Origin of the sequence: Pseudomonas sp. CFBP 13602 (assembly GCF_014842725.1) — a bacterium.
Lineage (GTDB): Bacteria > Pseudomonadota > Gammaproteobacteria > Pseudomonadales > Pseudomonadaceae > Aquipseudomonas > Aquipseudomonas baltica.
On the sequence record NZ_JACYVT010000006.1, the window covers coordinates 1 to 56,489 of the forward strand.

Below are 56,489 nucleotides of genomic sequence, written 5' to 3' on the forward strand. Positions count from 1 at the left end.
GGGTTTCCCCATGTGAGAGTAGGTCATCGTCAAGATTCAATTCCGAAACCCCTATCTGCGCAAGCAGGTAGGGGTTTTGTCTATGCGCTCGAAAGAACTTGCAAGCCAAAAAAAACCACCCGGTCGGGTGGTTTTTTTTATCGTGCATATCAGTCGCCGGTGTACTCGCAGCCACTGGTGCAGGTTTCGTGGATGCGGATCTTGGAAAGCTCGGGTAACAGCGGCTTGAGCTGGTGCCAGATCCATTTCGCCAGGACCTCGCTGGTTGGATTTTCGAGGCCAGGGATGTCGTTGAGATAGTTATGATCAAGGCGCTCGTAAAGCGGCTTGAATATCGACTTGATCTCGGAGAAGTCACGGATCCAGCCGGTATGAGGATCAACGTCGCCTTTCAAATAGACGGCGACCTTGAAGGAATGGCCATGCAAGCGACCGCATTTATGCCCCTCGGGTACATGAGGAAGCCGATGGGCAGACTCGAAAGTGAATTCCTTGAAAATTTCCACGTTTGTTCCAATGTGTTGATGGGGCAGTGCTGCAGTTTATCAGGTGTCCAAGCCGCACGGTAAGTGGGCTTGGGCAGGTGGGGCCGGCATCCATCCAGCAGGATTACGCACGGGCAATACAGCGCTGACATCATCGACAAGCTAGCGTTGTGCCATTAAGTTTGAGTTAAGTCACCTTCGGTATTGTGTCTTTCGTAAACCCCATATACCTCACACATACCGAAGGTGAACCAAATGAAAACTCTGACTGCTCTGCTGCTCGCTTCTTCCCTGAGTTTCGTGGCCATCAGTGCCCAGGCCAAAGATCTCGGACCTGACGAGGCGCTTCGCCTGCGTGATGCTGGTACCATCCAGTCCTTTGAAAAGCTCAATGCTGCAGCATTGGCCAAGCATCCAGGCGGTACCATTCACGAGACCGAGCTGGAAGAGGAATACGGCAAATACATCTATCAAGTCGAGCTGCGCGACAATAAAGGTGTCGAGTGGGATGTGGAACTTGATGCAACCACCGGCCAAGTGCTCAAAGACCATCAGGATACCTAATGAACATATCGCCAGCGGGTCGCGCAATGATGGTCGGGCTGCTGGCGTGCTGCTCATTGGCGGTGGCTCGCGATCTGGACCAGGATGAAGCGCTGCGACTCAGACAGGAAGGTGTAATCCTTCCTCTTGAACAATTGCTCGGTCAAGCCATGGCGCGTTACCCAGGGGCACGTCTGCTGGAAGCCGAGCTTGAAGAGAAGCAACAGAAGCTGGTGTATGAGGTCGAGTTGCTGACCACGGCAGGTGTCGTTCGCGAGATAAAGCTGGATGCGGCCACAGGCGATTTGCTCAAAGACGAGGAAGATGACTGATGCGCTTGCTGTTGGTGGAAGACAACGTCCCCCTGGCCGATGAGCTGAGCGCCAGCCTCAGTCGCCAGGGATACGCTGTGGATTGGCTGGCGGACGGTCGAGATGCGGTGTATCAGGGTCAGACCGAGCCGTATGATCTGATCATCCTCGATCTTGGACTGCCTGGCCTGCCTGGGCTGGAGGTGCTGGCCCAATGGCGAGCGGCAAACCTCTCTACCCCCGTGCTGATTTTGACCGCGAGGGGATCATGGGCGGAGCGGATCGAAGGCTTGAAAGCGGGGGCCGACGATTACCTGACCAAGCCCTTCCACCCCGAGGAGCTGCAGTTGCGTGCCCAGGCACTGGTGCGCCGCGCCCGTGGCTTGTCCAACATGCCGCGCCTGGAAGCGTCCGGTCTGCACCTGGATGAGGGTCGCCAGTGCGTGCAGCAGGCCGGGGTCGATATTCAGCTGACGGCTGCCGAGTTTCGCCTGCTGCGCTACTTCATGCTCCATCCGGAGCAGATTCTTTCCAAAGGCCATCTGGCCGAGCACTTGTATGACGGCGAGACTGAGCGCGATTCCAATGTGCTGGAAGTTCATGTCAACCATCTGCGGCGCAAATTGGGTCGCAGTGTGATCGAAACCCGCCGAGGGCAGGGCTACCGCTTCGCTGGAGTCGTGCAGTGAGATCGATCCAGGCGCGATTGAGCGTCGGGTTGATCAGTGTTCTGGTGATCGTGGGCCTGGTCCTCGCTCAATTGAGCCTGTGGTTGTTCGAGATGGGCCTGCAGCGCTATCTCGAAGCCGGTTTACGCAACGAAAGCGAGAACCTTCTGGTAGCGATGCAGCGTGGGCCGCAAGGTCTGCAGTTGGATCAGCACCGTATTTCTCCCGCCTACGAACGGCCGTTCTCGGGGCACTACTTCCGCATAGACTTTCCCGATGGGCATTGGCGCTCGCGTTCGCTATGGGATCTCGAGCTGCCCGTACCGGATCAGTCAGGGCTGTATTCGGGTTTGAAGCTGGGCCCGGAGGGTCAGTTGCTGCTGGTGTTGCGTGCCGATTACCGTCGGCTCGGGCAGCCACTGTCGATCATCGTCGCCCAGGACTACACGCCGGTACGCACCAGTTTTCAGCGGGTACGCCAGATTGGCCTGGGCATGGGCCTCGCTGCGTTGATTGCGGTACTTGTGCTGCAGCGCATCACGGTCACGCGTTCGCTCAAGCCACTGGAGCGCACGCGCGAACAGATCGCGCAATTGCAGCTCGGTCAGCGCTCGCAGCTGGACAGTGCAGTACCGGTGGAACTCGAGCCGCTGGTCGCGCAGATCAACCACCTGTTGTTGCACACCGAGGACAGCCTCAAGCGCTCGCGCAACGCGCTGGGCAATCTGGGGCACGCGCTGAAGACGCCGATGGCCGTGCTGCTGAGCCTGGCCAGCAGTGAACGGCTGCGGGACCAGCCGGAAGTCAGCCGCCTGCTGCGTGAGCAGTTGGAGCACATCCAGCTGCGGCTCAGCCGTGAACTCAACCGCGCGCGTCTGGCCGGCGACGCGCTGCCGGGTGTTCAGTTCGATTGCGCTGGCGAGATTCCAGGTCTTTTTGCCACGCTGGAAATGATCCATGGCGGCCATTTGAGCCTGAGTTACGAGGTGGCTGCGGATGTTCGCTTGCCGTGGGATCGGGAGGACGTGCTGGAACTGCTCGGCAACCTGCTCGACAACGCTTGCAAGTGGGCTGACGCGCAGGTCTGCCTGACGATCGTCGAGCACGAGCATGGGTATAGCGTCTGGGTGGACGATGACGGTCCGGGTATCCCTGAGGATGCGCGCCAGGCGGTGTTGGATCGCGGTTCTCGGCTTGATGAGCAGGTCGACGGTCACGGCCTGGGTCTGGGGATCGTACGAGACATCGTCGAAAGCTGGTCTGCTCGCCTGAGCCTGTCGGAAAGCCCCTTGGGTGGGTTGCGCGTCACTATCGAAATGGATAAACGCGTCTGACGCGGATTTATCTTGGCGATGACTAAACTCGCGCGCAGCTGGGAGGACTAAGTCACAGAGCCGAATGACGGCTCTGTAGCTTATCGACATGGATCGAACATGAACGAAACCAACCTGCAAAACAAAACGCTGTTGTTACTGTTGATCCTGGTCACCATCGCTTTCATCTGGATTCTTCTGCCTTACTACGGCGCGGTCTTCTGGGCAGTGATTCTGGGTATCGTATTTGCACCGTTGCAGCGACTGGTCATGAGGAAGTTGAATCGGCGTCGCAACGTCAGTTCGTTGATAACCCTCACCATCACATTGATCATCGCCATCCTGCCGGTGATCATCATCAGTGCCTTGCTGGTTCAGGAAGGTGCAGTGCTGTACAAGAACATCGAGAACGGCCAGCTCGACGTGGCGGGTTATATCGATCAGTTCAAGCAACTGCTTCCGGCTTCCGGGCAACAGCTGCTCGATCGCATGGGCATGGGCAACCTGGAGGGTCTGCGCGACAAGGTCGCCAAAGGTGCGATGCAGGGCAGCCAGTATTTCGCGACGCAGGCCTTCAGCTTCGGCCAGGGTACGCTGGATTTCGTGATCAGCTTCGGCATCATGTTGTACCTGCTGTTCTTCTTCCTGCGTGACGGCCCGGAACTATCACGCAAGATCCGCACGGCTATCCCGTTGGCCGAGCAGCAGAAGCGCCGTTTGCAGCTCAAGTTCAACCGTGTGGTTCGCGCCACGGTGAAAGGCAATCTGCTGGTAGCGGTCACCCAGGGTGCCCTCGGCGGGATGATCTTCTGGTTCCTGGACATTCCCAGCGCATTGCTGTGGGCGGTGCTCATGGCGTTTCTGTCGCTGTTGCCTGCCGTCGGAGCCGGTATCGTCTGGGCGCCGGTGGCCGCCTACTTCCTGTTGAGCGGCTACATCTGGCAGGGGGTCACGCTGACGCTGTTCGGCATTCTGGTCATCGGCATGGTCGACAACGTGCTGCGCCCATTGCTGGTGGGCAAGGACACCAAGATGCCGGACTATCTGATCCTGGTCTCGACGCTGGGCGGCCTGGCAGTCTTCGGGCTCAACGGTTTCGTGATTGGTCCGTTGATTGCAGCGCTGTTCATGTCCAGCTGGGGCATCTTCGTCAGTACCAAGCGCCAGGTGCGTCTGCCCCAGGACCGCACCTGACATCTGCACTGTCCAACTCCCTTGGTCAGCCCGAGGGAGTCGGCGCTTGAGAGCAGGGGCCTGCTTGGTTACCATCGGCGCTTTTTCAGAGCGGTCCGCATGCCCCAGCCCATTCCTCTCAAAGATCATGGCAAGGAACAAGGTCTGGTCAACCGTCGGTTGATCGCTTGCGCCTTGCTGGTGCTGGCCTTGAGCATTGCCCTGGTCGGGCGTCTGTACTTCCTGCAGGTCATCGAGTTCACCTACAACTCCACAGTTTCCGAGAACAACCGGGTGCATGTGCTGCCCATCCCGCCCGAACGCGGTGTGATCTACGATCGCAATGGCGTGGTCTTGGCCGACAATCGACCCAGCTTCAACTTGACTCTCACACGCGAGCGCGCGGGCAATACTGCGCAGGTGCTCGATGAAGTGGCCAAGGTGCTGGAACTGGGCGATGAGGCGCGCAAACAGTTCGACAAGGATTTGAAGCGTGTGCGCCATCCGTTCGAACCGGTCACCCTGATGTACGAGTTGAGCGAGAACCAGATTGCGCGGGTCGCAGTGAATCAATTCCTGCTGCCGGGCGTCGATGTGGAACCTCAGTTCGTGCGTGAATACCCGCGCAAGGAGCACTTTGCCCATTCGGTAGGGTACGTGGGGCGGATCAACGAGAAGGAGTCCAAGACGCTGGACCAGACGCAGTACCGCGGCACCCAGTCGGTCGGCAAGACCGGTGTGGAACGCTTCTACGAGACCCAGCTGCATGGCCAGGTGGGTTACGAGGAAGTCGAGACCAATGCCCAGGGGCGGGTCATGCGGGTGCTCAACCACCATGACCCGGTGCCGGGCAAGAACATCGTGCTGAGCCTCGACGTGCATCTGCAGGAAGCCGCCGAGAAGGCATTGGGCGACCGCCGCGGGGCGGTGGTGTGCATCGACCCGGAAACCGGCGATGTGCTGGCCATGGTCAGCAAGCCGAGCTTCGACCCCAATCTGTTCGTGACCGGTATCAGCTTCAAGGAGTACGCGGCGTTGCGCGATTCCATCGACCGGCCGTTGTTCAATCGAGTGCTCAGGGGTTTGTACGCGCCCGGCTCGACGATCAAGCCGGAAGTGGCGATCGCCGGCCTGGACAGCGGTGCGGTCACGCCGCAGACACGTGTGTTCGATCCTGGCTACTACGAGCTGCCCAACTACGACCACAAGTACCGCAACTGGAACCGCAGTGGTGATGGCTGGGTGGACATGGACGCGGCCATCATGCGCTCCAATGACACCTACTTCTACGATCTGGCACACAAGCTGGGCGTGGACCGCATGCACGATTACATGACCCGCTTCGGCCTGGGCCAGAAGGTCTCGCTGGACATGTTCGAGGAAGCGCCGGGGCTGATGCCGTCCCAGCAATGGAAGCGTGCCACGCGGCGTCAGGCGTGGTTCCCCGGCGAGACCTTGATCCTCGGCATCGGTCAGGGTTACATGCAGGTCACTCCGTTGCAGTTGGCCCAGGCCACCACGCTGATCGCCAGCAAGGGCGTGTGGCGTCGACCGCACCTGGCCGAGACGGTGGGCGGCCAGGTACCGGTGGACGACAACCCGATCCCCAATATCGTGCTGCGCGACAACCGCGAGTGGGATCAGGTCAACCACGGCATGCAGCTGGTCATGCACGATCCGCGCGGGATTGCCCGTCAGGCGGCGGCCGGGGCGCAGTATCGCATCGCCGGCAAGTCGGGTACGGCGCAAGTGGTTGCGATCAAGCAGGGCGAACGCTACAACCGGCTGAAAACGCTCGAGCGCAATCGCGACAACGCCTTGTTCGTCGGATTCGCGCCGGCCGACCGGCCAAAGATCGTGGTGGCAGTGATGATCGAGAACGGTGAAGCAGGCGGGCGTGTGGCCGGTCCCGTAGTGCGCGAGATCATGGATGCCTGGCTACTGGACAGCGAAGGTCACCTGAAGCCCAAGTACGCGGCGCCGGCCAAGGCGCCCGCGGACCCCAAGGTCTGACCGTTTCAGCAGAGGAAACCACCGTCCACGTTCAGCGCTGTACCCGTGGTGTAGCTGGCGGCCGAGCTGGCCAGGTACAGCACGGCCCCGGCCATTTCCTCCGGCTGGGCGACACGCTTGAGCGGGATCTGCGCCAGCGCCGTCTTGAGGATGGCCTGGTTCTCGACCAGGGCTGATGCGAAGCGGGTGTCGGTCAGCCCCGGCAGCAGGGCATTGCAGCGGATGTCGAAGCCGGCGCACTCCTTGGCGAAGGCCTTGGTCATGTTGACCACCGCAGCCTTGGTCATGGAGTAGACGCCCTGGAAGATACCGGGCGACACGCCATTGATGGACGCCACGTTGATGATGCTGCCACCGCCGTGTTCGCGCATCAATTTGCCGGCCTCCACCGACATGAAGAAATAGCCGCGGATATTGACGTCCACGGTTTTCTGGAAGGCGCCCAGATCGACGTCCAGCACGCTGCCGAACTGAGGGTTGGTGGCGGCGTTGTTGACCAGAATGTCCAGGCGTCCGAACGTTGCCCGGACAGCGGCGAACAGCGCCAGAATCTGCTCCGGTTCGCCGATGTGACAGGCCATCGCAGTGGCTCGGTCGCCACCTGCGTTGATGCTGTCGGCGACGCGCCGACAGCCTTCCAGTTTGCGACTGACGACGATGACATGGGCGCCCTGCTGTGCAAGCAAGCGGGCAATGGCTTCGCCGATCCCGCGGCTGGCGCCGGAGACCAGCGCTATCTTGCCGTCGAGGTCGAACATCGTGGTCTTGGGCATATCCGCTCCTGCCGTGGCTTGAGGATCACATGTTCGGGTAGGTAGGCCCGCCCGCGCCCTCGGGTGCCACCCAGACGATGTTCTGGGATGGATCCTTGATGTCGCACGTCTTGCAGTGCACGCAGTTCTGCGCGTTGATCTGGAAGCGCTTGGCGCCGTCCTCCTGGGTGATCACTTCGTACACGCCGGCCGGGCAATAGCGTTGCGCGGGCTCATCGTACAGCGGCAGGTTCTTGCCGATGGGAATGCTCGGGTCCTTGAGCTTGAGGTGGCACGGCTGTTCTTCTTCGTGATTGGTGCCGGAGATGAACACTGAACTGAGCTTGTCGAAGCTCAGTTTGCCATCAGGCCGGGGGTAGTCGATGCGCTTGCTGTCCGCTGCCAGCTTCATGCAGGCGTAGTCAGGCTTGTCGTCGTGCAGGGTGAACGGGATCTTGCCCTTGAACAGGTTCTGATCGACGAAGTTGAAGGCACCACCGACGATGGCTCCCCACTTGTGGATGGCGGCACCGAAGTTGCGGCTGGCGAACAGCTCCTCGTACAGCCAGCTGGCCTTGAAACCGGACACGTAGCCGTCGAGCACATCACCGCCTTCCGAGCCCTTGAACAGCGCATCGGCCACCGCCTCGGCGGCGAGCATGCCGGACTTCATGGCAGTGTGGCTGCCCTTGATCTTGGAGAAGTTCATGGTGCCCAGGTCGCAGCCGATCAGGGCGCCGCCGGCGAAGACCATCTTGGGCAGCGAGTTGAAGCCGCCCTTGCAGATGGCGCGGGCGCCGTAGCTGACGCGTTTGCCGCCTTCCAGGTACTGCTTGAGAACCGGATGGTGCTTGAGGCGCTGGAACTCGTCGAAAGGCGAGAGGAACGGGTTGGCGTAGGACAGGTCGACGATGAGGCCCACCACCACCTGGTTGTTTTCCAGGTGATAGAGGAACGAGCCGCCGGTGTTCTCGGTGCCCATGATGTCCAGCGGCCAACCGGCGGTGTGGACGACCAGGCCAGGCTGATGCTTGGCGGGGTCGATGTCCCAGATTTCCTTCAGGCCAATCCCGTAATGCTGCGCGTCGGCATCGCTGTCGAGTTTGAAACGCTCGATCAGTTGCTTGCCGATATGGCCGCGGCAGCCTTCGGCGAACAGGGTGTATTTGCCACGCAGTTCCATGCCGGGGGTGTACAGGCCGTCCTTGGGCTTGCCTTCGCGATCCACGCCCAGGTCACCAGTGATGATGCCGCGGACCACGCCGCTCTCGTCGATCAATGCTTCCTGCGCAGCGAACCCCGGATAGATCTCGACGCCCAGGTTTTCCGCCTGCTGAGCCAGCCAGCGGCACAGATTGCCCAGGGAGATAATGTAATTGCCTTCGTTGTGCATGGTTTGGGGCACGAAGGCATTGGGGATCTTGGAACCGCTCTCGGCGTTCTTCAGGATGAAGATATCGTCGCGCGTCACCGGCGTGTTCAGCGGTGCACCCAGGGCTTTCCAGTCCGGGAACAATTCGCTGAGAGCCCGTGGTTCGAAGACTGCGCCGGAAAGGATGTGAGCACCGACCTCGGAGCCTTTCTCAACCACGCAGACGCTGATTTCCTGCCCGGCGTCGGCGGCTTTCTGCTTCAGTCGGCACGCAGCGGACAGGCCGGCAGGGCCTGCGCCGACGACGACGACGTCGAATTCCATGTATTCGCGTTCCACGGGGTCTCTCCTACTGAGGGCTCATCAGGCCTTTCTAATGGGTGAAGCTGCCGGAACGGTCATCCGGCGTGTAGCGGTAGTGCGCAACGTTGTGGGGGTGTAACTCCGGCGGGCGGTACCGCTTCTGGACGGCCGCAGGCAAGGATGTGCGTGTGGGCAGTATATCTACACCACTCGGCAGGTCCAATACAAACGTTTGTTTGAATCCGCTGCAGCCCAGTAAAATCAAGGTGGCCAGGGGGCGTGACCGGTGAGTTCCGCGTATTGACCGGTCAGGGCACAGCGGTCAAGATACGGCCAGCTTCATGTTCGGTGCCGGTCCTGCGCGCAGTACCGGTTGCATCGAATCTCGACTCCGATCCAGGTCGCTCGCATGCGCCGGACGCACACACTGTCGAGTTTACACGTCATACTTGTTGAAGGCTGCCCCGTTTTGCTGGTCAAGGTCTTGAAAAATCAGGTTTTTGCCAGCACTACGCAATGCTGCAAACGTTTCAATGGTGCCCTTGCGCCCACGTCATCGTCCGGTCTGCCTGGGCGACATTCTTTTCACCGGAGAGTAACGAGGAATCCATGAAGGTTCTTGTAGCTGTCAAACGAGTGGTCGACTATAACGTCAAGGTTCGCGTCAAGGCGGACAACTCTGGCGTCGACCTTGCCAACGTCAAGATGTCGATGAACCCTTTCTGCGAAATCGCTGTTGAAGAAGCCGTGCGCCTGAAAGAGAAGGGCATCGCCAGCGAGATCGTCGTGGTCACCGTCGGTCCGGCCACCGCGCAGGAGCAATTGCGCACCGCGCTGGCCCTGGGCGCCGACCGGGCAATACTGATCGAGCATGCCGAGGAACTGAACGCACTGGCAGTAGCCAAGCTGCTCAAGGCCGTTGTCGACAAGGAACAGCCACAGTTGGTTATCCTGGGCAAACAGGCGATCGACAGCGACAACAACCAGACTGGCCAGATGCTGGCAGCGCTGAGCGGCTACGCGCAGGGCACCTTCGCCTCCAAGGTCGAAGTGGTTGGCGACAAGCTCAATGTCACGCGTGAAGTCGATGACGGGCTGCAGACCGTTGGCCTGACCCTGCCGGCTATCGTCACCACCGACCTGCGTCTGAACGAGCCGCGCTACGCCTCCCTGCCCAACATCATGAAGGCGAAGAAGAAGCCCCTCGAGTCTTTCACGCCCGAGGCACTCGGCGTATCCGTGACCTCCACCAACAAGACCCTCAAGGTCGAGGCTCCGGCGACTCGCAGTGCCGGGATCAAGGTCAAGTCGGTTGCCGAACTGGTCGAAAAACTGAAAAACGAAGCGAAGGTAATCTAATGACTATCCTGGTTATCGCCGATTATGTAACCGAAGGTCAGGTGAACACGGGTGTGGCACCTTCGACCCTGAACACCGTGGCCGCTGCGCAGAAGATCGGCGGCGAGATTCACGTACTGGTCGCCGGCGTGCAGGTCGCCAGTGTCGCCGAAGCCGCCGCCAAGATCGCCGGCGTGAGCAAGGTGCTGGTGGCGGACAACGCCGCTTATGCCCATCAGTTGCCTGAAAACGTCGCGCCGCTGATCGTCGAGCTGGCCTCGGGTTACAGCCATGTGCTGTCTGCCGCAACCGCCAACGGCAAGAACATTCTTCCACGGGTAGCCGCCCAGCTGGACGTCGACCAGATCTCCGAGATCATTTCGGTCGAGTCGCCGGACACCTTCAAGCGTCCGATCTACGCGGGCAACGCCATTGCCACCGTGCAATCGAGTGCGGCGATCAAGGTCATCACCGTGCGTGCCACCGGTTTTGACGCCGTGGCCGCCGAAGGTGGTTCGGCTGGCGTGGAAGCGGTAGGCGCGGCCCACGATACTGGCAAGTCGAGCTTCGTTGGCGAAGAGCTGGCCAAGTCCGATCGCCCCGAGCTCACCGCTGCCAAGATCGTCGTATCCGGCGGTCGTGGCATGCAGAACGGTGACAACTTCAAACACCTGTACACCCTGGCCGACAAGCTGGGGGCTGCGGTAGGTGCGTCGCGTGCAGCCGTCGACGCCGGTTTCGTGCCCAACGACATGCAGGTCGGGCAGACCGGCAAGATCGTCGCGCCGCAGCTGTACATCGCCGTGGGCATTTCCGGAGCCATCCAGCATCTGGCGGGCATGAAGGATTCCAAGGTGATCGTGGCAATCAACAAGGACGAGGAAGCACCGATCTTCCAGGTCGCTGATTACGGCCTGGTCGCGGACTTGTTCGAAGCGGTCCCCGAGCTCGAGAAGCTGGTCTGACTTAGCGGTTTCGACCGCGGTTGATTCAAGCCTGGTCGCGGTCTGTTGCCCATGGGCAGCAGACCGCGACCAGGCTTTTTTGCATGTGACAAGGTCGCACGAGGTTGAGCATGACTGGAAAAGGCGGTCTACGCCGTTTGGCGCTGTGCGTGGCTGCCGCGCTGCTGCCACTGGCGGCGCAGGGTGCAGGCAAATGTGAGCGGCTGATAGCCAGCGGCAGTCCCGACGCGCCGCCGTATCTGTGGCGGGACCCACAGGATCCCGAGCGTCTGATCGGGGTCAACGCCGAGCTGCTGCAGCAGGTGGCGGCGCAGATCGGCGTCAAGCTCGACATCCTCTACGCAGGCAAGCGTTCGCAGGCGCTGGAAGAAGTGCGCACGGGGCGAATGGACCTGCTGGTGGATGCGCCATTGGCCGTGAACGAGCTTGAGTCCCTGGATTACGTGCACCCTGCACTGGTTCCGAACGATTACCTGGTGTGGACACTGCGTTCGGCACCGCTGCAGTATCGCAGCCTCGCCGACCTGCACGGTCACGCCGGGGCGATATCGGCCAAGGCGCGACCCACGCAGGCATTCGTGACCCTGGCCGCCGAACACCTGAAACTCGCCACCGTCGAGAATCTGCAGCAGGCTTTCGACCGGCTGGTGCATGGCCAGGTTGAGTATGTGATCGCCGGACGCTATTCCGGGGCAGCAATGGCTCAGGCACAGGGTGTGGGCGACAAGTTGCAGAGCAGCGAGCTGCCGGTCGACCGACCGGGGTTGTACCTGGCGCTGTCTCACGACTCCGCCTGCAACGATCCCTGGCTGCGCGGACAGCTGGCGAAAAAAATGACAGAATTGACCGCTTCAGGTATCCCGGCCGAGGTGTTCTCGCGCAATGTCGAGCGCTGGAGAGCCCAGCAATCGCCCCCGCCTGCAGCCCCTCAACAGTAGGAATTTTTCGTGAACGTTCAAGCTATGACCGCAGGCTCGCTGCTCTTGCTGCTCGCTGGCTGTGCCAGTGATCCGGCGCCCACGCAGCAATTGCGTCTGGCCGACCAAACCGTCGAACAGGCGCGCGCAGTCGGTGCGACAGAAGAAAACCCGGCCATGCAGCTGGCGGTTGGCAAGCTCGCCCAGGCTCGCGCGCAAATGGCTGATAGCAACTACAAGGGCGCCCGGCTCAACGCCGAACAGGCCGAATTGGATGCGCGCCTGGCCGAGGATCAGTTGTTGACCGCCAAGGGGCAGGAGCAGCTCAAGGCCCTGGACGCCCGTATTCAACGCCTGCGTAAACAATTGGGGGACATGCAGTGAAGCAGTTGACGGCAATGCGCACGGGGCTGCTGCTGGCCGCCGGCTTGATGACAGTGGGTTGCTCCGGCCAGCGCGCCAACAGCGAGGCGGTGCAGCGTGCCGAGACTGCTTTCCAGGCCGTGCGCGATGATTCCAGCGTGCTGCGCAGCGCGCCCAAGGATGTCATCCGTGCAGGCGAGTCGCTGGCCCGCGCCGAGCGGCTTGCCAGCTATTGGGGCACCGGCAGCGACGCCCAGCATTATGCCTACTTGAGCCTGCGCTACAGCGAGATCGCTCGGGAGCGAAGCGAGCAACTGCTTAACCAGCAGCGCCTGACCAAGGCGCAGATGGACCTGCAGCGCCTGCAATTGGCCTTGCGCGACTCCAAGCTGGAAAGCGTGCAGCAGCAGGGCAAATGGCTCGAAGAGCAGATTCTGGCGCTGGCCAACGTCGAGGCGGACCGCGGCCTGGTCATGACCCTGGGCGACGTATTGTTCGATACCGGCGAGGCCCAGCTCAAGCCCCAGGCCAATCGCACGATCCTCAAGCTCGTGCAGTTCCTGCAGCTCAACCCCAAGCGTGTGGTGCGTATCGAAGGCTATACCGATAACACCGGAGAGAAAGCGTTCAACCTGCAGCTCTCTGCCGACCGTGCGCAGTCGGTGGCCGACACCCTGGTCGACCTGGGTATCGACGAGTCGCGCATTCAAGTGCAGGGCTATGGCGATGCCTACCCGGTGGACGCGAATGCTTCGGAGCGGGGCAGGGCGCAGAATCGGCGGGTCGAGATCGTCTTTTCCAATTCCAAGGGCGAGTTGGCTTTGCCCCGCGGTTGAACGCAAGGTTGCAAGTGGCCCGTGCAGTTGCAGGATCAGCTCTGCTATCCTGCCAGCTGTCCCCGTACAGTTCGTATCTGTAGGGGTCTTCTGGCACATCGAAGGTCCGGCCATGACCAACCTCTTGCTCTACCAGCGTATTGCCCAGCAGCTGGCTGATGACATCCGTCGCGGCGTGTACCAGCCAGGCGAACGCGTGCCTTCGGTGCGCAAGATGAGCGCCCAGCTCAATGTCAGCCATGCCACGGTATTGCAGGCGTACGCCAACCTCGAGGATCAGGGGTTGATTCGCGCGCGGCCCCAGTCCGGCTACTACGTGCACCAGACCCCGGCGCTGACCGCGCCTACGCCTGACATTGCCCGGGTAGAGCGTCCGGGATTGGTTACCCGCAGCAGTATCATCCAGCAGGTGCTCGACGAATCCCGTCGAGAGGGCGTATTTCCATTGGGGGCCGCAGTGCCCCATGTCGAATTTCTACCGGTACGCGCGCTGCATCAGCAGTTGGCCAAAGTCACCCGCTTCCAGAGCCCGCGCGCCTTCAGCTACATGTTCAGCCCAGGCTTCGAGCCTTTGCGCCGGCAGGTGGCGATCCGCATGCGTGATGCAGGTGTGGTGGTCGATCCCTCGGAGATCGTGATCACTCACGGCTGCGTCGATGCATTGCAGATGAGCCTGCGCGTGCTCACCCGGCCCGGCGACCTGATCGCGGCCGAGTCACCTACCTATTATGGCCTGTTGCAGTTGGCGGACCTGCTCGGCCTGAAGGTCATCGAGATTCCCAGTGATCCGTCCACCGGTATCAGCCTGGAAGCGTTGCAGCTGGCTGCCAACCAGTGGTCGATCAAGGCGCTGGTACTGACGCCGCGCTTGAGCAATCCGCTGGGCGGAACCATGCCCGAAGAACGCATGAAGCAGCTGCTGCGGCTGTCTTCGGATTTCGATATCCAGATCATCGAAGACGATATCTACGGCGAGTTGATGTTCGAGCAGGGCAAGAGCAAGGCGCTCAAGGCATTCGACCGGCTGGGCCATGTCATCTACTGCTCCAGCTTCTCCAAGACGTTGTCGCCCGGCGTGCGCATCGGTTGGATGATTGCCGGCAAATACCAGGCCGAGGTCCAGCGGCTGCAGACGTTCAGTACCCATTCGGCGTGCAGCGTCACGCAGATGGGTGTTGCCAGTTATCTGGAAAACGGCGGCTACGACCGGCACCTGCGTTTCATTCGCCAGGAGTACCGCAAGAACCTGAGTGCTTTCCAGCTGGCGGTACAGCAGCATTTTCCGGAAGGTACGCAGATCACGCGGCCTACCGGAGGGTTCATCCTCTGGGTGAGCCTGCCCGGGCGGGTCAACACCCAGGAGCTGCATGTGCGTGCACTGGAGCAGGGAATCAGCATCGCGCCTGGCCTGATCTTCAGCAACACAGAGCAGTTCAACCACTGTATTCGGCTCAACTGTGGCGTGCCGTGGAACCGCGAGGCGGAGCGCGCACTGGCAACGCTTGGTGTACTGGCGCGGCAACTGTGCCAGGAGTCCGGAGTTTCCTATTGAAACTGTACGAGGGGCTTGTCAGCACGACGCTTAACAGGGAGCATAGAGGCTTCGTCGTAGTTGTCGTGCCCCTATGAACACCAAGCGCCGTCTCGCATTGCTGGTTTTCTGCTTGAATCTGGGCTTCATTGCCGTGCCCGCTGTTCACGCGCAAACGCCGGATAGCCCGTCGGCTGCGACACGCTCGGCAGATGCCGCAAAGTCGACCGCCAAGGCTGATTCTGCGGCGAAGAAGCCTGCCGCGAAAAAGCCTGTGGTTCGCAAGAAGGCTGCCAAAAGCCGGTCGCGCAAGGAAGCGGACGTCATTGCCACGCCGGTGCCCAAGCCCAACCTGGATTTGAGCCTGCCCAAGGACATCGTCAAGGACCTCAAGCCGCCGACCCAGCCCGTCAACGCTGCCGTACACCCTGCGCCGCTGGCCGAGCCTGCACCCAAGCCAATTCTCCCTGCCTTCTTCAGCGACAAGGGCAGCGAAGACTTCCAGCTCAATGGTCGCCTGCTGAACAACGAGATGCAGCTGCAGCGGCGCAGCGATGGTCGTGAAGTCGAGGGCGCCGCGCTGGACTTCAATTTCAAGCAATGAGCCATGTTGGCCAGTTCAGTCGGCCGTTACACATGGCTCGACCGAATTATCGACGCAGGCATTTTCAAACGCTCGTTGGGTCACTACCATGGGTGCTCTACAACACTCTGTGCCTGTGAGGTCATGACGTCATGAAATGCCGCGAAGGCTGTGGCGCCTGCTGCATCGCTCCCTCCATCAGTTCGCCTATCCCCGGCATGCCTTTGGGCAAGCCGGCCGGGCAGCGCTGCGTGCAGCTGTCTCTGGACAACCTGTGTGCCCTGTTTGGCCTGCCCGAGCGGCCAGCAGTGTGCTCCGCGTTTCATGCCGATCCCGAAGTGTGTGGCGACAGCGACCAGGACGCCGTGCGCATTCTGGGCTGGTGGGAGCAGATGACCGCGTAGACAAAGTCTCGATCCTCGACAACAAGGAACAACAACAATGAGAGCGATGCATCGTATAGCGCTGGTTGCCCTGCTGGGCAGCGTTCACCTGTCTGCCCACGCCGAGCAGTGGTCGGTGGCCAAGGACGAGGAGGGGATCAAGGTTTCCCTGAGTGAAGTCGCGGGCTCCAAGTACAAGGCCTATAGGGGCGAAACCACGATCAAGGCCAGCGTGGCCAAGCTGCGTGCCATGCAGGAGGACGTCGCCGGGGCCTGTACCTGGATTCATGAGTGCAAGGCGCAGAAGCTGCTCAAGCATCAAGGCGATCAGACCTGGACCTACACCCAATTCAATACGCCGTGGCCGGTCACCCCGCGCGACTCGGTGCTGCATATCACCACGGTCGATGGCAGTGATGGCAGCGTCACCCGCAATCTGGTCGGGGCCGCCGACTATGTGCCGCAGGAGAAAGGCTTCGTGCGTGTGGCGCAAGTGGAAGGTTTCTGGAAGATGGTGCCCCAGGGTGCCAATCAGACCCAGGTGATCTACCAGGTGCACACCGAGCCGGGCGGCAGCGTGCCCTCCTGGCTGGCCAACAAGTTCGTCGTGGATGCCCCATTCAATACGCTCAAGGCATTGCGCACGAAAGCGGAGCAGTAGCAACGCAAAAGGCCGCCCGGAGGCGGCCTTTCGTTGTGACGCGAAGGCTTAGGTGCGATCGTCCAGAGCGGTCACGTCGCGGCTTTTCTCGCCGGTGTACAGCTGGCGTGGGCGGCCGATCTTGTACGGGCTCGACAGCATTTCCTTCCAGTGCGAGATCCAGCCCACGGTACGCGCCAAGGCGAAGATGACCGTGAACATGCTGGTTGGAATGCCGATGGCCTTGAGGATGATGCCCGAATAGAAATCGACGTTCGGGTACAGCGAGCGCTCGATGAAGTAGGGGTCGGTCAAGGCGATCTCTTCCAGGCGCATGGCCAGTTCGAGCTGCGGATCGTTCTTGATGCCCAGTTCCTTCAACACTTCGTCGCAGGTCTGCTTCATCACAGTGGCCCGCGGGTCGCGATTCTTGTAGACGCGGTGACCGAAGCCCATCAGCTTGAACGGATCGTTCTTGTCTTTGGCCTTGGCGATGAAGGTGTCGATGTTGGAGACATCGCCAATCTCGTCGAGCATGGTCAGCACGGCTTCGTTGGCACCGCCGTGGGCAGGCCCCCACAGTGCTGCAATGCCGGCCGCGATGCAGGCGAACGGGTTGGCACCCGACGAGCCTGCCAGGCGCACGGTGGAAGTGGACGCATTCTGTTCGTGGTCGGCGTGCAGAATGAAGATGCGATCCATGGCCTTGGCCAGTACCGGGCTGATCGGTTTGATCTCGCACGGCGTGTTGAACATCATGTGCAGGAAGTTTTCCGCATACGACAGATCGTTGCGCGGGTACATCATGGGCTGGCCCATGGAGTACTTGTAGACCATGGCCGCCAGTGTCGGCATCTTGGCCACCAGGCGTACTGCCGAGATCTCGCGGTGCTGCGGGTTATTGATGTCGAGCGAGTCGTGGTAGAACGCGGACAGCGCACCGACCACGCCGCACATGATGGCCATCGGGTGGGCATCGCGGCGGAAGCCGTTGAAGAAGGTCTTCAACTGCTCGTGAACCATGGTGTGGTTCTTGATGTTGCCAACGAACTTGGCTTTCTGCTCGGCCGTAGGCAATTCGCCGTTGAGCAGCAGGTAGCAGGTTTCAAGATAGTCGGATTGTTCGGCAAGTTGCTCGATCGGATAGCCGCGGTGCAGCAGGATTCCGGCGTCGCCGTCGATGTAGGTGATTTTCGACTCGCACGAGGCGGTCGACATGAAGCCTGGGTCGAAAGTGAAGCGGCCCGTGGCAGTCAAGCTCCTGACGTCGATTACATCGGGACCAACGGTGCCGGTTAAAATCGGCAGCTCGACGGGGGCTGCGCCCTCGATGATCAACTGCGCTTTTTTGTCAGCCATGTGGCCTCCTATTAATGCTTGGAATCATCAGACAGACCCCCCACGCAGGGCCCGCACCACTATAGTGAGATAAATTCGAATGTCAATTTGCTTAAAGTAAGGCTCCAGAGCGCTGCGAGCGGGCTTTTTTCGCGAAATTACGCCCCGTTCAAACCTTTTGCCATGCATGCGCAATCCGCCGTCCGGGGCCTGCGGTGCGTTGTCATTAGTATCCTAACTGTCTATACTCGGCAGCCGACCGCCGGGGGCTTTTCCGAGCCATTTCGACGGGGTCGTCACCTCCTGGGTGGTGAGTACCTGACCAGTACACTTCCCTACAACTTGCCCTGCTTGCTAGGGGCTCTTCAGTGTGAAAAAAGCCGTGAATAGCCAACGACCTGTAAACCTAGACCTAAGGACCATCAAACTCCCTGTCACTGCTTACACGTCCATTCTCCATCGTATATCCGGTGTCATCCTGTTCCTGGGCATCGCTCTCATGCTGTACGCATTGGGCAAATCCCTGGGTTCCGAGGAAGGCTTCGGCGAGGTGAAGGCGTATATGACCAGCCCGCTGGCCAAGTTCGTGATCTGGGCCCTGCTGTCCGCCTTGCTGTATCACCTGGTGGCCGGTGTGCGCCACCTGATCATGGACATGGGCATCGGCGAGACGCTGGAAGGCGGCAAGCTGGGCTCTAAAATCGTTCTCATCATCTCGGTGGTGCTGATCGTTCTGGCAGGAGTTTGGGTATGGTAACCAACGTTACGAACCTTTCGCGTTCGGGCCTCTATGACTGGATGGCACAGCGTGTGTCTGCGGTCGTTCTCGCGGCTTATTTTCTTTTTCTGATCGGCTACATCGTTGCCAATCCAGGCATCGAATACACCCAATGGCACTCGCTGTTCAGCAGCAACTGGATGCGCATCTTCAGCCTTCTGGCGCTGGTCGCCCTCGGCGCCCACGCCTGGGTAGGCATGTGGACCATTGCCACCGACTACCTGACGCCGATGGCGTTCGGCAAGTCGGCCACGGCTATACGCTTCCTGTTCCAGGCGGTATGCGGCGTTGCGATGTTCGCGTACTTCGTCTGGGGTGTGCAGATTCTTTGGGGTATCTGATTCATGGCTAACATTAGTACGCTTTCCTTCGACGCCATCATCATTGGTGGTGGTGGTGCCGGCATGCGCGCAGCGCTGCAGCTGGCCCAGGGTGGTCACAAGACCGCCGTCGTCACCAAGGTATTTCCCACTCGCTCGCACACCGTGTCGGCGCAGGGCGGCATCACCTGCGCCATCGCCTCGGCCGACCCGAACGATGACTGGCGCTGGCACATGTACGATACCGTCAAGGGTTCCGACTACATCGGCGACCAGGACGCTATCGAGTACATGTGTTCGGTAGGCCCGGAAGCGGTCTTCGAGCTCGAGCACATGGGGCTGCCGTTCTCCCGTACCGAGCAGGGCCGTATCTACCAGCGTCCGTTCGGTGGCCAGTCCAAGGACTTCGGCAAGGGCGGCCAGGCCGCACGTACCTGCGCCGCTGCCGACCGTACCGGCCACGCGCTGCTGCACACCCTGTACCAGGCCAACCTGAAGGCCGGTACCGTGTTCCTGAACGAGTACTACGCGGTCGATCTGGTGAAGAACCAGGACGGTGCGATCGTTGGCGTCATCGCCATCTGCATCGAAACCGGCGAGACCTCGTACATCCGCGCCAATGCCACCGTACTGGCTACCGGCGGGGCCGGGCGTATCTACTCGTCCACCACCAATGCCCTGATCAACACCGGTGACGGCGTGGGCATGGCCCTGCGTGCCGGTGTGCCGGTGCAGGACATCGAGATGTGGCAGTTCCACCCGACCGGCATCGCCGGCGCAGGTGTACTGGTCACCGAAGGCTGCCGCGGTGAAGGCGGTTACCTGATCAACAAGCATGGCGAGCGTTTCATGGAGCGCTACGCGCCGAACGCCAAGGACCTTGCCGGTCGTGACGTGGTCGCACGCTCGATGGTCAAGGAAATCATCGCCGGCAACGGCTGTGGTCCCGATGGCGATCACGTGATGCTCAAGCTCGATCACCTGGGCGAGGAAGTGCTGCACAGCCGTCTGCCAGGCATCATGGAGTTGTCCAAGACCTTTGCCCACGTCGATCCGGCCGTTGCGCCGATTCCTGTCGTGCCAACTTGTCATTACATGATGGGGGGTGTCGCTACCAACATCCACGGTCAGGCAATCACCCAGGATGCCAATGGCAACGACGCCATCATCCCGGGCCTGTTCGCCGTGGGCGAAGTGGCTTGCGTGTCGGTCCATGGCGCCAACCGCCTGGGCGGCAACTCGCTGCTCGACCTGGTGGTGTTCGGTCGTGCCGCAGGCCTGCACCTGGAGCAGGCGCTGAGCGAGGGTATCGAATACCGCCGCGCCAGCGACACCGATCTGGAAGTCGCCCTGGCGCGTCTGGACGGCCTCAACGCGCGCACCACGGGTGAAGATGTCGCCAGCCTGCGCAAAGAACTGCAGAGCTGCATGCAGAACTACTTCGGTGTGTTCCGCACCGGCGAGTACATGCAGAAAGGTATCGATCAGCTGGCCGGCCTGCGCGAGCGCATTGCCAACGTCAAGATCAACGACAAGAGCCAGGGCTTCAACACCGCCCGGATCGAAGCGCTGGAATTGCAGAACCTGCTGGAAGTGGCGGAAGCCACCGCGATTGCCGCCGAGCATCGCAAAGAGTCCCGCGGCGCTCACGCCCGTGAAGACTTCGAAGATCGCGACGACGAAAATTGGCTGTGCCACACCCTGTACTTCCCGGGTGAAAAACGTGTTGCCAAACGCGCCGTGAACTTCTCGCCGAAAACCGTTCCGACCATGGAACCGAAGATCCGGACTTACTGAGGGTGGCCGCCATGTTGCAAGTCAGTGTTTATCGCTACAACCCGGACCAGGACGCTGCGCCGTCCATGCAGGAATTCCAGGTCGACACCGGTGGCAAGGATGTGATGGTGCTGGACGTGCTGGCCTTGATCAAGGAACAGGACGAAGGCTTCTCCTATCGTCGCTCGTGCCGTGAAGGCGTATGCGGTTCCGATGGCATGAACATCAACGGCAAGAACGGCCTGGCGTGCATCACGCCGCTGTCCGCTGTCGTAAAAGGTAACAAGTTGATCGTGCGCCCGCTGCCAGGGTTGCCGGTCATCCGTGACCTGGTCGTGGATATGAGCATCTTCTACAAGCAGTACGAGAAGGTTAAGCCGTTCCTGCAGAACGACACGCCGGCCCCGGCCATCGAGCGTCTGCAGACTCCGGAAGAGCGCGAGAAGCTTGACGGTCTGTACGAGTGCATCCTGTGCGCCTGCTGCTCGACGTCCTGCCCTTCGTTCTGGTGGAACCCCGACAAGTTCCTCGGCCCGGCGGCGCTGCTGCAGGCTTACCGTTTCCTGGCCGACAGCCGTGACACCCGGACCAGCGAGCGCCTGGCGTCGATGGATGATCCGTTCAGCGTATTCCGCTGCCGCGGCATCATGAACTGCGTCAGCGTTTGCCCCAAAGGCCTGAACCCCACCAAAGCCATTGGCCACGTGCGGAACATGCTGTTGTCCAACGGCGTCTGATTCATCTGCTACACCGCAAGCCATCACAGCGCAGGATTGATCCTGTGCTGTGATGAAAACCCGAGCGTGGCTGCGTAAGGCTTCGCTTTTACTTTCGAAGAAACAAGACCAGCAGGGGCTCCGGGCTGGTACCCGGACTACCAGCGTACAACTGAGGTGGCTTGCACGGTCGCTGTACATGGACCGCGTCAGTACGCCCAAGGTGTGAGCGCCGGTGGTGTCCCCTAACCGAGGGTGACCAAGCATGCAAGAAAGCGTGATGCAGCGCATGTGGAACAGCGCCCACCTATCCGGTGGTAACGCTGCCTATGTGGAAGAGCTCTATGAGCTTTACCTGCACGACCCTAACGCTGTGCCAGAAGAATGGCGCACCTACTTTCAGAAGTTGCCTGCCGAAGGCAGCACTGCCACCGACGTTGCACACTCCACCATCCGCGATCATTTCGTCCTGCTGGCCAAAAACCAGCGCCGTGCCCAACCGGTTTCCGCCGGTAGCGTGAGCAGCGAGCACGAGAAGAAGCAGGTGGAAGTGCTGCGATTGATTCAGGCTTACCGGATGCGCGGCCACCAGGCAGCCCAACTGGACCCGTTGGGGCTGTGGCAACGGCCTGCTCCGGCAGACCTGTCAATCAACCATTACGGCATGACCAATGCCGATCTGGATACGACCTTCCGTGCCGGCGACCTGTTCATCGGCAAAGAGGAGGCGAGCCTACGTGAAATTCTCGAGGCTTTGCAGCAGACATATTGCCGCACCATCGGCTCCGAGTTCACCCACATCACCGATTCCGAGCAGCGCAGCTGGTTCCAGCAGCGCCTGGAAAGCGTGCGCGGTCGTCCATCGTTCTCGGCCGAGAGCCGCAGCCATGTGCTCGAACGCGTCACCGCAGCCGAGGGCCTGGAGAAGTACCTGGGCACCAAATACCCGGGCACCAAGCGCTTCGGTCTGGAAGGCGGCGAGAGCCTGATTCCGATGCTGGACGAGATGATCCAGCGCTCGGGCTCCTATGGCACCAAGGAAGTCGTGATCGGCATGGCCCACCGTGGCCGGCTCAACGTGCTGGTCAACACCTTCGGCAAGAACCCCCGCGACCTGTTCGACGAATTCGAAGGCAAGAAGAAGGTCGAGCTGGGCTCCGGTGACGTCAAGTATCACCAGGGTTTCTCGTCCAACGTGATGACCGCAGGTGGCGAAGTTCACCTGGCCATGGCGTTCAACCCGTCCCACCTGGAAATCGTGTCGCCAGTGGTCGAAGGCTCGGTGCGGGCCCGCCAGGACCGTCGCAACGACGCGGTCGGCGACAAGGTGCTGCCGATCTCGCTGCACGGCGACGCTGCATTCGCCGGCCAGGGCGTGGTCATGGAAACCTTCCAGATGTCGCAGACCCGCGGTTTCAAGACCGGCGGTACCGTGCACATCGTGATCAACAACCAGGTTGGTTTCACCATCAGCAACCCGTACGACGCGCGCTCCACCGAGTACGCGACCGACGTGGCCAAGATGATCCAGGCGCCGATCCTGCACGTGAACGGCGATGACCCGGAAGCCGTGGTGTTCGTCACCCAGCTGGCGATCGACTACCGCATGCAGTTCAAGCGTGACGTGGTCATCGACCTGGTCTGCTACCGCCGTCGCGGTCACAACGAAGCTGACGAGCCTAGCGGCACCCAGCCACTGATGTACCAGCAGATCGCCAAGCAGCGCACCACGCGCGAGTTGTACGCCGAAAGCCTGATCAAGGCCGGCGTGCTCGACGAAGGCAGCGTTCAAAGCCAGATCGACGAGTACCGCAACGCGCTGGATAACGGTCTGCACGTGGTCAAGAGCCTGGTCAAGGAGCCGAACAAGGAATTGTTCGTCGATTGGCGCCCGTACCTGGGCCATGCCTGGACGGCGCGTCACGACACCAGCTTCGACCTCAAGACCTTGCAGGAACTGTCCGCCAAGCTGCTGGAGATCCCGGAAGGCTTCGTGGTCCAGCGTCAGGTTGCGAAGATCTATGAAGACCGGCAGAAGATGCAGGCCGGTGGCTTGCCGATCAACTGGGGCTATGCCGAGACCATGGCCTACGCCACCTTGGCGTTCGAAGGCCATCCGATCCGCATGACCGGCCAGGACATCGGCCGCGGCACCTTCTCGCACCGGCACGCGGTGCTGCACAACCAGAAGGATGCGGCGACCTATATCCCGTTGCAGAACCTCTACAATGGCCAGCCGCGTTTCGACTTGTACGACTCCTTCCTTTCCGAAGAAGCGGTGCTGGCATTCGAATACGGCTACTCGACCACCTCGCCCAATGCGCTGGTGATCTGGGAGGCCCAGTTCGGCGACTTCGCCAACGGTGCACAGGTGGTGGTCGATCAGTTCATCACCAGTGGCGAGCACAAGTGGGGCCGTCTGTGCGGCCTGACCATGCTGCTGCCGCACGGCTACGAAGGGCAGGGCCCGGAGCATTCTTCCGCACGTCTGGAGCGCTACCTGCAGTTGTGCGCCGAGCACAACATCCAGGTGTGTGTGCCGACCACCCCGGCGCAGATCTACCATCTGCTGCGTCGCCAGGTGATTCGTCCGCTGCGCAAGCCGCTGATTGTGCTCACGCCCAAGTCGCTGTTGCGTCACAAGCTGGCCGTGTCGACCCTGGAAGACCTGGCCGAAGGCTCGTTCCAGACGGTCATTCCGGAAATCGATACCCTGGACGCCGCGAAGGTGACGCGTCTGGTGCTGTGCAGCGGCAAGGTCTATTACGACCTGCTGGAGAAGCGCCGTTCCGAAGGTCGCGAAGATGTGGCCATCGTGCGCATCGAGCAGCTGTATCCGTTCCCTGAAGACGACCTGATGGAAGCGATTGCTGCCTACACCAATCTGGAACATGTGGCCTGGTGTCAGGAAGAGCCGATGAACCAGGGTGCCTGGTACAGCAGTCAGCATCACTTGCGCCGCAGCATGAGCAATCACAAGAAGACCCTGGTCCTCGAGTATGCCGGCCGTGACGCATCGGCTGCCCCGGCTTGTGGTTACGCTTCGATGCACGCCGAGCAGCAAGCCAAATTGCTGCAAGATGCTTTCACCGTTTAATGCCAACGCGCACCTGAAACCGAATTTAAGGAAATACTGATAATGGCTATCGAGATCAAAGCCCCTACCTTCCCGGAATCGGTCGCCGACGGCACCGTTGCCACCTGGCACAAGCAGCCGGGCGACGCGGTCAAGCGCGATGACCTGATCGTGGACATCGAGACCGACAAGGTCGTCCTGGAAGTGCTGGCCACCGCCGACGGCGTGCTGGGCGCGATCGTCAAGAACGAAGGCGACACCGTTCTGTCGGACGAAGTCCTGGGCTCCATCGAGGCGGGCGGCGCCGCTGCTGCACCTGCTGCCGCACCTCAGGCCGCTGCTGCGCCTCAGGCTGCCGCACCACAGGCGGCTTCGGCGCCTGCCGCTGGCGACGATGACGCCATTGGCGGCCCGGCTGCACGCAAGCTGGCCGAAGAAAACGGCATCAACCTGAACAGCGTCAAGGGCACCGGCAAAGACGGTCGCGTCACCAAGGAAGACCTGGTCGCCGCCATCGAAGCCAAGAAGTCTGCACCGGCCGCCAAGCCGGCCGTGCCAGCCGCTGCTGCTGCCATCGTGCAGAGCGTCGGCGACCGTACCGAAAAGCGTGTGCCGATGACCCGTCTGCGCGCCAAGGTTGCCGAGCGTCTGGTGGAAGCCCAGTCGAACATGGCCATGCTGACCACGTTCAACGAAGTCGACATGACCGAAGTCATGGCCTTGCGCTCCAAGTACAAGGACCTCTTCGAGAAGTCGCACAATGGCGTGCGCCTGGGCTTCATGTCGTTCTTCGTCAAGGCAGCCACCGAGGCGCTGAAGCGCTTCCCGGCCGTCAACGCCTCGATCGACGGCTCGGACATCGTCTATCACGGCTACGCCGACGTCGGTGTGGCAGTTTCCAGTGATCGCGGTCTGGTGGTTCCCGTCCTGCGCAATGCCGAGGCCATGAGCCTGGCCGAGATCGAAGGCGGCATCGCCACCTTCGGCAAGAAGGCGCGCGACGGCAAGCTGTCGATGGACGAAATGACCGGGGGTACCTTTACCATCACCAACGGTGGTACCTTCGGTTCGATGATGTCGACCCCGATCGTCAACCCGCCGCAGGCGGCTATCCTGGGCATGCACAACATTCTGCAGCGCCCGATGGCGATCAACGGCCAGGTGGTCATCCGCCCGATGATGTACCTGGCGCTGTCGTATGACCATCGCCTGATCGATGGCAAGGAAGCCGTGACGTTCCTGGTGACCATCAAGAACCTGCTGGAAGATCCAGCGCGTCTGTTGCTGGATATCTGATAAGGCAGCCACAGGTCCCGGGATCCGCCATCGAGCCCACGCAGCTTGATCCGGAACTCGGCACCTGGGCTTCAAGCATGCCGCTAATAGGAATCGTTTTATGACTCAGAAATTCGACGTGGTAGTTATTGGCGCAGGCCCCGGTGGCTACGTCGCTGCCATCAAGGCCGCACAACTGGGCCTCAAGACTGCCTGTATCGAGAAGTATCAAGACGGCGAGGGCAAGCTGGCCCTCGGCGGTACCTGCCTGAACGTGGGTTGCATTCCCTCCAAGGCACTGCTGGACAGCTCGTGGAAATTCCACGAAGCACAGGATGGCTTTGCCATCCACGGCATCAACCACGCTGGCGTGACCATTGACGTACCGGCGATGATTGGTCGCAAGTCCAACATCGTCAAGAACCTGACCGGCGGCGTCGCCGGCCTGTTCAAGTCCAACGGCGTAACCGTGCTGCAAGGCCACGGCAAATTGCTGGCCGGCAAGAAAGTCGAAGTCACCGGCCCCAACGGTGTTGAAATCGTGGAGGCCGACAACGTCATCCTGGCGTCCGGCTCGCGTCCGATCGACATCCCGCCGGCCCCTGTCGACCAGAAGACCATCGTCGACTCCACCGGCGCGCTGGAATTCCAGCAGGTGCCCAAGCGTCTAGGCGTCATCGGCGCCGGTGTGATCGGCCTCGAGCTGGGTTCGGTATGGTCGCGCCTGGGTTCGGAAGTCACCGTACTCGAAGCACTGGACACGTTCCTCATGGCTGCCGACACCGCGGTGTCCAAGGAAGCCCTGAAGACCTTCACCAAGCAGGGCCTGGACATCAAGCTCGGCGCGCGCGTGACCGGTTCCGAAGTGCAGGGTGAAGAAGTCCTGGTCAAGTACACCGACGCCAACGGCGAGCAGACGATCACCTTCGACAAGCTGATCGTCGCCGTGGGCCGTCGCCCGGTCACCACCGACCTGCTGGCTTCGGACAGCGGCGTGGACATTGATGAGCGCGGCTTCATCTATGTCGATGACTACTGCACCACCAGCGTGCCTGGCGTCTATGCCATCGGCGACGTGGTGCGTGGCCTGATGCTGGCGCACAAGGCGTCCGAGGAAGGCATCATGGTCGTCGAGCGCATCAAGGGCCACAAGGCCGTGATGAACTACGACCTGATCCCGTCGGTCATCTACACCCACCCGGAAATCGCATGGGTCGGCAAGACCGAACAGACGCTGAAGGCCGAAGGCGTTGAAGTCAACGTCGGCAGCTTCCCGTTCGCGGCCAGTGGTCGTGCCATGGCGGCCAACGATACCGGCGGTTTCGTCAAGGTCATCGCCGATGCCAAGACCGACCGCGTACTGGGTGTGCATGTGATTGGCCCGAGCGCGGCAGAATTGGTTCAGCAGGGCGCCATCGCCATGGAATTCGGTACCAGTGCCGAAGACCTGGGCATGATGGTCTTCTCGCATCCGACCCTGTCGGAAGCCCTGCACGAAGCGGCCCTGGCAGTGAATGGCGGCGCCATCCACATCGCCAACCGCAAGAAGCGTTAAACAATAAGAAACCACGGTGGCCTGCCCGTCGCATGCCCTGTTCGCAGGGCCTGCCGCGGAATGTCCGCCGGACTCACCTCGCCGGTCAACCGGCGAGTAGCAGTCACAGGTGGCGCGGCACTTCAATCATGAAGCGCAGCGCCGAAAAGCGCAGTACCTAACGAAGACGGTAATAAGCATGAATCTTCACGAGTATCAGGGTAAGCAGCTGTTCGCTGAATACGGCCTGCCAGTATCCAAAGGTTACGCGGTAGACACCCCCGAAGACGCCGCAGAAGCCTGCGACAAGATCGGCGGCAGCGAGTGGGTCGTCAAGGCCCAGGTCCACGCTGGTGGTCGCGGCAAGGCTGGTGGTGTGAAACTGGTTCGCAGCAAGGAAGACGCCAAGGCTTTCGCCCAGCAGTGGCTGGGCAAGCGTCTGGTGACCTACCAGACTGACGCCAACGGTCAGCCCGTCACCAAGATCCTGGTCGAGTCCTGCACCGATATCGCCAAAGAGCTGTATCTGGGTGCCGTAGTGGACCGTTCCAGCCGTCGCATCGTGTTCATGGCTTCCACCGAAGGTGGCGTGGACATCGAGAAGATCGCTCACGACACTCCCGAGAAGATCCTCAAGTCCACCATCGATCCGCTGGTCGGCGCACAGCCGTTCCAGGGCCGTGAGCTGGCATTCCAGCTGGGTCTGGAAGGCAAGCAGGTCGCTCAGTTCGCCAAGATCTTCGTTGGCCTGGCCAAGCTGTTCCAGGACCACGATCTGGCCCTGCTGGAAGTCAACCCGTTGGTCATCAAGGCCGATGGCGATCTGCATTGCCTCGATGCCAAGATCAACATCGACGCCAACGCCATGTACCGTCAGCCCAAGCTGAAGGGTTTCCACGACCCATCGCAGGATGACCCGCGTGAGGCGCACGCCGCCAAGTTCGAACTGAACTACGTGGCCCTGGAAGGCAACATTGGCTGCATGGTCAACGGTGCTGGCCTGGCCATGGGTACCATGGACATCGTCAACCTGCATGGCGGCAAGCCAGCCAACTTCCTCGACGTAGGCGGTGGTGCCACCAAGGAACGCGTAACCGAAGCGTTCAAGATCATCCTGTCCGACACCAATGTCGCGGCCGTACTGGTCAACATCTTCGGCGGCATCGTTCGTTGCGACATGATTGCCGAAGGCATCATTGGCGCGGTGAAGGAAGTCGGCGTGAAAATCCCGGTAGTTGTGCGCCTTGAAGGCAACAACGCTGAACTGGGCGCTAAAGTACTGGCGGAAAGCGGTCTGAACATCATCGCAGCCACCAGCCTGACCGACGCTGCTCAACAAGTTGTCAAAGCTGCGGAGGGCAAGTAATGAGCGTCCTGATCAATAAAGCCACCAAGGTCATCTGCCAGGGCTTCACCGGCTCGCAGGGTACTTTCCACTCCGAACAGGCCATCGCCTACGGCACCAAGATGGTCGGCGGCGTGACCCCAGGCAAGGGTGGTACCACTCACCTGAACCTGCCGGTATTCAACACCGTTCAGGAAGCTGTCGAGAAAACCGGCGCCACCGCTTCGGTCATCTACGTACCCGCTCCGTTCTGCAAGGATTCCATCCTTGAAGCAGCGTTCGGCGGCATCAAGCTGATCGTCTGCATCACCGAAGGCATTCCGACCATCGACATGCTGGAAGCCAAGGTCAAGTGCGACGAGCTGGGTGTCGTCCTGATCGGCCCTAACTGCCCAGGCGTCATCACTCCGGGCGAGTGCAAGATCGGCATCATGCCAGGCCACATCCACTTGCCAGGCAAGGTTGGCATCGTGTCGCGTTCCGGCACCTTGACCTATGAAGCCGTGAAGCAGACCACTGACGCCGGTTTCGGCCAGTCGACCTGCGTCGGCATCGGCGGTGACCCGATTCCAGGTTCGAACTTCATCGACATCCTGAAGTTGTTCCAGGAAGACCCACAGACCGAAGCGATCGTCATGATCGGCGAGATCGGTGGTTCTGCCGAAGAAGAGGCCGCAGCCTACATCAAGGCTCACGTGACCAAGCCGGTTGTTTCGTACATCGCTGGTGTGACTGCTCCTCCGGGCAAGCGCATGGGCCATGCCGGTGCAATCATCTCCGGCGGTAAGGGTACTGCAGACGAGAAGTTCGCTGCACTGCAGGACGCCGGTGTGAAAACCGTGCGTTCGCTGGCCGACATCGGCAAGGCCTTGGCCGAGCTGACGGGCTGGGCAGTCAAGTAAGCTTCGCTTACCTGTTTGCTGGGTTGTTTGCGTAGTCACAAAAGCCACCTTCGGGTGGCTTTTGTGTTTTTGCCGCAGGCCTAGGTTTGCCGTGCCAGCCACTGCTCGCGCGTTAATTCCCAGACCTCTTCCTGCATGCGGCCGCACACGAAGTCCTGGTCTCGCCGAAGAACCACCTGCATGCCCTCGCGCATGGAGATCCGCCGGGACGCCTCGTTTGCCACTGCCTTGGCGACTCTCAAGATGGGTCTGTCCAAGGTCTGGAACCAGAAACGGGTCACCACCTCGCATGCTTCGCCAACCAGCCCCTGGTTTTGCCAGGGCTTGGCAATCCAGAAACTGCGGTTGTCGTCGCATTCGTCCATCAGGCTGATCACGCCAATAATGGTTTCGGGCGCGTCATGCAGCCGGAGTGTCCAATGCCATTCTTCGGCGTCGGCCATGGCAGGCAACGCATCCTCCCGGATGTAGCGCAGCCCCTCGCCGGCGGGGTAGGGCCACGGCATGTTGGCAGTGATGTAGCGAACCATGTCCCAGTCTGCGATCAGCTGCTGGTAGCGCGGCGCGTCGGCCAGGGTGAGCGGGAGCAGCAGCAGCCTGCGGGTACTGAGCGTAGGTATGAATGGGTCCGTACAGTCGGTCATCGTATGACACTCATGAAAGCGGAGGACTTTACTGGACTCACCAAGTCCCGCATGTAAGAAGTATCATTAAACGATGTAGGGGCTTTCCTTAATTGATATGACCATTTATATCGATTGAGGCAATCGACCACATTGATCTGGTTGCGGGTAGCCACTCTCATGTAATATGTCGACCCGCCATAATGTCGCAGCCCATGAACGAAAGTTCAGGTTGTGGATTCTGGCCGGCTGCCAGCAGTGACCTTGTGCTGCAAGGCATGCCAAGGTCGATGTCACTGAAGTCGCTGAAGACAATATTCAACAAGAAAGTCAGCACGCTAAGGACATGAATGTGAGGCCGATGCAACGAATTTGGCCTTCTATGCCATTTACACGGTTTGCCGACGACTCGTTTCGCGGCCCGCTCTGGGCAGCTTGAAACGTCAGCGTGGTCGGATCGAGCCAATGGCGTTCAATCCTAGGAATTTCTGTATGTTGAAGAAAGCGAACACAGCGCTGCTGGGTCTGGCTCTGTCCATCGGGATGGTGTCGGCACAAGCGGCCGAAGCGAAGAAAGTCGACGTCCTGCTGATCGGCGGTGGTGTCATGAGCGCCACGCTGGGCGTGCTGCTCAACGAGCTCGAGCCAAGCTGGTCGATGGAAATGGTCGAGCGCCTGGACGCCGTTGCCGAAGAAAGCTCCAATGGCTGGAACAACGCCGGTACCGGTCACTCTGCCTTGGCAGAGCTGAACTACACCCCGGAAGACAAGGACGGCAAGGTCCAGATCGCCAAGGCGATCGAGATCAACGAAGCCTTCCAGATTTCCCGTCAGTTCTGGGCGCACCAGGTCACTGCCGGTGTTCTGAAGAACCCACGCACGTTCATCAACTCCACGCCGCACATGAGCTTCGTGTGGGGCGACAACAACATCGAGTTCCTTAAGAAGCGCTACGAGGCGCTGAAGGCCAGCCCGCTGTTCGCCGGCATGCAGTTCTCCCAGGATCACGAGCAGATCAAGAAGTGGGTGCCGTTGATGATGGAGGGCCGCGACCCCAATCAGAAACTGGCCGTCACCTGGAGTCCGCTGGGTACCGACATGAACTTCGGCGAGATCACTCGCCAGTACGTCGGCCACCTGAAGGGTCAGAACGGCTTCGATCTGAAGCTGTCCAGCGAAGTGCAAGACATCAAGCGCAACGCCGACGGTTCGTGGCGCGTGACCTACAAGAACCTGAAAGACGGTACCAAGACCGAAACCGACGCCAAGTTCGTGTTCATCGGTGCTGGTGGTGCCGCGCTGCATCTGCTGCAGGATTCGGGCATTCCCGAGGCCAAGGAATACGGCGGTTTCCCGGTAGGTGGCTCGTTCCTGGTGACCGAGAACCCGACCGTGGCCATGCAGCATATGGCCAAGGCCTACGGTATCGCGTCGACTGGCGCGCCGCCCATGTCCGTTCCACACCTGGACACCCGCGTGCTGGACGGCAAGCGCGTGGTCTTGTTTGGCCCATTCGCGACCTTCTCGACCAAGTTCCTGAAGAACGGTTCGTACCTGGACCTGCTGACCAGCACCAACCTGCATAACGTATGGCCGATGACCAAGGTCGGTATCGAACAGTACCCACTGATCGAATACCTGGCAGGTCAGGTCATGCTGTCCGACGACGATCGCTACCAGGCACTGAAGCAGTACTTCCCCAACGCCAAGAAAGAAGACTGGCGTCTGTGGCAGGCCGGCCAGCGCGTGCAGATCATCAAGCGCGACGAAGAGAAGGGCGGCGTGCTGAAACTGGGTACCGAAATCGTGGTGTCCAAGGACAGCAGCATTGCCGGTTTGCTGGGTGCTTCGCCGGGCGCATCGACTGCAGCACCGATCATGATCAACGTGCTGGAAAAAGCGTTCAAGGACAAAGTTGCCACGCCTGAATGGCAAGCCAAGCTGCGTCAGATCGTGCCGAGCTACGGGACTGCACTGAACAACTCGCCAGAGGCTGTGCAGAAAGAGTGGAACTACACCGCCAAGATCCTGCAGTTGGCTGTTGCACCGCCGGTGATCGACCAGGCCGCCGCTGCTGCCAACCCGATCGAAGGTCAGACTGCACCGAAGGCTGAAAGCAATCCAGCGGCCGACATGGCCCTGTAATCCCCAAGCCCTCGGTTTTGGGGGCGGAAGGATTAGCTGTACCGTTTCCGCTGAGTCTTGCACCGATGCGACACACAGGTGCGCTCAGCGGACACTTCGCACTGCAACAGTGCGATGAGCGCGCATTTTCGCTACTCTACGCGCCGTTTTGCCCGGCTTGCCCACAAGGCTAAGGTCCGCGCACCAGGTCTGGCCTCATCCGGCCGACCGTGTTTCCCTCATCCATGGGGAAAACCTCTCTCAATTCCAATCTATTGACGTGGTTTCCTTCCAATGAAAGTGCTTAAAGGCCAGGATATTCTGGCGCTTGGATTCATGACATTCGCCTTGTTCGTAGGCGCAGGCAACATCATCTTCCCTCCCTTCGTCGGTCTGCAGGCTGGCCCGAACGTCTGGATGGCCGCGCTGGGCTTCCTGGTGACCGCAGTGGGTCTGCCGGTGATAACCGTGGTCGCGCTGGCCAGGGTCGGCGGCTCGATGGACGCGTTGAGCAGCCCGATCGGCAAAGTGGCGGGCGGGTTGCTTGCAGCGGTGTGCTATCTGGCCGTAGGGCCGCTGTTCGCCACGCCGCGCACGGCCACGGTATCGTTCGCCGTGGGTCTGGCGCCGCTGACCGGTGAGACACCCCTGGCACTGTTCCTCTACAGCGCGGTGTACTTCCTGCTGGTGTTTTTCGTTTCGCTTTATCCGGGGCGCCTGCTCGATACCGTCGGACGGTTTCTGGCGCCGCTGAAAATCATCGCCTTGGCGGTGTTGGGCATTGCAGCGTTTGCCTTGCCGGTAGGCCCCAGCGGTGACGCGGTACCCGAGTACGTTGCAGCGCCGTTTTCCCTGGGTTTCATCAACGGCTACCTGACCATGGATACGCTGGGCGCTTTGGTGTTCGGCATCGTCATCGTCAATGCCATCCGCTCCAGAGGTGTCGAGTCACCCAAGCTGATCACGCGCTATGCGATCATTGCGGGTCTGATTGCCGGGGTAGGGCTGGCGCTGGTGTATGTCAGTCTGTTCCGCCTCGGGTCGGGCAGCCACGCCGTGGCTGCAGGCGCCACCAATGGCGCAGCGGTGTTGCATGCCTACGTGCAGCACACCTTCGGAGCCCTTGGCAGTGGTTTTCTGGCCGTGCTGATCTCGCTGGCCTGCCTGGTGACTGCAGTGGGTTTGACCTGCGCCTGCGCCGAGTACTTCAGCCGCGTGCTGCCGCTGTCCTATAAGACGCTGGTGCTGTTGCTCGCACTGTTCTCGCTGCTGGTCTCGAACCTGGGCCTGACCAAGCTGATCGCGTTTTCGATTCCAGTGCTGACAGCCATCTACCCTCCCTGCATCGTGCTGGTGGCGTTGAGCTTCTGCGCAGGGCTGTGGCATTCGCAGTCGCGCATTCTCGGGCCGGTGATGTTCGTCTCGTTGCTGTTCGGCCTGATCGATGCGATCAAGGGGGCAGGGTTCTCGCAGTGGCTGCCGACATCCCTGCTCGATCTTCCCCTGAGCGAGCAGGGCCTGGCCTGGCTGGTGCCTTCGGTGGCAACCCTGCTGGTGGCGGTGTTGGTCGATCGCGTGAAGGGCGCACGGGTTCAAGCAGCGGCTTGAGCTGAGCGTCGCCCACAAAAAAGCCAGCTCTAGAGCTGGCTTTTCTTTGCAGCGGTGTTCATGACGCTTCGGCTGCGGCCTCGACGTCATGGGCGATCAAGGACACCAGTGCGTTTTGCTGTCGGTGAGACAACTGGCGGAAACGCTGCAAAAGCTCGCGCTCATGCAGAGACAGCTCCGGACTGTCCATCTTCATACTCAACTCTTCGCCCAAGGCACCTTCCTGGATCAGGCTCTGTTCCAGGCGTGCGATGATCTCGGAGTTCATGCTTCGGTGATGGTTACGAGCCACCTCAGCGATCTGCTCACGCATCCCGTCGGGAAGACGTACTACAAATTTGTCAGCCGTGCGGCTGGAGTAAACAGCCTGTTTGAGTGGGCGCATAGTGTTGACCGATAAGTTCAGGGGGAGCGGTTCTCGAAGTAGGCCGCAGGATGTCGGTTAGGACACGCCGATCGGCAAATTGTTCCAGCCTGCCGATGCCGCGCTATGATGCCTTAGTTGCGACATAACCTTGACGCCAAATCTGTGACAAATAATGATCCGAATCGTGGCATTTGGCCAGTCCCCAGCGGCAGGTATTTTACAAGGCCGGTGGAAATTTGCGATCACGCCGTTCGAAAAAAGTCGAAGATTCGTTCGAGAGGTGCTCTGACCCGTCTTGTGCACACCGCGCACAGCACGTGCGAGCTACCCTTGGGCTAGCATAGTGACATTTGGGCCATTTGCTAGTATTGATTATCGCTAAGCGGCAATTGGTTTGAAATCAATGCAGGTATGGATCGAATTTGATCCTGCGGCCTTTGACCATTGCCAGCAAAAATGCCACAGCGCTGATGCTGCCCAGCACTTGCAGCATTGTCCCCAAAGCGACGGCGTTCTGCTCGAGGGTAAGTGCGCCGATCCAGCACACGGCAGCCACAAACATGAACGCCAAGGCGTATCTCGACATCGACAACTCCTTAAAATATGTAGCGTTCAGACCGTTGCGTCGTCGCGGTCTCGTTGACACCCTGTGCAGCCATGACAGGTCGTTCAGGGCCCGAAGCCGCGACGCGGGCAACGGGCGCAGGGATTAGTCGAGCAGCGTCGATGTGGACAAGTGCAGGGTCGTCGGCTTGAGTGTGGAACTGAAAGCCAATGAAGGTGACCAATGCCATAACATTGAGCATGACGAGGACGCTGTTCATTGGGACGCTCCATGGCTGGTGGTGGCAAATCAGTGTTCAGCCAGGAACATAGCAGGGCGCGTGCCAACTTTTTATTTAGCGAAATTTCTAGGTAATTCAGAGGCATACCAAGGAAGGCAGGCACATTGATATTGCATTCTGCATACCTCGGTCTCTGCAGGCATTGCAAAATGCATGACTGTCGCGTTCATCCTTGATCGGCATTTGCCACGGATAAAACTGTCCACGTTACATGACAAACCGCGCGTGGCTGGGTAACATGCACGCCGTTCGTCGTGCCGCCTGGCACGACGCCGTGTGTCTCAGTAGCTCAATTGGATAGAGCATCCCCCTCCTAAGGGGAAGGTTGCAGGTTCGAACCCCGCCTGGGACACCATTCTTGCGCGTCAACTGATTTAGCTGCGCAAGTTCCTTGAACATGCACTGCGAGGAGGCGAGTGTTCCCGCCTCAGCGACAGGGAGCCCAGACTTCACGTACTGAGCAGTCCGTTAGACGATGTTCTGATGAGGCCCGCCCGTCCGATGCAATCGCGTGAGCCCGCATCAACTTATCCAATGATCCTTCTGCAGTGAGTGTTCTGGGTTTCAGCCGTGGGCATCCGCCAGCCCTTTCTCGATGAAACGCACCGAACTCTCCATGGCCTGCTGACCCTCTGGCAAGATCGCGGCGTAAAAGTGCCAGGCGTGAAACATCGCAGGCCATACTTCCAGGTTGACGCGAACACGGTTATCGGCAAGGTGAGTTGCAAGACGCATGGCGTCAGTCAACATCAACTCGTTTTCGCCTATCTGCACCAGAATCGGCGGAAGGCCTGTGACGTCCGCGAAGACCGGAGAGGCCAGAGGATGATTGGCCAGCGTGTCGCCCAGAAACGCTCTGGCGAGAATATCCAGCACGGGCTTGGAGTTCAGCGGATCCAGTCCTTCACGATTACTCATGGTCGCGCCGGTGTGTTCAAGGTTTGCCCACGGCGAAATCGAGGAGCCAACGGCAGGCAATGGCAAGCCTTTGGATTTTGCCGCCACCATTACGCTGACAACCATCGCGCCGCCCGCTGACTCGCCGGAAAAGGCAATCTTGCTGGCCGGAATGTTCTGCTCGAGCAACCACTCGTAGGCGCGCAATGTGTCGTCGATGGGCGCTGGAAATGTATGCTCAGGGGCAAGGCGGTAGTCCGGCATGTATACACGAGCGCCCAGCATTTTCGCGTAATTGCCGCCGATCCCGTGGTAACCGTCTGGACGGCCAACGATGTAAGCCCCGCCGTGAATGTACATCACTACCGCGTCGGTTTTGATCTCCTGCGGAGTCACCAGGATGCCAGGCACTCCACCCATGTCGACTGCTTCGAACCTGACGCCATCAGGCGCTGGATTATGTCCGAGCATTTTTGCGTAGGCGTCGCGGATGTCGCTTAGCTTTGTGGTCGTATCGATTCCCTTGAGAACGGGTACCAGATCGCTAAGGCTGTTGGCCCAGGTTTGGACGGCTGCTTGGACTTCTATATTCATAATGACCTCAATTGATCTTTGGGTGTGGATAAGCTAATCGAGATACTATGCTTGGTATTGGGGAATAGGGTTCCCCATTGAAGGCGCCAGCCCGCCCTGGCGGTGAGGACAGAGAGGCCATATGGAACTCCACAACCTAAACGATATCGCCGCTTTTGTAGGCTCGGTCAACGCTGGAAGCTTCACTGCGGCGGCCAAGCAACTTGGCCTCACTCGTTCAGCGGTAGGCAAATCGATAGTCAGGCTCGAGGCGCGTCTACAGGTACGTCTACTCAATCGCACCACGCGCAGTTTGAGCATGACGGATGACGGCCAGGTTCTTTATGAGCGTTGTGTGGGTGTTTTGCAGGACCTGGACGAGGTAGAGGATGCCCTTGCGTTTCGCCGTTCGACACCCAGTGGACGGCTGCGGATGAGCTTGCCTGTCGCGCTAGGCAGGCTTCATATCCTTGAGCACGTCGAGCGCTGTCTCGAAGAATGGCCTGCGCTGAGCGTCGACATCAGTTTTTCCGACAGGCTGGTCGATCTGATCGATGAGGGGTTTGATTTGGCCATGCGCATCGGTCCGCCCAAGGAAGACTCTGGTTTACTGACGCGCACGGTGGCCTACCAACAAATGATCACCTGCGCCTCACCCCAGTATCTGGCTGACCATGCAGAGCCTGAAACGCCTGAGGATTTATCCGAGCACCAGTGCCTGCATTTCGTGAGTGGTGGAAGATTGCTTCCCTGGAATTTTCGAGTGAATGGGCGCTGTGTATCGTTCACTTGTAGTGGAAGGCTGCAAATGGACAGCGCTGAGTCGTTGCACCGGTCTGTTGTCGCGGGGCTGGGCATCGCTACGCTGCCGTCTTACGTGATAAATGAGGATTTGAGAAACGGCAAGCTCGTTCAATTGCTCGCCGTATATGCAGAGGCCGCAGAGCCCATTCGGGTTATTTACCCCAGCAAGCGACACCTCTCTCCAAAGATTCGACTCTTCATCGATAAGCTTGTAGAGGCTTGGTCACCCTGCCCACCTTGGGAACAACGCGCTGGCGCTGCCCGACCTTGAGTACACAGGCCTTCCGTGGTTCGGCCTGCTTTTCAGGGGTTGGAGGCTCTGCGAGAGGTACCCGGCGGCGCCTAGGTTTGCCGCTGCCCTTCAGCGATATCGGACTCGGGCAGGGTCGGGATCGATGCTGGGGCCTATCCCCCTCGGGAAGGAGCTGCGACAGGGGTTCATGGGTAGCTTTACCTGAGCCCCCGGCGACTCTGTCGCCTCAGGTCGCGCCGCCCAATGTTTGCTTAAGATCGGGGTAGCTGGCGAAAGGAATCGAAAGAATGACCACGTCCACTTCCAAGACCGCTTGTTCCTTGGTCACTGCGTGTACGCCTATCTCATGGGCGAGCGCCTGGATGCTGTCGGCGCCTTTGGAGTTGGCCAGTTTGACGGTATGACCCACCGCTGCAAGTTTGCGCGCCAAGGTCGCGCCAATATTGCCGGCGCCGATTATTCCGATGTTCAATTTGTGTCTCTCCTGATTGTGTTGAGGGGGGGTTAAAATCCTCAGTCATTTGCTCCATGGCCAAGGGCGTCGAGCATGTGATGAAGCGCGTCCATGCCGCACTCATCGAGGTGGCAGGCTGACTTGATCTGGCGAGTGACGGCTCGGACGGCCGCTTCCAGGTTTCGTCTGTCGAGTCAGATCGACGACCACACGTCGCTCGTAAACGGCAGGTGATTGCTGTCAACCGGTGCTTTGAAACCCGCGCCAACGCCGGCTCGGCAATGGGTCATTTCTGCGCCAGCAGCGTTTTCCTGGCAGCCTTTTCGTCTTTCATGGCGGCTAGCTCACGCTGGCAGACCTCGACATCGAACGAGTTGTCCCACTTGGCGATCGCGATGGTGCCGATGCCATTGCCGATCAGGTTGGTGACAGCCCGGGCCTCGTTGAGGAACCGGTCGATGCCCAGCAGCAGGACAAGGCCAACCAGAGGAATGGAATGGATAGTGGTGAGCGTTGCGGCCAGCGTCACGAACCCGGCCCCTGCCACGCCTGCGGAGCCTTTGGACGTCAGCAGGAATACCGCCAGCAGAATCATCTGGTCCGCGAACGTCAGTGGCGTATTGGTTGCCTGGGCAATGAAAATCGCGGCCATGGTCAGGTAGATGCAGGTACCGTCCGCATTGAAGGTATATCCGGTCGGCAGAACCATCCCCACGACCGATTTCTTGCAGCCCAGTTTTTCCAGCTTGACCATCATGCGGGGCAACACGGCCTCGGTCGAACAGGTGCCCAGGGTGATGAGGATTTCATCCTTGAAGTAGCGCAGGAACTGCATCAACGGCATGCCTGACCACCTGGCGACCGTGCCCAGTATCACGACGATGAATATCAACGTGGTGATGTAGAGCGCCACCAGCAATTGCCCAAGTGAGAGCAACGTGCCGATACCGTATTTACCGATGGTGAACGCCATGCCGGCACCGGCGCCGAGCGGGGCCAGGCGCATGACCATGGCGACGATCTTGAACAGGCCTTGCAGGAACAGATCGATGGTATTGATCAGAGGCTTGCTGGTTTCGCCCAACTGAACCAGGGCAATGCCCATCAATACCGAGAGCAGTATCACCTGAAGCATCACGCCGTTGGAAAAGGCGCCGATGAACGTGTGCGGGATGATGTTGAGAAAGAACTCGACGGTGCCGCCTTGCTCGCTGGCGGCCTGGCTGTATTTATTGATGGCGCTGGCATCCAGGGCGCTGACATTGATGTTCATGCCGACGCCGGGCTTGACGATGTTGACCACGATCAACCCGACGACCAGCGCAATCGTCGACAGAATCTCGAAGTAGATCAGGGCTTTCACACCAATGCGTCCGACTTCCTTGATGCTGCCCATCTTGGCGATACCGACCACCACCGTGCCGAAGATGATCGGTGCCAGCAGCATTTTGATCAGTTTGATGAAGCCATCGGCAAACGGCTGCAGCTTGGCGCCGATGTTGGGTGCGAAGTAACCGATGGCGGCACCGATGACGATACCTATCAACACTTGCACGTACAGCTGGCCATACCAGCGGGTTCTGGAGATTTCCACGAGAGCACCTCATTTTATTGTTGTGATGGGCGTGTGGCGTGACGTCAGTGCCTGACGCCAGCGTTTGCGGCCTGTTTGGCACAGGCCGCAGAGGGAAGCGATCAGCCTTCGCCGAGCTCGCGCATGACGGCGTAGAGGGCCGACTTGGCTTCGAAACCGACACCGGGAATGTCCGGCAGGCCGACATAGCCGTTTTCGACCTGGAGACCGTCAGCGAAGCCACCGAACGGCTGGAACACATCCGGGTAGGATTCGTTGCCACCCAGGTGCAGGCCCGCGGCAATGTTCAATGACATTTGGTGGCCGCCGTGCGGGACCACGCGGCGCGATGACCAGCCCATGTCTTCCATTACTTTCAGGGTGCGCATGTATTCGACCAAGCCGTAGGACAGTGCGCAGTCGAACTGCAGAAAATCACGGTCGGGGCGCATGCCGCCGTGGCGCAGCAGGTTGCGAGCGTCCTGGTGGGAGAACAGGTTTTCGCCGGTGGCCATGGGCAATTCGTAGTGATTGGCGAGTTCGGCCTGGAGGGCGTAGTCCAGCGGATCGCCGACTTCCTCGTACCAGAAGAGGTTGTACTTCTTGATGGCTTCAGCGTAGGCGATACCGGTCTGCAGGTCGAAGCGACCATTGGCATCGACCGCCAGGCGCCGGCCATCACCGACCACTTCGAGCACTGCTTCGATACGCCGGATGTCTTCATCGAGCGGCACCGCACCGATCTTCATCTTGACCACGTCGTAGCCACGGTCCAGATAGCTCTGCATTTCGGCCTTGAGCTTGGTCTGGTCCTTGCCGGGGTAGTAGTAGCCACCGGCGGCATAGACCCAGACCTTGTCGTCCGCCACGCCGTTGCGATAGCGGTCAGCCAGCAGGCGATACAGCGGCTTGCCTTCGATCTTGGCGACCGCATCCCACACCGCCATGTCGATGGTACCGACCGCCACCGAGCGCTCGCCGTGGCCTCCAGGCTTTTCGTTGGTCATCAGGGCTTTCCAGATGGCGAACGGGTCGAGGTTGTCGTTTTCATGATCGACAAGTGTATCGGGGTCGGCTTCGGTGATACGGGCGAGGAAGCGGTCGCGCATCAGCGCACCCTGGCCGTAGCGACCGTTGGAGTTGAAGCCGTAGCCGATGACCGGTTTGCCATCGCGGATCACGTCGGTGATCACCGCCACGACCGAGCAGGTCATTTTGGAAAAGTCGATGTAGGCGTTGGCAATGGGGGAGGCGATGGAAACGGTCTTCTCACGAATGTCGACGATGCGCATGGAGGGTTCCTCTTATGGGTTGTGGCCCCACGTTAGGCTTTGCGAAGTCACCCGCCCAATGCTATTAATGCCCAACCCTATGCACAGAAGGCATGGCCCTTGGAACTCGTCTGGCTCGAAGACCTTTCGGCGCTTGCCGAATACGGCAGCTTCGTGCGCGCCGCCGAAGCTCGCCACATTACCCAGCCGGCCTTCAGCCGCAGGGTCCGCTCGCTTGAAAACTGGATGGGTGTGGAATTGTTCATCCGCACGCCCCATGGCGCGACCCTGACAGAGGCGGGGAGGCAGATTCTGCCCGGTGCACAGGAGGCGGCGCGCCACCTGTATCGGCTGCGCAACGAGGCGCAGGAAGTGGCGGGCGTGTCGGCACGCTCACTGAAGTTCGCCGCTACTCACTCGCTGTCATTCACGTTTTTCCCCAGGTGGCTGCGCAGTTCGGAAGCCGGTGCGCCTATCGAAGCGGTCCAGCTTCACTCCGACAGCATGGCTGTCTGCGAGCAGATGCTGATACACGGCCAGGTCCAGTTTCTGCTGTGCCATCGTCATCCCGATGTTCCGCCGCTGCTGGCGCCCGATCAGTTCATCAGCAAGAAGGTCGCAGAGGACGTTCTGGTACCGCTCGCCAGTGCCTCCTCACACTTCGATACCTCGCCCGCTGCGCTGCCTTACCTTGCCTATACCCATGAGTCGGGGCTGGGGCGGATCGTCGCCCACAGGTTGCGCGGCAAAGAGGATTATCTGCACTTGCAGCCGCTGTTCAGCAGCCACCTGGCGGCGGTGCTCATGTCCATGGCCCTTGAAAGCAAAGGCGTGGCCTGGTTGCCCAAGAGCCTGACCGAGCAGGAGCTTCACGAGGGACGCTTGGTGAGGGCGCTCGATGAGAGTTGGGACATACCGCTGGAAGTGCACCTGACCCGGCCGAAAGCGAACCTGGGTCAGTCCGCGGAAGCGTTCTGGGCGAGAGCGGGTATGGATCTGCCATCTGTCACCTGACGCATCGGTTGTGCGATACGCCGAGTCGGCGTTTCGCCTATCTGGCAGCCGGTGCACAGGGCCGCGCTGTCCCCGACGTGCCGCCTGCAGCTGCCCGGGTTGCCGCGCGTCCCGCCAGAAAGGCAAGCACCGCTGCCAAGCCGAGCAACCCTGCGCTCGTTTCAAAAGTCGCCCGGTAGCCGCTTGCGTCGAATACCAGCCCACCGACGATGGCCCCGGACGCGATGGCCAATTGGATGATCGCAACCATCAAGCCACCGCCTGCCTCCGCATCGTTCGGAAGGGTTCTTGCCAGCCACGTCCACCATCCCACCGGTGCGGCAGTCGCAACCGCTCCCCAAAGCCCCAGCAGTACCGTAGTGATGACCGTCGAGCTGCCGAATGACAACAGTGCCATGGCGATGGCGGCCATCAGGATCGGGATAACGGTCAGCGTTCGATGCAGGCCATTTTTCAGGAAGGCTTCGATCAGGAACGTGCCGGCAAGCCCGGCCAGGCCTAGCACCAGCAGCATCAACGAAAGCATGGAAACACTGACCTGTGTGACCGTTTCCAGAAACGGACGCAGATAGGTGAAGAGCATGAACTGACCCATGAAAAATACGCTTACCGCGACCATGCCCAGGGCGACCGGGGTGCGTTTCATCAGCGTGAGAACGTTGCCGGTGCCCGACTCGCTGCGCGCTTTCAGGGTTGGGAGGCTCACCAACAACCATGCACAGGCAATCACGGCCACGGGAAGAAGGGCCAGAAAGGCACCGCGCCAGCCGATCAGCGCGCCGAGAAAACTGCCCAGGGGCGCTGCCACGACCGTTGCCAGAGCATTGCCGCCGTTGACGATAGCCATCGCCCGGGTGACCTGGCCTTCAGGCACCAGGCGCATGGCGGTCGCTGCCGACAATGACCAGAACCCGCCGATGGCGACGCCGATCAGGGCGCGTGCGCCCATGAATACCCAATAGTTGGGCGCAAAGGCAACGACGGCTGCGGAAACGATCATCAGCAGGGTAAGTGCAACGAGCAGCGGTTTGCGCTCGACCCGAGCGGCCACCGATGCGATCAGCAGGCTGGTGAAAAGCGCGAACAGCCCTGATACGGAGATGCCCTGGCCGGCCTGGCCCTCGGTGATGTGCAGGTCCGCCGCGATGGGTGTGAGCAGACTGATGGGCATGAATTCCGAGGCCACCAGCACGAAAGCGGCGAGCGACATGGCGAACACGGCGCCCCATGATTCACCGGTGTGGGTGGCGGAGGTCGAAGATCGGTTCATTCGAGAGGTCTTCTCCAGAGATTTATCGATGGCCATTGTCTCGGCCCGGTGAGTCTCTCTGTAGCGCATTGCACTGGATTACTTGCCTGATCCTATGAGTCTGCACTGGATGGCGGGACGAACGAGCAGAGGCGAGTTAGAGTTCGTGACACGGGAGCAAGGTGAATATGACGAACGAATTCGACACGACTGGTCCAGGCTCATCGACGCAGGAAACGCTGACGCGGATGATCGCCTCGCACACCAAGGCGCCCGGTGATTACCGAACGGACATCGCAGGTCTTGGTTTTTTTCGACGCGACTGCCCGGCACCGCCCATGACCTGCATGGTCGAGCCCAGCATCATTCTGGTTGCTCAGGGCGAAAAGCAGCTGTGGGTGGGGGGCGAAGGTTATCGCTACAGCACCTCGAAGTTTCTGATCACGTCGCTGGATCTGCCTGCCAACTCCGAAGTGCTGGTGGCCAGCCACGAGCAGCCATGCCTGGGGCTGACGTTCAAGCTGGATATGCGCATGCTGGCCGAACTGATAGCGCAGGGTGATCTGCCGCCCATCCGTGATCGTGCCGCGGTCCAGGGCGTGGGTATCGGTTCGGTAACGCTGCCATTGCTGGCCTCGTTCGAACGGCTGCTGGCGCTGTTCGATGAGCCGCAGTCCATTCCTGTGCTGGCGCCACTGATCCAGCGCGAAATCCACTATCGCCTGCTGCAAGGCGACCAGGCGGGTCGGCTGAGGCAGATCACCTCGGTGGACGGGCAGGGTTATCGCATAGGCAGAGCGATCGATTGGCTGAAGTTGAATTACACGTCAGCGCTGCGCGTCGACGAACTGGCAGCCAGGGTGCAGATGAGTACCCCGACCTTTCATCATCATTTCCGCCAACTTACCAGGATGAGCCCGCTGCAGTATCAAAAGTGGCTGCGGCTCAACGAGGCAAAGCGGTTGATGCTCAATGAACATCAGGACGTGTCCAGCGCAGCCTTCAAGGTTGGGTATGAAAGTCCGTCGCAGTTCAGTCGCGAGTACAGTCGTCTGTTCGGCGCGCCACCCAAGCGCGACATCGCGGCCTTGCGCGGAAACGGCTAGCCTGGCTGCGCTCGCGCATACCTCGTCGCTTCCACTGGAATAGGCAAGAACGCCACTCGATTGGGCAAGTGGCGCTCCGTGGTCGACCGCATACTGAGTCGCCGGATCGGCGAACGGAGTGACGTTTCCCGCAGCGCATGAGCGCCCCCACAGGTTTGAACCCGCTCTGCAAGACCCCGGCAACAGCTGCCCTCGTTGCCATGTCGGGCATCGTGCGGGTCGTCAATGGCGTGATCCGCGACACGCTTTGAAACCATAGTGTCTTGTCACCTGACGTACGACCTCAACCAATGGCGTGATCCAGGTGTCTGCACTAGACGCAGCAAGACCGTGATTCGAGACATAAAAAAATAGATGAGGACCGCAACATGACCGATCCGACCGAAAAGATTTCCTCCGAACCAGAGGGTTCAGGTGAGCTGTTCAAGGAACTGACCACACCCTCGCGGCGCAATTTCCTGCGCACCATGGGCATCTCCGGCATGGCCGCTGCCACCGCCCCGGTGTGGGCCCAGGCCGCCCAGCTGGCGCCTGTCGACGACAGCGACAAGCCCTTGGCCAAGGGCGAGCAGCGGATCACGCTCAAGGTCAACGGCCAGCCGCACACGCTCAATGTGCCCGGCAATGCCGTGCTGCTGGACGTGTTGCGCGACCGCTTGATGCTCACCGGCACCAAGAAGGGTTGCGACCACGGTCAGTGCGGGGCCTGCACGCTGCACATCAATGGTCAGCCGGTGAACAGCTGTCTGTCCCTGGCGGCCATGCACCAGGGCGATGACATCACCACCATCGAAGGTCTGGAGCGCAATGGTCAGTTGCACCCGATTCAGGAGGCGTTCTGGGCCCACGACGCGTTCCAGTGCGGCTATTGCACCTCGGGCCAGATGATGACCGCTGCGGCCATCATCAAGGACCCGGACATCGGCGCCGACGACGCCAGCGTGCGCGAGGCCATGAGTGGCAACATCTGCCGATGTGGCGCGTACAAGAACATCCTTGCCGCCGTGCAGGATGCCCGTGGCAAAGTACAGGGAGCCAGCTGATGAGAGCCTTGGAATACACCCGCGCAACCAGCCCCGAACAGGCCGTTGCGACCCATGCCCGCAATGAAGCCACGGCGTTTCTTGCCGGCGGTACGACCCTGCTGGATTTAGTCAAGATCGACATCATGCAGCCTGATCGGGTCATCGACGTGCATACCTTGGCGCTGGATCAGGTCGAAACCTTGAGCGATGGCCGGACCCGTATCGGCGCCATGGTCAGCAACACTCGTCTGGCCAATCATCCGCGCATCAAAAGTGATTACGCGGTGCTGTCCCAGGCGCTGCTGTCCGGGGCCACCACGCAACTGCGCAACAAGGCGACCACCGGCGGCAATGTCATGCAGCGGGTGCGCTGCAATTATTTCCGCGACGGCGTTTCCGCCTGCAACAAGCGTGTGCCCGGCTCGGGCTGTGCTGCCATCGGCGGGCACAACCGCAGCGTGCACGCGGTACTGGGCACCAGCGACCAGTGCATTGCCACCCATCCTTCGGACATGTGCGTGGCCATGGCGGCGATTGGTGCGACCGTGCAGGTGAAAGGCCCCAACGGCAAACGCGAGATCGACTTCCAGGACTTCCACTTGCTGCCGGGCGCCACGCCGTGGAAAGAGCATGCGCTGCAGCCTGACGAATTGATTACCCATGTAACGCTGAATGCGCCATTGGCCAACGGCAAGTCTGCGTACCTGAAGCTGCGTGATCGCGCGTCCTACCAGTTTGCGCTGGCTTCCAGCGCGGTGATTCTGGTCATGGACGGGCAGGTCATTCGCGAGGCCCGCATTGCCCTGGGCGGCGTCGGCACCAAGCCGTGGCGTGCGCTGGAAGCCGAGCGCGCACTGCGCGGTGCGGCCGCTACCCCGGAAAACTTCGCCAAGGCCGCAGCCATCGCGCTGCAAGGGTCCAAGCCGTATGCACACAACGCCTACAAGATTCCCCTTGGGCAGCAGGCCATCGTGCGCAACCTCTCCACCCTGAGCACAGGAGCCATGGCATGAGCGAGTCAATCATGGGGGCATCCCCACGCCGCATCGACGGTCGCCTGAAGGTCACCGGCAGCGCGCAGTATGCGGCCGACCATCAGCCCAAGGGCATGGTCTTCGCCTACGGCGTCTACAGCACGGTGGCCAGTGGCTCGATCACATCTTTGGACATCGAGGCGGCGCGCCGCTCGCCCGGCGTGCTGGAAATTCTGCACCACGGCAACTTTCCCCAGGCGTTCCACACCTCGCCCGTGCCTTTCTCCCTGGCAGGGGTGCTGACAGGCTCGCGTACCGATGAGAAAAGGCTGCCGTTCGAGGACAACGTCGTGCGTTATGCCGGGCAGTTCGTGGCGCTGGTGGTTGCCGACACGTTCGAGCATGCGCGCGAAGCGGCCTACAAGGTCAAGGTCAGCTACAGCGAAAGCGCGGCTGCCGCCAATCTGGAGCAGGGGCTGAAGCGGCGCGCAGCCGCCGACGGCGGGCAGGGCCACAAGCGTGGCGATCCTGCGAGCGCCTTCGATGGCGGTGCGCAGACGGTAGATGCCACTTATACGACGCCTGTGGAAACCCACAACCCCATGGAAATGCACGCCACCGTTGCGCTGTGGGACAACGGTCGACTGGTGGTGTATGAATCCACCCAGTCGGTCGTGGTTCACCGCAACACCCTGGCGCAGATCTTCGGCCTGCCCACCGAGCGCGTGGAAGTGCGTGCGCCGTTCATTGGTTCGGGTTTCGGCGGCAAGCTGTGGATCTGGCCGCACTCGGTAGCTGCCTGCGCAGCAGCCAAGATCGTCGGCCGACCGGTGCAACTAGTGCTGCCGCGAGCGCAGATGTTCACCACGGTAGGGCATCGCCCGGAGACCCGCCAGCGCATGCGCCTGGCGGCCGATGGCAAGGGCAAGCTGGTTTCCCTGCGTCATGAATCGCTCAACACCACCGGGATCGGCGACCAGTATGTCGAGAACTGCGGGGGCATGAGTGCCAGCCTGTACTCGTGTGCAAACGTCGAAGTGACCCATGGCACGGTTCAGGTCAACCGCGGCGCACCGACCTCGATGCGTGCTCCAGGCGCAGCCCCTGGCCTGTTTGCGCTGGAGTCGGCCATCGACGAACTGGCCGAACGCTGCAAGATGGACCCGCTCGCCTTTCGCCAGTTGAACTGGGCCGAGCAGAACGAGCAGGAGAAACTGCCGTGGTCCGGCAACCATCTGCGCGAAGCACTGGCGCAAGGCGCCGAGCGTTTCGGCTGGGCCAAGCGCACGCCGGGTATCGGCAGCATGCGCGATGGCCATGAGATCGTCGGCTACGGCATGGCGCAGTGCAACTGGGATGCCTTCCGCACGCCGTGCGAAGCGCGGGTCTCGTTGACCTCCGACGGTCGCGCGGTGGTGTACTGCGGTGCTCAGGACATTGGGACCGGCACCTACACGGTGCTTGCCCAGTGCGTCAGTGACATCACCGGTCTGCCGCTGGAGCGGATTACGGTAGAGCTGGGCAACTCTTCCTACCCGCCCGCGCCTGTTTCCGGCGGCTCGTGGATGACCGCCAGTGCCTTGCCGGCCGTGGCAGAGGCAACGCGCGCCGCGCTCACACAGCTCAAGAGCTTCGCCGCTTCGGAAGAGGGCGGGCTGGCCAATGCCAAGCCAGAAGCGATCACGGTCAGCAACGGGCGCCTGCAGGACGGTTCGACCAGCCTGGCGTTCGCCGAAGTACTCAAGAAGCTGAAGATCGCCAGTGCCGAAGGCGAGGCCCATACCGGTATGGCCGACACCAAGAAACACGCATTCAGCTCGTTCGGCGCGCATTTCGTCGAGGTGCGCTGGGATCCGGGTATCTCCCGCCTGCGCGTGTCGCGCGTGGTCAGCGCCATCGATGTGGGCAAGATCATCAATGCCAAGACCGCGCGCAATCAGGTCGAAGGCGCCATTGTCATGGCCGTCGGCATGGCGCTGTTCGAGTCGACCGACTACGACGAGCGCAATGGCATGCCGGTGAACAACAACTACGCGGAGTATGTGGTGCCGGTGCACGCCGATCAGCCGGACATCGATGTGATCCTGCTGGATTACCCCGACTACAACCTCAACGAGTACGGTGCGCGTGGTGTGGGTGAAATCGGTGTGACCGGTTTGGCGGCTGCTGTGGCCAACGCGGTCTACCATGCCACCGGCAAGCGTGTGCGTGACCTGCCGATCAGCCTGGAAAAACTGATGGATCAGGTGCCGACCGTCAGCGTTTGATCGCTCGTTGCCGCGCCGGGGGTTCTCTCGGCGCGGTATTGCCGGCTTCGTTGGCTATGCTTCGACGATGCTCGCCCTGATATTTTCCCTGAGCTTCGCTTCGATCCCGGCCTGGGCCTCAAGTCTATCGGCGAGCGCCGCAATCAGGTGGCGGCCAATGACGATGACGCCGTCCCTGTCTCCCACGATGGCATCACCCGGATTGCACACCACGTTGCCACACGCCACCGGCGTGCCGACCTGGCCTGGACCGTGCTTGGAAGGTCCGGCAGGATTCACGCCCCGCGCGTAGACAGGCAGCCCCATCACGCTCAGTTCTTCCACGTCTCGAACCGCGCCATCGATGACCACGGCGGCGACTTTACGCGCCAGGCATATTTCTCCGAGCAAGTCACCGAACACCGCGCGATTGATTTCGCCGTTGCCGTTGATCACCAGTACATCGCCTGGCTTGGCATCGTCCAACGCGCGGTGGATGGCCAGGTTGTCGCCTTCCCAGGTCTGAATCGGCAGAACCGTGCCATGAAACGATGCCTTGCCAGCGACGTGGTGGATGGCAGATGCCATCATCCCCATGCGTTGCAGCACGTCGCCGATCAGCGCGACGGGGTATTGTGATATTTCCTCGAGCTGCGCAAGACAAGCCCTGGGCCAGTCTTCGCTCACGGTGATGTTTGCAGCGGATGCATTGATGAACATGTTGACCTCGGCAGGGTTGCGTTTAGCGGGCGTCGTCAGTCGAACGCTCGGGAGACGGGCTCGTTGACCGGATGCAAGGGCGGCTCGCCACGCAACACGGCGCGAATGGCGTCCACAGCGCTCATGCCGACACGCAGCAACGACTCGTTGGTTTGCCCTGCGACATGAGGTGTCACGAGCAGATTGGGCAGGTCGGAAACGGGGAACGTGTTGCAGCTGAACGGGTTGATCATGTCGGCGTTTTCCGCAGCCAGAACGTCGATCCCTGCGCCGCCCAGCTGGCCGCTGCGCAAGGCGTCGGCGACAGCCGCCTCATCGATGACCCCGCCGCGACTGGTATTGATGAGGATCGCGCCAGCCTTCATCTGTGCTAGCTCGGGTCGACCGATCAGATTCCGGGTACTCGACTGTAGAGGCACGTGAAGGCTTACCACATCGGCCTTGGCCAGCAGGGTGTCGAGATCGACCAGCCGGGCGTCGAAGCTTGCGTCATAGGCAGGATCGGTCGCCAATACATTCATGCCGAACGCTTCGGCAACCGGCGCGACATGTTGGCCGATATCACCGAAGCCGATCAGGCCCAGGGTACGCCCCTCAAGCTCTATTCCGGTCAGGGACAGACGGTCCGCTGCCCAGACCCTGTCACGAGTCTGATCGGTGGCCAGTTGCAGCTTGCGGCTGACCCCCAGCAGCAGGGCAAACACATGCTCCACGACACTTCTGCGATTGGCCCCTGGCGTGTTGGTGACCCACACACCCCGTTCGGCAGCCGCCTGGTGGTCGACATTGTCATAACCCGCTCCGTGTCTGGCCACGATCCGCAGCTTCGGTGATGCCGCAATCATTTGCGCGGATATATGGCCACCACGCAGGAACACGGCATCGACCTGTTGCTGAATGTCGGTGTACGGGACTGCGTTCGGGCCGTAGCCGAGTCGCACCTCGCCTGTAGACGAAAGTGCCTGCAATACATCTGGATGAATCGGGCTCGTTACATAGATCAAAGGCATCATCGTCACCTCAGGAGAATTGGTGGGTGTTGGCATCATCGGTAGCCGCGGGCGGATTTCTGCGAACGGTCGAGATAACGATCAGCCCCAGAAGGCCTGATGCGCACAGGATGAATGCAGGCGTGGACTGATTGCCGGTGGCGCCGATCAGCCAGGTAGCCAGAAACGGGCCCGAGCCTCCGCCGATGACCGCACCTACGCTGTGCCCGAACGCCACCCCGGTGTGGCGGATGTGCATCGGGAAGAATTCGGGCATGACCGAGTAGGTACCGGCCTGGCAAAGCGCGTAGGGAATCATGCCCAGCGCCAAACCGGCCATGGCCAGATTCACCGAGCCTTGCTGCATCAACATGAAGGAGGGTATCGAGAGCACGGCATAGGCAACGTAGGCGTAGCGCAGGATGGACTTGCCGCCGCGATAGGAGCCCAGTTGTCCAGCCAGAGGTATCAGGAACGCGGCAAGAATCACCGCGACCAGCACGATGGTGGATGCCTGACCTTTCGAATAGCCCAGGATCGAACTGAAATAGGCTGCGATGAATACGGTGCCGATGTAGGTGCCGATGTTCTGCACCATCGCGATCATGATCACTTTGAGCAATGGCTTGCGGTAGTCACGCAGCAACTCCGCGAAGGGCTGGCCTTGCTTGACCTCGGTATGGTTTTTCTTCGACGCAAACTCGGGGCTGTCCTCGATGCTCAGCCGCATGTAAAGGCCAATGATCCCGAGCGGAAGCGCCAGGAGGAAAGGAATGCGCCAGCCCCAGGCAAGCATTTCGGGATCCGTGAGGGCCGCCGCTGCGAGGCCTGCTATGGCTGCGGCCAGGCCTTTGCCGAATTGCGCGATGGAGGGCAGAAAGGAAATGTACAAGGCGCGGCGTTTGGGCGGCGCCCACTCGCGGATGTAGCTTGCGGCGCCGCCGATTTCGCCGCCTGCCGAGAACCCTTGGAGCATGCGCAGCACGACCAGCAGTATCGGCGCCCACACGCCGATCTGCGCGTAGCCAGGCAGCAGGCCGATCAGCGTGGCGGCAATGCCCATCAGCGTGATACTGGCGATCAGGCTGAAGCGTCTTCCTACTTTGTCGCCCAGCCAGCCAAAGGCGATGGCACCCAAGGGCCTGACCAGGAATGCAGAGCCGAACACTAGGAAAGTGTTCAGCAGGCCTGTAGTCGCGTTGTCCGAGGGGAAGAAAACCAGCGCCAGGGTCGCAGCCACATAACCGTAGACGCTGAAGTCGTAGTACTCGACGAAGGTGCCGAACACCGCCGCTCTAGTGGCTTTCTTGGCTTTGCGCGTTTGCTCCGTCTGATCGACGGCAGACCGGACAGGCTCGGCCACAGCATTGTTGTTATTCATGGGCACCTCGGGTTATAGAACACTATCTATTCAAAAAATGGGACAGTGTCCTGATCTTGTTTTGGCTAGCTTCTAGAAGCTCGAGGAGCTTGTCAACAGTCACGTGTAATTGCCCTGCGGCAGCTTTACACCCCAGAATGGGGGCCCAAACCCTCGATTCGACTCATGATGTCCTCATCAAGCTGCTCTTCCGTCACTTCCTCGACTGCGGCAACTGCCTCCAGCCACACCCGATTGATTCAGGTCGTGGACGCGCTTGTCAGGCGCTCGGGCGCCGAGCCTTGGGGGGTGCGTGAACTGGCGGCAGAACTCGACGAGAGTCGCAGCACGGTCAATCGGATCCTGGCGTCTTTGGTCGAAGTTGGTTTGGCGACCGAGGCAGGAACGGGCAAGTACGCAGTAGGGCCGAGAGTCGATGTCTTGGCCAGGACGCTCAGTGATGCGAGCACGCTTCTGGGGCGCGGCTCACGATCGTTGGGTGATCTGGCAGCAGCATCGAGGTGCACGGCATTGGTGTCAGTCTGCTGTCCACACGAAGGCGGGTACTTCATTGCCGCCTGCAGCGAAGCCAAGGCGGCGCTCATATTCAAACCCGCGCTGGGCGCGCTTTATCCGCTCGCTTTCGGCGACATTGGACGCGCATTCCAGCGATTCCTTGCCGACGACCTTTCTTCCCAGGATAGGGAATCCGATGTCGCTGCCTATGCGCTGTCTCAGCATGAACAGCTTGGGCTGTTGTCGGAATCCGAGTTTCCGCGCGCGTCGTCGATCTCGGTCAGGCGCATGGCGAATGGGCTTGTGGTAGCGGTTTCCGTTCACTGCGCGAGCAGCACGGAAACGGCGCAACCTCGAGCCTGGGAGGCAGATGCGCAGCACGTCATCGCTCGAATACAGGCAGACATGGAATCTGGAAGCGTCGAACGGATTCAACGCCTGCCTGATGTCATCGAGCCGGATAGCAAATCTACGGTCGGTCGTCTGGAGCGACTCCTGTTGCTGGCGTGCGCCTTCCCCCAAGGCGTGAAAAACTCCGTGGATCTGCACGACCAATTGCTGTGTAACGCGGCCACAGCCAAGCGATTGATCGAGTCAGGTAGTCAGGCCGGTGTCGTCAGGTGGGTTGCAGGCACGCTGTACCCAGGCCCGAAGCTCTATCAATGGGCGGCGCGAATCACCGCTGCAGACCGTGACCTTGCCGACATGACCCACCGGATCGTTTCTTCACTCGTTCAGGAAACCGGCGAGACCATAGCGCTGCTTTCCTATGACGAGGCTACTGGCACGGCTGAATTTCTCGACGTCATCCAAGGCTGGCGACCCATTCAATACAAGCTGCAGGTGAACGTGGAAGTGCCACTGTACGCGGGTGCGGCGGGTAAGGCGGTATTGGCCAACTGCGACAGCCAGGTAGCAGAATCTCTTGACCTGGTGAGGATCACCGACGCGACCATAACCTCCCGCGAGTTGCTCAGGGCAGACCTGGAAGCCATAAGAGCCAGAGGCTGGGCCACGGGTGAAGGTGAGCGTGTGTTGGGGGCTTTCGGTTTGGCTGTGCCGTTTTTCGTAGACGGTCGAATACGAGGGTCGATCTCGGCAACGATCCCGCAGTACCGCAAGAGCGAGCTTGATTTGCCGCTGCTGCTGACACGCATGCGCGAAGCTACCACCCGGATAGAGCGCCTGTTGTCATTGGGTGTGAAGGCCGCCTGAGGGTTACTTCTGTAGTGAAGCCTCATCCAGCCCGGCGTACCAATCCGCGTATTGTGTATTGCGCGCCATGCGTCGGTTGACGTCGGCGCTGCCGTCGTCCCACCACACTTCCCCGCGCTCGCCCAAGGCCTGCTTGGCGACATCGACCTGCGCGCGGGCTTTTACGAGAGCCTCGGGATCTTCCGAGTGCTTGGCGGCCTTGACCGCTCGCCGTGCATCCATGAGCACCTTGACCCAATGTTCGCGCACGGCTTCGGGCAGGGCAGGGTTGCTGCATCGCCAGAGCCGGCCGCGTACGACGAAATAGCGTCCATCGGGTGTGGTGGGATACATCGCGGGATCATCGACAAGGACGGTGTGAGGGGAGGGTGATGCAATCCGGCAAGCGGGCCGTAGGTCGCTGCTTGCCGGTGGGTGTGGCTTAGCTCAACCAGCTTTCAACAGTGTCGGAGCCGTATTCGGCTTTCCATTCCTTCAAGGTCTTGTGGTTGCCGCCTTTGGTTTCGACGACTTCACCCGAGTGGGGGTTCTTGTAGGTTTTCAGCGAGCGCGGCTTGCGCGTGGCTTTTTCAGGCGCTGCGCTGGCCTTGACTGGTTTGCCGCCTTGCTGCGGGTCGAGGATGGAAACGATGTCCCTGAGGCTTTTATTGTATTCGCCCAACAGCGAACGCAACTTGGTCTCGAACTCGATTTCCTGTTCCAGGCCCTTGTCGCCTTTCATGGCCTCAAGTGCTGCAAGTTGTTCGGCCAGATGACGTTCGAGTTGACGGTATTCAGCAAGTTTGGACATGAGTATCCCCAGGCATGGATCGTGGATAAAAAGGTAAAGGTATCGAGGCGTGATTCTGGCGCAGTGTGCGCACCGATGCCACAACTAAATAACGTTTATTACAATATGTGGCCAGCTTCGTATCCGGTCGAGGACACGGAATGTCGCAGGCTCGATTAAACTTTTCGGCGACCAGGGGTGTCAGGTCTTAAGTAGGCTGTCGAATCCACGGCAGCAGCCAAGAAATCTGGAGATACGAAATGAGCTTTTTCAGCAGCATCCTCGAGAAACTGGGTATCGGCAAGCACGCTGTTCCGGACGCAGACGCTTCTACACAAACTCCCGTTGCTCCTGCGCCAGGTGCATCGCCCACCACTACCGTCACGAACCAGCCCTCCGCTGCGCCGATCACCCAGGTGGATGTCGCTCAAAAGCTCGAAGCCATGGCGGCCAGCCACGGCGAAACTTTGAACTGGCGTACGTCGATCGTTGACCTGCTCAAATTGCTTGGCCTGGACAGCAGCCTGACCGCGCGCAAGGAACTTGCCGAAGAGTTGCACTACACCGGTTCGACCGATGATTCGGCAGCCATGAACACCTGGCTGCACTCTGCTGTGATGAAGAAGCTCGCTGAAAACGGCGGCACCGTGCCTGCGGAATTGCTGAACTGATATATCGCTCAGCGTGCTGCACCGCTTATAAGAAAGCCCGACCCCGGTCGGGCTTTCTTGCATTTGAATACCCGGTTCGCGCGCAGCCGCAGGCGCCCTTATAGAACCCGTGGGCCAATTCTATAATTTTTGTTAATAAATCGAGCGGAACACCCTCGGCGTGGCGGTACTCAGAGCCCTTGAACTTATATTTTCAAAGGAGCGCCAAATGTCCACTGCAGCCGATTTCATGGTCAATACCCTCAAGCACGCAGGTGTCAAACGCATCTATGGCGTAGTGGGTGATTCCTTGAATGGCCTGACCGATTCAATGCGTCGGTTGGGCGGGCTGGATTGGATACACATGCGCAACGAAGAGGCCGGGGCCTTCGCCGCTGGCGGCGAGGCGCACCTGACCGGTGAACTGGCGGTCTGTGCCGGCAGCTGCGGACCGGGCAACCTGCATTTGATCAACGGCTTGTTCGACTGTCATCGCAGCGGCGTGCCGGTGCTGGCGATTGCAGCGCACATTCCCAGCAGCGAGATCGGCATAGACTACTTCCAGGCGACCCATCCCGAGTCGTTGTTCAAAGACTGCAGCCATTATGTAGAACTGGTCTCGCGCCCCGAGCAATTGCCGCAGATTCTGGAGCGGGCCATGCGCGTTGCCATCAGTCGCCGCGGCGTTGCCGTGGTAGTGATTCCGGGCGATGTGGCGCTGAGCTCGCTCGACGCGCCGGTCAGCCAGTGGATTGCACCACAGGCGCCAGTGGTCGTTCCGGCGCCGGGGCAACTCGACGAGCTCGCCCGGTTTCTCAACGGCGGCAAGCGCGTCACCCTGTTGTGCGGTGCCGGGTGCGCAGGTGCACACAGCGAAGTCGTGGCACTGGCCAAGCAGCTCAAGGCGCCCATCGTGCACGCCCTGCGCGGCAAGGAGCACCTGGAATACGACAATCCCTACGACGTGGGCATGACTGGGCTGATCGGCTTCGCTTCCGGCTTCAATGCCATGAAGGAATGCGACACTCTGCTGATGCTCGGCACCAACTTTCCGTACCGGCAGTTCTTTCCTGAGCACTCGCGCATTGCCCAGATCGATTTGCAGCCTGAGGCATTGGGCAATCGCTGCCCACTGGCTATCGGTCTGATCGGCGACATCAAGCACACCGTGCAGCAACTGTTGCCACGCCTTGAAGAACGCACCGACACCATGCACTTGAACAAGGCGCTGGCGGACTACGACAGCGCGCGAAAGGGCCTCGACGACCTCGCCGAGAGCGGCCCGAACAGCACGATCATCCACCCACAATACGTCAGCCGATTGGTCAGCGAGCTGGCCGCCGACGATGCGGTATTCACCTGCGATGTGGGCACGCCCACCGCCTGGGCCGCCCGCTACCTGAAAATGAACGGCAAGCGCCGCCTGATCGGCTCGTTCAACCATGGCTCGATGGCCAACGCCATGCTCCAGGCCATCGGCGCACAGGCGGCCTACCCCGACCGCCAGGTGGTGTCGATGTCCGGCGACGGCGGCTTCGCCATGATGATGGGTGACTTCCTGACCCTCAGCCAGGCCAACCTGCCGGTCAAGGTCATCGTGCTTAACAACGGCACGCTGGGCTTCGTCGAAATGGAAATGAAGGCCAGCGGTCTGGTGGACGTGGGCTGCGAGCTGAAGAATCCGAACTTCGCCACGTTCGCCCAGGGCATGGGTA

The 56,489-nt window shown here is 60.5% G+C and carries 52 protein-coding genes, 1 tRNA gene and 1 pseudogene (1 of these 54 running past the window's edge); 36 read left to right on the top strand and 18 right to left on the bottom strand.

Annotated features, from left to right (window positions below; all coding sequences use genetic code 11):
* Nucleotides 1-149: 149 nt before the first annotated feature.
* Nucleotides 150-506, bottom strand: a complete 357-nt coding sequence (gene queD / locus IFU31_RS13365; protein WP_192103241.1) for a 6-carboxytetrahydropterin synthase QueD — start codon at nucleotides 504-506, stop codon at nucleotides 150-152.
* Between the two features lie 234 nt (nucleotides 507-740).
* Here queD and IFU31_RS13370 point away from each other — a divergent pair, with 234 nt between their 5' ends.
* From IFU31_RS13370 to mrdA, 6 genes are all read left to right on the top strand, one after another.
* On the top strand, nucleotides 741-1,049 hold the full coding sequence (locus IFU31_RS13370; protein WP_122477270.1) for a PepSY domain-containing protein: 309 nt from the start codon (nucleotides 741-743) through the stop codon (nucleotides 1,047-1,049).
* The gene (locus tag IFU31_RS13375) at nucleotides 1,049-1,360 is read left to right on the top strand and encodes a PepSY domain-containing protein (RefSeq protein ID WP_192055623.1); all 312 of its coding nucleotides are present in this window, start codon (nucleotides 1,049-1,051) and stop codon (nucleotides 1,358-1,360) included. Before IFU31_RS13370 ends, IFU31_RS13375 begins: the two co-directional genes overlap by 1 nt.
* Nucleotides 1,360-2,028, top strand: coding sequence for a response regulator transcription factor (locus IFU31_RS13380; RefSeq protein ID WP_122477273.1), 669 nt, complete (start codon nucleotides 1,360-1,362; stop codon nucleotides 2,026-2,028). The genes IFU31_RS13375 and IFU31_RS13380 overlap by 1 nt, the downstream gene beginning before the upstream one ends.
* Complete coding sequence (locus IFU31_RS13385; RefSeq protein WP_122477274.1) at nucleotides 2,025-3,341, top strand: ATP-binding protein; 1,317 nt, start codon at nucleotides 2,025-2,027, stop codon at nucleotides 3,339-3,341. The genes IFU31_RS13380 and IFU31_RS13385 overlap by 4 nt, the downstream gene beginning before the upstream one ends.
* Before the next feature lie 99 nt (nucleotides 3,342-3,440).
* On the top strand, nucleotides 3,441-4,514 hold the full coding sequence (locus IFU31_RS13390; protein ID WP_122477276.1) for an AI-2E family transporter: 1,074 nt from the start codon (nucleotides 3,441-3,443) through the stop codon (nucleotides 4,512-4,514).
* Nucleotides 4,515-4,613: 99 nt separating this feature from the next.
* Complete coding sequence (gene mrdA / locus IFU31_RS13395; protein ID WP_122477278.1) at nucleotides 4,614-6,506, top strand: penicillin-binding protein 2; 1,893 nt, start codon at nucleotides 4,614-4,616, stop codon at nucleotides 6,504-6,506.
* Between the two features lie 5 nt (nucleotides 6,507-6,511).
* Here mrdA and IFU31_RS13400 read toward each other — a convergent pair whose 3' ends face one another.
* Nucleotides 6,512-7,279 carry an SDR family oxidoreductase gene (locus tag IFU31_RS13400; RefSeq protein ID WP_192103242.1) on the bottom strand — a complete coding sequence of 256 codons (768 nt, stop codon included), beginning with the start codon at nucleotides 7,277-7,279 and terminating at the stop codon, nucleotides 6,512-6,514.
* A gap of 25 nt (nucleotides 7,280-7,304) precedes the next feature.
* A complete protein-coding gene (locus IFU31_RS13405; RefSeq protein WP_122477281.1) occupies nucleotides 7,305-8,969 on the bottom strand; it encodes a 4Fe-4S dicluster domain-containing protein in 1,665 nt (554 codons plus the stop codon).
* Nucleotides 8,970-9,542: 573 nt separating this feature from the next.
* Between IFU31_RS13405 and IFU31_RS13410 the strand changes: the two genes are divergently transcribed.
* The 9 genes from IFU31_RS13410 (at nucleotide 9,543) to IFU31_RS13450 (ending at nucleotide 16,510) form a co-directional block, all read left to right on the top strand.
* Entirely contained in the window at nucleotides 9,543-10,292 is a 750-nt protein-coding gene (locus IFU31_RS13410; protein ID WP_122477283.1) for an electron transfer flavoprotein subunit beta/FixA family protein, read from the top strand.
* Complete coding sequence (locus IFU31_RS13415) at nucleotides 10,292-11,236, top strand: electron transfer flavoprotein subunit alpha/FixB family protein (protein ID WP_122477284.1); 945 nt, start codon at nucleotides 10,292-10,294, stop codon at nucleotides 11,234-11,236. The genes IFU31_RS13410 and IFU31_RS13415 overlap by 1 nt, the downstream gene beginning before the upstream one ends.
* Nucleotides 11,237-11,346: 110 nt before the next feature.
* Nucleotides 11,347-12,174 carry a substrate-binding periplasmic protein gene (locus IFU31_RS13420; protein ID WP_192103244.1) on the top strand — a complete coding sequence of 276 codons (828 nt, stop codon included), beginning with the start codon at nucleotides 11,347-11,349 and terminating at the stop codon, nucleotides 12,172-12,174.
* A gap of 9 nt (nucleotides 12,175-12,183) precedes the next feature.
* Complete coding sequence (locus IFU31_RS13425) at nucleotides 12,184-12,537, top strand: DUF4398 domain-containing protein (protein WP_446731036.1); 354 nt, start codon at nucleotides 12,184-12,186, stop codon at nucleotides 12,535-12,537.
* A gap of 14 nt (nucleotides 12,538-12,551) precedes the next feature.
* Nucleotides 12,552-13,352 (top strand): OmpA family protein, encoded by an 801-nt coding sequence (locus tag IFU31_RS13430; protein ID WP_122477288.1) that lies wholly within the window; start codon nucleotides 12,552-12,554, stop codon nucleotides 13,350-13,352.
* A gap of 112 nt (nucleotides 13,353-13,464) precedes the next feature.
* Nucleotides 13,465-14,904: an aminotransferase-like domain-containing protein gene (locus tag IFU31_RS13435; protein WP_122477290.1), complete on the top strand. Its 1,440-nt coding sequence runs from the start codon at nucleotides 13,465-13,467 to the stop codon at nucleotides 14,902-14,904.
* Nucleotides 14,905-14,977: 73 nt separating this feature from the next.
* Nucleotides 14,978-15,487: a translation initiation factor 2 gene (locus tag IFU31_RS13440; RefSeq protein ID WP_185793013.1), complete on the top strand. Its 510-nt coding sequence runs from the start codon at nucleotides 14,978-14,980 to the stop codon at nucleotides 15,485-15,487.
* A gap of 131 nt (nucleotides 15,488-15,618) precedes the next feature.
* Complete coding sequence (locus IFU31_RS13445) at nucleotides 15,619-15,870, top strand: YkgJ family cysteine cluster protein (RefSeq protein ID WP_122477294.1); 252 nt, start codon at nucleotides 15,619-15,621, stop codon at nucleotides 15,868-15,870.
* Nucleotides 15,871-15,907: 37 nt separating this feature from the next.
* On the top strand, nucleotides 15,908-16,510 hold the full coding sequence (locus IFU31_RS13450; RefSeq protein WP_192103246.1) for an START domain-containing protein: 603 nt from the start codon (nucleotides 15,908-15,910) through the stop codon (nucleotides 16,508-16,510).
* Between the two features lie 48 nt (nucleotides 16,511-16,558).
* On the opposite strand, the gene gltA is transcribed toward IFU31_RS13450, so the two are convergent.
* A complete protein-coding gene (gltA, locus tag IFU31_RS13455; RefSeq protein WP_043190646.1) occupies nucleotides 16,559-17,848 on the bottom strand; it encodes a citrate synthase in 1,290 nt (429 codons plus the stop codon).
* A 349-nt stretch (nucleotides 17,849-18,197) separates the two neighbouring features.
* Here gltA and sdhC point away from each other — a divergent pair, with 349 nt between their 5' ends.
* From sdhC to sucD, 9 genes are all read left to right on the top strand, one after another.
* Nucleotides 18,198-18,584: a succinate dehydrogenase, cytochrome b556 subunit gene (gene sdhC, locus IFU31_RS13460; protein WP_185793015.1), complete on the top strand. Its 387-nt coding sequence runs from the start codon at nucleotides 18,198-18,200 to the stop codon at nucleotides 18,582-18,584.
* Nucleotides 18,578-18,946 carry a succinate dehydrogenase, hydrophobic membrane anchor protein gene (gene sdhD, locus IFU31_RS13465; protein WP_043190640.1) on the top strand — a complete coding sequence of 123 codons (369 nt, stop codon included), beginning with the start codon at nucleotides 18,578-18,580 and terminating at the stop codon, nucleotides 18,944-18,946. The genes sdhC and sdhD overlap by 7 nt, the downstream gene beginning before the upstream one ends.
* A 3-nt stretch (nucleotides 18,947-18,949) precedes the next feature.
* Nucleotides 18,950-20,722 (top strand): succinate dehydrogenase flavoprotein subunit, encoded by a 1,773-nt coding sequence (sdhA, locus tag IFU31_RS13470; RefSeq protein ID WP_122477298.1) that lies wholly within the window; start codon nucleotides 18,950-18,952, stop codon nucleotides 20,720-20,722.
* 11 nt (nucleotides 20,723-20,733) lie between these two features.
* Nucleotides 20,734-21,438 carry a succinate dehydrogenase iron-sulfur subunit gene (locus tag IFU31_RS13475; RefSeq protein WP_043193659.1) on the top strand — a complete coding sequence of 235 codons (705 nt, stop codon included), beginning with the start codon at nucleotides 20,734-20,736 and terminating at the stop codon, nucleotides 21,436-21,438.
* A gap of 244 nt (nucleotides 21,439-21,682) precedes the next feature.
* Complete coding sequence (locus IFU31_RS13480; protein ID WP_122477300.1) at nucleotides 21,683-24,514, top strand: 2-oxoglutarate dehydrogenase E1 component; 2,832 nt, start codon at nucleotides 21,683-21,685, stop codon at nucleotides 24,512-24,514.
* Nucleotides 24,515-24,556: 42 nt separating this feature from the next.
* Complete coding sequence (odhB, locus tag IFU31_RS13485) at nucleotides 24,557-25,789, top strand: 2-oxoglutarate dehydrogenase complex dihydrolipoyllysine-residue succinyltransferase (protein ID WP_122715782.1); 1,233 nt, start codon at nucleotides 24,557-24,559, stop codon at nucleotides 25,787-25,789.
* A 100-nt stretch (nucleotides 25,790-25,889) separates the two neighbouring features.
* Nucleotides 25,890-27,323 (top strand): dihydrolipoyl dehydrogenase, encoded by a 1,434-nt coding sequence (lpdA, locus tag IFU31_RS13490; protein WP_122715781.1) that lies wholly within the window; start codon nucleotides 25,890-25,892, stop codon nucleotides 27,321-27,323.
* 178 nt (nucleotides 27,324-27,501) lie between these two features.
* Nucleotides 27,502-28,668 (top strand): ADP-forming succinate--CoA ligase subunit beta, encoded by a 1,167-nt coding sequence (sucC, locus tag IFU31_RS13495; RefSeq protein ID WP_122477306.1) that lies wholly within the window; start codon nucleotides 27,502-27,504, stop codon nucleotides 28,666-28,668.
* Complete coding sequence (sucD, locus tag IFU31_RS13500; RefSeq protein WP_192103248.1) at nucleotides 28,668-29,549, top strand: succinate--CoA ligase subunit alpha; 882 nt, start codon at nucleotides 28,668-28,670, stop codon at nucleotides 29,547-29,549. Before sucC ends, sucD begins: the two co-directional genes overlap by 1 nt.
* A gap of 80 nt (nucleotides 29,550-29,629) precedes the next feature.
* On the opposite strand, the gene IFU31_RS13505 is transcribed toward sucD, so the two are convergent.
* The gene (locus IFU31_RS13505; protein WP_192103250.1) at nucleotides 29,630-30,193 is read right to left on the bottom strand and encodes a GNAT family N-acetyltransferase; all 564 of its coding nucleotides are present in this window, start codon (nucleotides 30,191-30,193) and stop codon (nucleotides 29,630-29,632) included.
* A 471-nt stretch (nucleotides 30,194-30,664) separates the two neighbouring features.
* Between IFU31_RS13505 and mqo the strand changes: the two genes are divergently transcribed.
* A complete protein-coding gene (gene mqo, locus IFU31_RS13510; protein WP_192103251.1) occupies nucleotides 30,665-32,317 on the top strand; it encodes a malate dehydrogenase (quinone) in 1,653 nt (550 codons plus the stop codon).
* 273 nt (nucleotides 32,318-32,590) lie between these two features.
* Nucleotides 32,591-33,904 (top strand): branched-chain amino acid transport system II carrier protein, encoded by a 1,314-nt coding sequence (gene brnQ / locus IFU31_RS13515; RefSeq protein WP_192103252.1) that lies wholly within the window; start codon nucleotides 32,591-32,593, stop codon nucleotides 33,902-33,904.
* 58 nt (nucleotides 33,905-33,962) lie between these two features.
* Here the strand turns inward: brnQ and IFU31_RS13520 are convergent, their stop codons facing one another.
* The 3 genes from IFU31_RS13520 to IFU31_RS13530 form a co-directional block, all read right to left on the bottom strand.
* On the bottom strand, nucleotides 33,963-34,289 hold the full coding sequence (locus IFU31_RS13520) for an Arc family DNA-binding protein (RefSeq protein ID WP_043190613.1): 327 nt from the start codon (nucleotides 34,287-34,289) through the stop codon (nucleotides 33,963-33,965).
* 382 nt (nucleotides 34,290-34,671) lie between these two features.
* A complete protein-coding gene (locus IFU31_RS13525; protein WP_185793019.1) occupies nucleotides 34,672-34,857 on the bottom strand; it encodes a PA3371 family protein in 186 nt (61 codons plus the stop codon).
* A 10-nt stretch (nucleotides 34,858-34,867) separates the two neighbouring features.
* A complete protein-coding gene (locus IFU31_RS13530) occupies nucleotides 34,868-35,095 on the bottom strand; it encodes a hypothetical protein (RefSeq protein ID WP_185793020.1) in 228 nt (75 codons plus the stop codon).
* A 299-nt stretch (nucleotides 35,096-35,394) separates the two neighbouring features.
* On the opposite strand from IFU31_RS13530, the gene IFU31_RS13535 reads away from it, so the two are divergent.
* Nucleotides 35,395-35,471, top strand: a tRNA-Arg gene (locus IFU31_RS13535).
* 209 nt (nucleotides 35,472-35,680) lie between these two features.
* Here the strand turns inward: IFU31_RS13535 and IFU31_RS13540 are convergent.
* Nucleotides 35,681-36,607, bottom strand: coding sequence for an alpha/beta hydrolase (locus IFU31_RS13540; protein WP_163007542.1), 927 nt, complete (start codon nucleotides 36,605-36,607; stop codon nucleotides 35,681-35,683).
* Nucleotides 36,608-36,728: 121 nt separating this feature from the next.
* On the opposite strand from IFU31_RS13540, the gene IFU31_RS13545 reads away from it, so the two are divergent.
* The gene (locus IFU31_RS13545; protein WP_122477317.1) at nucleotides 36,729-37,661 is read left to right on the top strand and encodes a LysR family transcriptional regulator; all 933 of its coding nucleotides are present in this window, start codon (nucleotides 36,729-36,731) and stop codon (nucleotides 37,659-37,661) included.
* 232 nt (nucleotides 37,662-37,893) lie between these two features.
* On the opposite strand, the pseudogene IFU31_RS13550 reads toward IFU31_RS13545, so the two are convergent.
* From IFU31_RS13550 to IFU31_RS13560, 3 genes and pseudogenes are all read right to left on the bottom strand, one after another.
* Nucleotides 37,894-38,154: pseudogene (locus IFU31_RS13550) on the bottom strand (NAD(P)-binding domain-containing protein); the annotation flags it as partial.
* A gap of 229 nt (nucleotides 38,155-38,383) precedes the next feature.
* On the bottom strand, nucleotides 38,384-39,691 hold the full coding sequence (dctA, locus tag IFU31_RS13555) for a C4-dicarboxylate transporter DctA (RefSeq protein WP_122477318.1): 1,308 nt from the start codon (nucleotides 39,689-39,691) through the stop codon (nucleotides 38,384-38,386).
* A gap of 101 nt (nucleotides 39,692-39,792) precedes the next feature.
* A complete protein-coding gene (locus IFU31_RS13560) occupies nucleotides 39,793-40,962 on the bottom strand; it encodes a mandelate racemase/muconate lactonizing enzyme family protein (protein WP_192103253.1) in 1,170 nt (389 codons plus the stop codon).
* 99 nt (nucleotides 40,963-41,061) lie between these two features.
* On the opposite strand from IFU31_RS13560, the gene IFU31_RS13565 reads away from it, so the two are divergent.
* Nucleotides 41,062-41,955 (top strand): LysR family transcriptional regulator, encoded by an 894-nt coding sequence (locus IFU31_RS13565; protein WP_122477321.1) that lies wholly within the window; start codon nucleotides 41,062-41,064, stop codon nucleotides 41,953-41,955.
* Nucleotides 41,956-41,992: 37 nt separating this feature from the next.
* Here the strand turns inward: IFU31_RS13565 and IFU31_RS13570 are convergent, their stop codons facing one another.
* Nucleotides 41,993-43,225: an MFS transporter gene (locus IFU31_RS13570; protein WP_244657676.1), complete on the bottom strand. Its 1,233-nt coding sequence runs from the start codon at nucleotides 43,223-43,225 to the stop codon at nucleotides 41,993-41,995.
* A gap of 227 nt (nucleotides 43,226-43,452) precedes the next feature.
* On the opposite strand from IFU31_RS13570, the gene IFU31_RS13575 reads away from it, so the two are divergent.
* From IFU31_RS13575 to IFU31_RS13590, 4 genes are all read left to right on the top strand, one after another.
* Nucleotides 43,453-44,310: an AraC family transcriptional regulator gene (locus IFU31_RS13575; RefSeq protein ID WP_425311950.1), complete on the top strand. Its 858-nt coding sequence runs from the start codon at nucleotides 43,453-43,455 to the stop codon at nucleotides 44,308-44,310.
* A 467-nt stretch (nucleotides 44,311-44,777) separates the two neighbouring features.
* Nucleotides 44,778-45,353 (top strand): (2Fe-2S)-binding protein, encoded by a 576-nt coding sequence (locus tag IFU31_RS13580; RefSeq protein WP_240998780.1) that lies wholly within the window; start codon nucleotides 44,778-44,780, stop codon nucleotides 45,351-45,353.
* A complete protein-coding gene (locus tag IFU31_RS13585) occupies nucleotides 45,353-46,348 on the top strand; it encodes an FAD binding domain-containing protein (protein WP_192103254.1) in 996 nt (331 codons plus the stop codon). Before IFU31_RS13580 ends, IFU31_RS13585 begins: the two co-directional genes overlap by 1 nt.
* A complete protein-coding gene (locus tag IFU31_RS13590) occupies nucleotides 46,345-48,576 on the top strand; it encodes a xanthine dehydrogenase family protein molybdopterin-binding subunit (protein WP_192103256.1) in 2,232 nt (743 codons plus the stop codon). Before IFU31_RS13585 ends, IFU31_RS13590 begins: the two co-directional genes overlap by 4 nt.
* Nucleotides 48,577-48,630: 54 nt before the next feature.
* On the opposite strand, the gene IFU31_RS13595 is transcribed toward IFU31_RS13590, so the two are convergent.
* From IFU31_RS13595 to IFU31_RS13605, 3 genes are read right to left on the bottom strand one after another with little or no spacing between them, the layout of a single operon-like run.
* A complete protein-coding gene (locus IFU31_RS13595; protein WP_122477329.1) occupies nucleotides 48,631-49,275 on the bottom strand; it encodes an RraA family protein in 645 nt (214 codons plus the stop codon).
* A 35-nt stretch (nucleotides 49,276-49,310) separates the two neighbouring features.
* Nucleotides 49,311-50,285 (bottom strand): hydroxyacid dehydrogenase, encoded by a 975-nt coding sequence (locus IFU31_RS13600; RefSeq protein WP_192103257.1) that lies wholly within the window; start codon nucleotides 50,283-50,285, stop codon nucleotides 49,311-49,313.
* 10 nt (nucleotides 50,286-50,295) lie between these two features.
* Nucleotides 50,296-51,645: an MFS transporter gene (locus tag IFU31_RS13605; RefSeq protein ID WP_192103258.1), complete on the bottom strand. Its 1,350-nt coding sequence runs from the start codon at nucleotides 51,643-51,645 to the stop codon at nucleotides 50,296-50,298.
* 168 nt (nucleotides 51,646-51,813) lie between these two features.
* Between IFU31_RS13605 and IFU31_RS13610 the strand changes: the two genes are divergently transcribed.
* The gene (locus IFU31_RS13610; protein ID WP_244657681.1) at nucleotides 51,814-53,355 is read left to right on the top strand and encodes an IclR family transcriptional regulator domain-containing protein; all 1,542 of its coding nucleotides are present in this window, start codon (nucleotides 51,814-51,816) and stop codon (nucleotides 53,353-53,355) included.
* A gap of 3 nt (nucleotides 53,356-53,358) precedes the next feature.
* Here the strand turns inward: IFU31_RS13610 and IFU31_RS13615 are convergent, their stop codons facing one another.
* Together IFU31_RS13615 and IFU31_RS13620 are read right to left on the bottom strand one after the other, a co-directional pair.
* Complete coding sequence (locus tag IFU31_RS13615) at nucleotides 53,359-53,688, bottom strand: hypothetical protein (protein ID WP_122477334.1); 330 nt, start codon at nucleotides 53,686-53,688, stop codon at nucleotides 53,359-53,361.
* Between the two features lie 88 nt (nucleotides 53,689-53,776).
* Nucleotides 53,777-54,145, bottom strand: coding sequence for a histone-like nucleoid-structuring protein, MvaT/MvaU family (locus IFU31_RS13620; RefSeq protein WP_122477336.1), 369 nt, complete (start codon nucleotides 54,143-54,145; stop codon nucleotides 53,777-53,779).
* A gap of 239 nt (nucleotides 54,146-54,384) precedes the next feature.
* On the opposite strand from IFU31_RS13620, the gene IFU31_RS13625 reads away from it, so the two are divergent.
* Together IFU31_RS13625 and poxB are read left to right on the top strand one after the other, a co-directional pair.
* Nucleotides 54,385-54,795 (top strand): DUF3597 domain-containing protein, encoded by a 411-nt coding sequence (locus IFU31_RS13625; protein ID WP_122477338.1) that lies wholly within the window; start codon nucleotides 54,385-54,387, stop codon nucleotides 54,793-54,795.
* 208 nt (nucleotides 54,796-55,003) lie between these two features.
* Nucleotides 55,004-56,489, top strand: the 5' portion of a protein-coding gene (poxB, locus tag IFU31_RS13630) for a ubiquinone-dependent pyruvate dehydrogenase (protein ID WP_185793029.1). The gene runs 233 nt beyond the window's last position; only the first 1,486 of its 1,719 coding nucleotides appear in the window; its start codon is at nucleotides 55,004-55,006; its stop codon lies off the right edge, out of view.

Bases quoted from the DNA above. Each gene is read 5' to 3' on its own strand.
- IFU31_RS13370 (WP_122477270.1), top strand. From the start codon at position 741: ATGAAAACTCTGACTGCTCTGCTGCTCGCTTCTTCCCTGAGTTTCGTG.
- IFU31_RS13375 (WP_192055623.1), top strand. From the start codon at position 1,049: ATGAACATATCGCCAGCGGGTCGCGCAATGATGGTCGGGCTGCTGGCG.
- IFU31_RS13380 (WP_122477273.1), top strand. From the start codon at position 1,360: ATGCGCTTGCTGTTGGTGGAAGACAACGTCCCCCTGGCCGATGAGCTG.
- IFU31_RS13390 (WP_122477276.1), top strand. From the start codon at position 3,441: ATGAACGAAACCAACCTGCAAAACAAAACGCTGTTGTTACTGTTGATC.
- mrdA (WP_122477278.1), top strand. From the start codon at position 4,614: ATGCCCCAGCCCATTCCTCTCAAAGATCATGGCAAGGAACAAGGTCTG.
- IFU31_RS13400 (WP_192103242.1), bottom strand. From the start codon at position 7,279: ATGCCCAAGACCACGATGTTCGACCTCGACGGCAAGATAGCGCTGGTC.
- IFU31_RS13410 (WP_122477283.1), top strand. From the start codon at position 9,543: ATGAAGGTTCTTGTAGCTGTCAAACGAGTGGTCGACTATAACGTCAAG.
- IFU31_RS13415 (WP_122477284.1), top strand. From the start codon at position 10,292: ATGACTATCCTGGTTATCGCCGATTATGTAACCGAAGGTCAGGTGAAC.
- IFU31_RS13420 (WP_192103244.1), top strand. From the start codon at position 11,347: ATGACTGGAAAAGGCGGTCTACGCCGTTTGGCGCTGTGCGTGGCTGCC.
- IFU31_RS13430 (WP_122477288.1), top strand. From the start codon at position 12,552: ATGCGCACGGGGCTGCTGCTGGCCGCCGGCTTGATGACAGTGGGTTGC.
- IFU31_RS13435 (WP_122477290.1), top strand. From the start codon at position 13,465: ATGACCAACCTCTTGCTCTACCAGCGTATTGCCCAGCAGCTGGCTGAT.
- IFU31_RS13440 (WP_185793013.1), top strand. From the start codon at position 14,978: ATGAACACCAAGCGCCGTCTCGCATTGCTGGTTTTCTGCTTGAATCTG.
- IFU31_RS13445 (WP_122477294.1), top strand. From the start codon at position 15,619: ATGAAATGCCGCGAAGGCTGTGGCGCCTGCTGCATCGCTCCCTCCATC.
- IFU31_RS13450 (WP_192103246.1), top strand. From the start codon at position 15,908: ATGAGAGCGATGCATCGTATAGCGCTGGTTGCCCTGCTGGGCAGCGTT.
- gltA (WP_043190646.1), bottom strand. From the start codon at position 17,848: ATGGCTGACAAAAAAGCGCAGTTGATCATCGAGGGCGCAGCCCCCGTC.
- sdhD (WP_043190640.1), top strand. From the start codon at position 18,578: ATGGTAACCAACGTTACGAACCTTTCGCGTTCGGGCCTCTATGACTGG.
- sdhA (WP_122477298.1), top strand. From the start codon at position 18,950: ATGGCTAACATTAGTACGCTTTCCTTCGACGCCATCATCATTGGTGGT.
- IFU31_RS13475 (WP_043193659.1), top strand. From the start codon at position 20,734: ATGTTGCAAGTCAGTGTTTATCGCTACAACCCGGACCAGGACGCTGCG.
- IFU31_RS13480 (WP_122477300.1), top strand. From the start codon at position 21,683: ATGCAAGAAAGCGTGATGCAGCGCATGTGGAACAGCGCCCACCTATCC.
- odhB (WP_122715782.1), top strand. From the start codon at position 24,557: ATGGCTATCGAGATCAAAGCCCCTACCTTCCCGGAATCGGTCGCCGAC.
- lpdA (WP_122715781.1), top strand. From the start codon at position 25,890: ATGACTCAGAAATTCGACGTGGTAGTTATTGGCGCAGGCCCCGGTGGC.
- sucC (WP_122477306.1), top strand. From the start codon at position 27,502: ATGAATCTTCACGAGTATCAGGGTAAGCAGCTGTTCGCTGAATACGGC.
- sucD (WP_192103248.1), top strand. From the start codon at position 28,668: ATGAGCGTCCTGATCAATAAAGCCACCAAGGTCATCTGCCAGGGCTTC.
- IFU31_RS13505 (WP_192103250.1), bottom strand. From the start codon at position 30,193: ATGACCGACTGTACGGACCCATTCATACCTACGCTCAGTACCCGCAGG.
- mqo (WP_192103251.1), top strand. From the start codon at position 30,665: ATGTTGAAGAAAGCGAACACAGCGCTGCTGGGTCTGGCTCTGTCCATC.
- brnQ (WP_192103252.1), top strand. From the start codon at position 32,591: ATGAAAGTGCTTAAAGGCCAGGATATTCTGGCGCTTGGATTCATGACA.
- IFU31_RS13520 (WP_043190613.1), bottom strand. From the start codon at position 34,289: ATGCGCCCACTCAAACAGGCTGTTTACTCCAGCCGCACGGCTGACAAA.
- IFU31_RS13525 (WP_185793019.1), bottom strand. From the start codon at position 34,857: ATGTCGAGATACGCCTTGGCGTTCATGTTTGTGGCTGCCGTGTGCTGG.
- IFU31_RS13530 (WP_185793020.1), bottom strand. From the start codon at position 35,095: ATGAACAGCGTCCTCGTCATGCTCAATGTTATGGCATTGGTCACCTTC.
- IFU31_RS13540 (WP_163007542.1), bottom strand. From the start codon at position 36,607: ATGAATATAGAAGTCCAAGCAGCCGTCCAAACCTGGGCCAACAGCCTT.
- IFU31_RS13545 (WP_122477317.1), top strand. From the start codon at position 36,729: ATGGAACTCCACAACCTAAACGATATCGCCGCTTTTGTAGGCTCGGTC.
- IFU31_RS13560 (WP_192103253.1), bottom strand. From the start codon at position 40,962: ATGCGCATCGTCGACATTCGTGAGAAGACCGTTTCCATCGCCTCCCCC.
- IFU31_RS13570 (WP_244657676.1), bottom strand. From the start codon at position 43,225: ATGAACCGATCTTCGACCTCCGCCACCCACACCGGTGAATCATGGGGC.
- IFU31_RS13575 (WP_425311950.1), top strand. From the start codon at position 43,453: ATGATCGCCTCGCACACCAAGGCGCCCGGTGATTACCGAACGGACATC.
- IFU31_RS13580 (WP_240998780.1), top strand. From the start codon at position 44,778: ATGGGCATCTCCGGCATGGCCGCTGCCACCGCCCCGGTGTGGGCCCAG.
- IFU31_RS13585 (WP_192103254.1), top strand. From the start codon at position 45,353: ATGAGAGCCTTGGAATACACCCGCGCAACCAGCCCCGAACAGGCCGTT.
- IFU31_RS13590 (WP_192103256.1), top strand. From the start codon at position 46,345: ATGAGCGAGTCAATCATGGGGGCATCCCCACGCCGCATCGACGGTCGC.
- IFU31_RS13595 (WP_122477329.1), bottom strand. From the start codon at position 49,275: ATGTTCATCAATGCATCCGCTGCAAACATCACCGTGAGCGAAGACTGG.
- IFU31_RS13600 (WP_192103257.1), bottom strand. From the start codon at position 50,285: ATGCCTTTGATCTATGTAACGAGCCCGATTCATCCAGATGTATTGCAG.
- IFU31_RS13605 (WP_192103258.1), bottom strand. From the start codon at position 51,645: ATGAATAACAACAATGCTGTGGCCGAGCCTGTCCGGTCTGCCGTCGAT.
- IFU31_RS13610 (WP_244657681.1), top strand. From the start codon at position 51,814: ATGTCCTCATCAAGCTGCTCTTCCGTCACTTCCTCGACTGCGGCAACT.
- IFU31_RS13615 (WP_122477334.1), bottom strand. From the start codon at position 53,688: ATGTATCCCACCACACCCGATGGACGCTATTTCGTCGTACGCGGCCGG.
- IFU31_RS13620 (WP_122477336.1), bottom strand. From the start codon at position 54,145: ATGTCCAAACTTGCTGAATACCGTCAACTCGAACGTCATCTGGCCGAA.
- IFU31_RS13625 (WP_122477338.1), top strand. From the start codon at position 54,385: ATGAGCTTTTTCAGCAGCATCCTCGAGAAACTGGGTATCGGCAAGCAC.